Source organism: Pelagibius sp. (assembly GCF_028289705.1).
Taxonomy (GTDB): Bacteria; Pseudomonadota; Alphaproteobacteria; order Kiloniellales; family Kiloniellaceae; genus Pelagibius.
Map to the genome: position 1 here is coordinate 1 of NZ_JANQOI010000032.1, position 55,195 is coordinate 55,195.

Sequence of the window (55,195 nt, forward strand, 5' to 3'; positions counted from 1 at the left end):
GATCGCTCCTATCTTTCCTGGTTTGCCGACCTAAAAGATAGCCGATCCCGTCGCCGCCAACCCACATAGCATCTTGTTCCGGCAATCCATCGCGGTCCGGGTCTCGGTCTTTCCATGGAGCCCCAAAAGCTATGGGGGACAAGCCCGAGGGTGACGATATGAGTGGGAATGACTGTGGGAAGTTATTGAAATAAGAGCGCTTATTTCAATTCACATCCTCAAGCGACCTTGGCGGGGCGCAGCAGGAAGGCCGGGATATGATCGCCGAAGGCCGTCTCGCCCGGGGCAAGGCTGCCGCCCTTCGGCTTCCGGCTGCGGTCCTGCCGCGGCGGCTGGCTGTTCGCCGCCTTGGGCGTCGCCTCTTCGCCGTCGCTCGCCCGCGGCGTTCCCTCGAAGGGGACGACATCGCGCGCGCCTTGGTCTTCGCGGTCCTCCGCTGCGCTGCGTGAGCGCCTGGAGGGACGCCGGGAAGAACCGCGCCGCTCGCCCTCTTCGCCGCGGCCGCCGCGCCGGCGCCGTCCGCCACGCGAAGCCTCGCTGGCCCCGGCCTGCCAGCCGCCGACCTCGTCCAGGGTGACCTGGGGAATCTCTTTGCCGATCAACCGGACCACGGCGGAGAGGTATTTGCTCTCGTCCCTGAGCGCCAGAGTGAAGGCTTTGCCGCTGCGCCCGGCACGGCCGGTGCGCCCGATGCGGTGGATGTAGTCCTCGGAATTGGAGGGCACATCGAAGTTGAAGACATGAGAGACGGCGGGGATGTCCAGGCCGCGGGCCGCCACGTCGGAGCAGACCAGGAACTGGACGCTGCCGTCCTTGAAGGACTGCAGGGTGTCCATGCGCACCGGCTGAGCCATGTCGCCGTGCAGGGCGGCCACGGAAAAGCCGTGGCGTTGCATGGAGCGGAAGACGATATCCACGTCGCGCTTGCGGTTGCAGAACACCAGCGCCGACTTGACGTCTTCGCTGCGGATCAAGGCGCGCAGGGCGGCGCGCTTTTCCTTGGCCGCGCCGTCGACCTTGAGCAGGCCCTGGGTCACGGTCTCCGCGGCGGAGGTTGGCGGGTCCACCGAAATCTCTTTCGGGTTCATCAGGAAGCTGTCCGCCAGGCGCCGGATTTCCGGCGGCATGGTGGCGGAGAAGAACAGGGTCTGCCGGATCTTCGGCAGCAGGCCGACGATGCGCTCGACATCCGGCATGAAGCCCATGTCCAGCATGCGGTCGGCCTCGTCGATCACCAGGATCTTCACGTCGGCGAGCAGGATCTTGCCACGCTCGAAGAGGTCGATGAGGCGCCCCGGCGTGGCGATCAGCACGTCGACGCCACGGTCCAGCTTCTGCTCCTGCTCCACGAAGGAGGAGCCGCCGATGAGCAGCGCCATGGAGAGCTTGCCGTACTTGCCGTAAAGCTCGAAGTTCTCCGACACCTGGGCCGCCAGCTCGCGGGTCGGCGCGATGATCAGGGAGCGCGGCATCCGCGCCCGCGCGCGCCCGCGCGAAAGGATATCGATCATCGGAAGGGTGAAGGAGGCAGTCTTGCCGGTGCCGGTTTGGGCGCAGCCCAGGACATCGCGACCAATCAATACGACCGGGATGGCCTTTTCCTGAATCGGTGTCGGGGTGGTGTAACCGACTTCCTCGACAGCTTTCAGGACCTCTGGACTCAGTCCAAGATCTTCAAACGTCATGCAGCTCGTTGTCTTCTTGAAGTGCGAACGCCGATCGAATTCATCCATTCGCGGCTCGGGCGGATCATAAGAAAAACCGACAACATGTCAATCATTGGAAATCGTCGTCTTGAATTGGCCGGCAGTTCTCATTGTCCATTATAATAATGTTCCTATATCCTGGTCGTATTATGGTTAATATTTCTGATACGACGATAGTGCAGCCTGCGGTTGTCAGCAAAACGCTCGGGCTGCTTGTCGTTGATCTGCAGACGCGCTTGGCGCCGGCCATCCCGGAAAGCGCAGCGGTCGTGGCGCGAATCTCAAGGCTGCTGTCGGCGGCGGAGGCGGCGGGCCTTCCGGTTCTGGCGACCGAGCAATACTCGAAGGGCCTGGGCCCCACAGTTCCCGAGTTGCGCCGGCACGTGGCAGAGGAGTGCATCTTCGAGAAGACGGCGTTCGCCGCGCCGCGCGAGGGCGGTTTCCGCGATGTCCTCTCCGGGCTTGGCCTTCGGACGCTGATGGTCGCCGGGATGGAGGCGCATGTCTGTGTGCAGCAGACCGTGCTCTGCCTTCTTGAACAAGGCTTTGCCGTGCATCTCGTGGGCGATGCCGTCGCTTCCCGGGTGCCGCTGAACAAGGCGGTCGCCCTGCATCGCATGGCGGCGGCCGGGGCCCATATCACCGATACCGAAGCCGCGCTTGTCTGGCTCGGCGGGCTGCAATCCAACAGGCCACCCGCGCGACGGGCATAGGGCCTCCCGTCACCGCAATCACCCCGCTGTTCCCCTCGCAAGCAAAGAAAGAAACGATGGCTGAAAGACTTCCGCTCGCGCTGCTGCCCGGTCTGCTCTGCGATGCCGCCCTCTGGGAGCATCAGGTCGCCAGGCTCTCCGACATGGCCGACTGTTGGGTGGCGGACTTTACCACCCAGGATTCCGCCGAGGCCATGGTCGAGAGCGTCCTCGCGGCCATGCCGGAGCGCTTCTACCTGGCGGGGCTCTCCATGGGCGGCTATGTCGCGCTGGAGCTGATGGCCCGTGCGCCGGAGCGGGTCGAGAAGCTGGCGCTGATCGACACCCGGGCCCAGGGCGACACGGAGGAGCAGACGGCGCGCCGCCGCGGGCTGATCGAGCTGGCTCAGAAGGGGCAGTTCAAGGGCGTGACGCCACGCCTCCTGCCGCTGTTCATCCATCCCGACCGGATGGCGGACGAAGCCCTGACCGCTGTCGTCATGGGCATGGCCGAGCGGGTGGGCAAGGATGCTTTCCTGTCCCAGCAACGCGCCATCATGACCCGGCGCAGCCATACCGAGACCCTGGCCGGCATCACGGTGCCCACCCTGATCCTCTGTGGGCGGCAGGATGCGCTGACCCCGCTGGCCGACCACGAGGCCATGGCCGCGGCCATCGCCGGGTCGGAGCTGGTGGTGGTGGAGGACTGCGGCCACCTGGCCACCATCGAGCGGCCGGAGCCGGTCACCGCCGCCATGCGCCGCTGGCTTCAGGGCTGAGGACGACCGGCGGTCCGCGCGCTTGTTCCATGCGGTTAACGCATGGCCGGCTTGACGAAGAAGCGGGCGAGCCACCTTGACGCGGAGAGTTCGTTAGCGCACTTGCAGTCTGCCGCTGTTACCGGTTGTCGGAGTCTTCTTGGCGGACGTTGTGCCTCGGCAGAGGCAGCGCCGGCCGACTCCCCGCCGGGCAGGGGGTAGCGCGGAACTATTGGACGACAGACTCATGGATATTGCCCTCGACGCACCGGTCCGGGCGACCGTTGCAGTTGAAAAGAACAAGGCCGACACCTGGAGCGTCGGCTTCTACTTCATCGATGCCGACGGCCGCCGCGACCGGCGCTGCCTCGGCGTCTACGAGACCGACGCCGACGCCGCCCAGGCCGTCCGGCGCCTCTGGTTCGGGATGAGCCTGGAGAACGCCGCCTAAGGCGCTTTCCACTCACTTTAAATCGGAACCGACCTGCTGCTCTGTGCCGAGCATGGAGCAGTGGGCTTCCGGTCGCCTTCAATTGAATCGGCGCTGGAGCAGCATCACAAAGATGAAGCTCGCGCCGATGGACGCCGTGATGATGCCGATCGGCAGCTCCTGAGGGGCCAGCAGCACCCGCGCGACAAGGTCGCTCGACAGCAGCAGCAGCGCGCCGAAGAGGGCGGAGAGCAGGAGGTTCGCGCGGTGCAGCGGCCCGACCAGGGCGCGTGCCATGTGCGGCACCATCAGGCCCACGAAGCCGATCACCCCCGTCACCGACACGAAGATCGCCGTCGAGAACGCCGAGACCAGGAAGACCTCGAGGCGAAAGCGGCCTGCTTTCACGCCGAGGCTCGTGGCCGTCATCTCTCCGCCCAGCAGGGCATCAAGGTGGCGGTGCCGCAGGGCGGAGAATGCCGCCAGCGCGGCAAAGCCGAAGAACACCAGGGGCAGGTTCTCCCAGCGCGCCAGGCCGAGGCCGCCGAGGCTCCAGAACAGCACCGAATGGGCGGCCCGCTGGTCGCCGGCGAAGACCATGTAGTTGGTCACCGCGGTGAACAGGAAGGAGACCGCGAGCCCGGCCAGCACCAGCTTCTCGGGTCCCTGAAAGCCCATCCTGCGGACCAGCGCCAGAACGATCAGGGCCGCCAGCATGCCGCCGCAGAAGGCCGCCAGCGGCAGGGTCCAGATGCCGAGCCGGTCGCCGGTCACGGTGATGACGAACACCGCCCCGGCCGCGGCGCCGGAGGAGAGGCCGAAGAGAAAGGGATCGGCCAGGTCGTTGCGCGTCACGGTCTGCAGCAGGCAGCCCACCACACCGAGGCCCCCGCCGACGAGGATGGCGAGCAGGGCCCGCGGTGTGCGCAGGTCGATGACGATCCGGTCCACCGGCGTCGCCGCTGTGCCTTCCGCCAGTCCGAGCGCCCGGGCGAAGGCGGCCAGCAGATCCCCGAGCGCGATGGGTGTGGACCCCCAGCCGACGGACAGGAGCGCGAGTGCGGCAAGCCCCGCTACCCCTGCCGCGGCCGTAAAGGACAGACGGAACACAAGCCGATCAGAAGGCTTTGGGGTTCATCGCCTCTGCAATCTTGGCGATGGCGGCGATGTTGGCCGGGCCGGGAGTCAGTTCCTCATAGCGCAGCGCAACGAAACGCCCCGCTTTGACGGCATCGGTCTCCTTCATCGCCGGGTGGGTGCGCAGCCAGTCGAGAAGACCCTGAGCGCCGGTGCCCTGCTGATAGTCCAGCAGGATGAGGAACTGAGGGTTCGCCGCGGCGACCGCTTCCCACGAGGATCGTCCCCAACTGGTTTCCATGTCGCCGGTGACGTTGACGCCGCCGGCTGCTTCGATCATCGCGTTGATGATGGCGTATTTGCCCGCGGTGAAGGGTTTGTCCTCGCCTGAGTCGAAGAGGAACACCCGGGTCCCCTTTGCGTCACCGATCTTGGCGGTGATGTCGGCAAGCTGTGTTTTCCAGCCCTCCACCAGGGCTTCGGCCTCCGCCGTCTTGCCGAAAACCGTGCCCAGACGCAGAACGTCTTTGTAGAGCAGATCCATGGAGGCCGGCGGCTGGGACTTGTTGAGGTGGATGCAGCTCTCGGAAAGGATCAGGGTCTTGATCCCGTGGGCCGCCAGCGTGTCGGGGGTGACGTCCCCACCGGGCTTCATCCCATAGTACCAGCCGGCAAGGAACGCGTCCGGAGCGGCCGCCACCAGGGTTTCGACCGTCGGATACTTGGGCGCCAGTTCGGGGATGTCGCCTCTCTTGATCTCGAACTCCGGGCTAGTCTTGTACCAGCCGGAAATCCCGGTCACGCCCACCATCTTGTCCTGCAGGCCGAGCGCGAAAGCCATTTCGGACATGTTGATGTCGTGGACCACCAGGCGTTCGGGGCTCTTGTCGAAGGTCAGTTGCTCACCGCAGTTGTCGACGGTCACGGGAAAGGCCTGGGCCGATCCGGCAAACGCCAGGCTGAACAGCACCGGCATGAGGTACTTCATCGAAAGGCTCCTTCAGTTGGGGGTGGTGTGATTGCGGTCGACCGGGATATCCAGCACCGAGACCAGCCGGTTCTCCGTCGGGTGCGCCAGATGCAGGAAGTCGACGCCGAAGACCTGGCGCACGGCGCTGGTGGTCAGCACGTCTGCTGTCGCTCCGGCGGCCACCACATAGCCGCCGTTCATCAGCAGGGTGTGGCTGGCCAGTTTGGGGATCAGCGCCAGTTCATGCAGCACGCAGAGACAGGTGATCCCGCGGGCGGCGACCAGGGACAGCAGCGTGCCCTTGGCCTTCGGGTCCAGATGGTTGGTCGGTTCGTCGAGAAACAGGATGTCCGGTTCCTGGCACAGCGCCCGGGCGACCGACGCGCGCTGCAACTCGCCGCCGGAGATCCGGCCGAGCCGGCTCGCCTCCTTGCCCGCAAGCTGAAGATCGGCGATCGCGTCTTCGACCACGCGGTGGTGCGCCGCGCGGGAGACACTCGTCTTGTGCGGGATGCGCCCAAGGGCCACGTAGTCGTAGACCGTCAGGCGCCGGTCCGGTTCGTCCAGTTGTCCGACATAGGCGATGCGGCGGGCCCGCTCCAAGGGCGCGTAGCTGTCGAAGGGTTTGCCGGACAGGCGGAGCGCGCCTCTTGTCGGGGTCAGCAGCCCGGCGAGCATGCGCAGAAGCGTCGATTTGCCGGCGCCGTTGGGACCGGCAATCGCGACGATATCGCCGGCCCGGACGGTGACGCTGGCATTGCGGACAAGCGCGCGCCCGGACTCCCCGTGATAGGCAAGGCCCTCGGCCTGAAGCACAGCCGGATTGCCGGACGAATCCGTCATGGCGCGATTTCTCCATCGGCATTGGCGATGCTGCTGAGGGCGGGCACTCGGGCCAGCGTCTTTCCGGCAAGGGCGGGGGGGCGCTCCCCGGAGCGGGTCCAGCCGTTGGCAGAGGTCTCATAGAGCCTCGCAAAGGCGACGAGTGCATCGATGTCGTCGGCCGGGTCGATGTCGCCGAACAGGTAGGTGGCCTTGTCGCTGGCCTGGAAGGCGACGGTGCAGGGCCGGTTGCAGCCGGCCATGCAGGCAATACCGGAAACCGAGAAGCCCTGCGCAACACCGGACTGCGCTACAGGTCCGAGAGCTGTCCGCAGGCGCCTGATCAAATCCCAGCCGGGTGCCGATGCCGTCGGCACCGGCCGGCAGGTTGTGCAGACGGCAATACGATGGCTGCGATCGGATGATTGAGGAGGGGTCGCCATGGCCAGTTCTGGTCTTAGAGGAGGGACGAGAACTGAGTGGTTAAGCCCGAACAACCAACAGGGTAGATTCTGTATGCCATTCCAACCCTCGGAAACACCCCGTCCCGGTTTCAAACGCGGCGATGGCAGGTCTCCTGGCTCGCGGCTCATCGCTTCGCACCCGCCTTCCCGATCCTACCGGATCAGTGGCCTTATCGGGTGCACGCTCGCCGCTTACAGTTGCGGGGGCAGCCACGGCTTTGGTCGCGGATCGACGGACCGCACCGTGTTCCCTTTTCATCCGCCGTCCCGTTGAAACGGCGGAACCATCACTGCGCACTTTGGGGCAGTTCGATTGCGCTTGCAATCGATTTGACGTATCCGCGGCCGGGTCGGTCAGACCGGACAGTCTCAAGCAGATTGTGGAGAGAGTGTCTGCAGGGAGTACGCCACCCTTCGAGACGCGGTTCTACGAACCGCTCCTCAGGGTGAGGCAAGGTGTTGGACTGATTGGCCTCATGCTGAGGAGGCCCAACGGGCCGTCTCGAAGCACGAGGTCAATCACCAAACTGGCTCATTCAACAGCCTGCCAACAGCCTGCCAACAGCCTGTTATATGTCCAGCTCTTCGACGAAGCGGGCGTTTTCCTGGATGAAGGCGAAGCGCGCCTCCGGCTTGCGGCCCATCAGGCGCTCGATGATGTCGGCGGCCTTCTTTTCCTCCGCCGCCAGGCTCTTGTCGCCCTCGGTGGCCACCATCACCCGCAGCAGGGTGCGCTTGGCCGGGTCCATGGTGGTGTCCTTGAGCTGCCGGGCCGGCATCTCGCCCAGGCCCTTGAAGCGGCTGACGTCGATCTTGCCGCGGCCCTTGAAGTGGGACTTCATCAGCCGGTCCTTGTCGGGGTCGTCCATGGCATAGACGCTCTCGCTGCCCTGGGTCAGGCGGTAGAGCGGAGGCTGTGCCAGATAGAGGCGGCCGCTTTCGATGAGGCCGGGCATCTCCCGATAGAAGAAGGTGATCAGCAGCGAGGCGATGTGGGCGCCGTCCACATCGGCGTCGGTCATGATGATGATGCGCTCGTAGCGCAGCTTGTCGACATCGAAAGCGCCGCGGGTGCCGCAGCCCAGCGCCTGGCTGATATCGGCGATTTCCTGATTGGCCTTCAGCTTATCGGCCGAGGCGCTGGCGACATTGAGGATCTTGCCGCGCAGCGGCAGCACCGCCTGGCTCTCCCGGTTGCGTGCCTGCTTGGCCGAGCCGCCGGCGGAATCCCCCTCCACCAGAAAGATCTCGGTGCCTTCCGAACGGTTGCGGCTGCAGTCCGACAGCTTGCCGGGCAGGCGCAGCTTGCGGGTGGCGGTCTTGCGGGCCTGCTCCTTTTCCTGGCGTCGGCGCTGACGCTCCTCGGCCCGCTCGACGAAGCGCTCCATCAGCATCTTGGCGCGCTCCGGGTGGCCGGAGAGCCAGTGGTCGAAGTGATCCTTGATGGAGGTCTCGATCAGCCGTGTTGCCCCGGCGGTCGCCAGCTTCTCCTTGGTCTGGCCCTGGAACTGTGGATCGCGGATGAACAGCGACAGCATGGCGCTGGCGCCGCCGAGGATGTCGTCGGCGGTCACCTGGCCGGCCTTCTTGGTGCCGGTCAGTTCGCCATAGGCCTTTATGCTTTTCAGGAGGCCCGCGCGCAGCCCCGACTCGTGCGTACCGCCTTCGGGCGTCGGCACGGTGTTGCAGTAGGAGTTCAGGAAGCCGTTCTCGTCGGCCGGCCAGGAGATCGCCCACTCGACCCGGCCCTGCTCCTCAGGGAAGGCGGCCTCGCCGACGAAGGGGTCCGGCGTCAGGGTCTTGCGCTGCTTCAGGGTGGCGGCCAGGAAGTCGGAGAGGCCGTTCGGGAAGTGCAGCGAGTCCTTGTCCGGAACGCCGTCCTCTTTCTTGAGCAGCTTCTTGTCGCAGGACCAGCGGATCTCAACGCCGCGGTATAGATAGGCCTTGGAGCGCGCCATGCGATAGAGCTGGCCGGGGCGGAAGCTGGCCTCCTCGCCGAAGATCGAGGGGTCCGGGTGGAACAGGATCGTGGTGCCGCGCCGGTTGTTGACGGGCTTGCCCTTGGACAGCTTGTTCTTGGGCTTGCCCTTGCTGTAGGCCTGCTCGTAGAGCTTTTTGTCCCGCGCCACCTGGATGATCAGTTCGTCGGCCAGCGCGTTGACCACCGAGAGGCCGACGCCGTGCAGGCCGCCTGAGGTGGCATAGGCCTTCTGCGAGAACTTGGCACCGGAGTGCAGCGTGGTCAGGATCACCTCCAGCGCCGACTTGGGCTTGTACTTCGGGTGCGGGTCGACCGGGATGCCGCGGCCGTTGTCGGTGACCACCACCACGTTGCCTTCATGGAGCTCCAGCTCGATGCGGCTGGCGTGGCCGGCCACGGCCTCATCCATGGCATTGTCCAGCACTTCGGCGACCAGATGGTGCATCGCCCGTTCGTCGCTGCCGCCAATGTACATGCCGGGACGGCGCCGGACCGGCTCCAACCCTTCGAGGACTTCGATATCCTTCGCCGAGTATTTGTCCGGGGTCTTTTTCACTGCTGATTGGAAGAGGTCCGCCATCTTGGCCTATGCTTTGAGGAGAATCTTAAATTTCGGTAACCGAGGTGACGCCCTGAAGGCTGCGCCACGGGAGAGAATCGGCCTATAGAGTATGGTACCTGATGTTTACCCCCGATATCTAGTTGCCCCCGGCATCGCTTCGCGAGGTAATCCGACTCGCTGCGGGGATGGCCGGTCCCAGTATCTATGTCCAGGGAGGGGACAAGTCCATGTCTTACACTGATGCCGTCTAGCGGCTCCGATACGCCGGCCAGCCCGCGCGGCGAACTGGCGACCCGTACCCTGACCATGCCGGCCGATGCCAACCCCAGCGGTGACATCTTCGGCGGCTGGGTGCTCTCGCAGATGGACATCGCCGGCGGCATCACCGCCGGGGCCCGGTCCGTCGGGCGGGTGGCCACCGTCGCCATCGATGCCATGACCTTTCATCGGCCGGTTTTCGTCGGCGACGTGCTCTGCACCTATGCTGACATCATCCGGGTCGGGCGCAGCTCCATGGCCATCCATATCGAGGCCTGGGCCCTGCGCGGACGCATGGGCGAGCGGGTCAAGGTGACCGAAGGCACCTTCACCTTCGTCGCCATCGACGAGTCCGGCAAGCCGCGCCCGGTGCCGGAGCAGGGGGCCGGATGAGACGCCTCTGCCTTTGCCTGCTCATGATGGTGGGGACGGTTGGGGCCGCAATGGCCGGTGAGGCCGATGTGGTGGGTGCCGAGGCGGTGCGGGAAGGGGACGGTACCTGGCGCTTCCGCGTCACCGTGCGCCATGCCGACGAGGGCTGGGACCACTATGCCGACCGCTGGCAGGTGGTGGCGCCGGACGGACGGGTGCTGGGCACCCGCGTGCTGCTGCATCCCCATGAGACCGAGCAGCCCTTCACCCGCTCACTGGGCGGCGTAAGCATCCCCGACGGCATCGACCGGGTGATCATCCGCGCCCACGATTCCGTGCACGGGGACGGCGGTGCCGAGATCGAGGTGGAGCTGTCGCCCTGAGGTCTTCGGCGCTGTCAGGTCACGCGATCAGCTTGCGCCACAACCCGAAGGGCGCCCCCGGTTCCTCCCGCGCGACCCAGCGATAGGCCAGGCGCTGCCAGGGCTCGACGCGGCGGCGGCGGTTGTCGAGCGCATAGACGCCCTTGTCGCTGTGGACCAGCAGCACCGCATGACCCTGGCCGTTCTGCAGGCGGCAGGCGGCGAGGGTCAGGGCCGAGCGGGGCCAGCCATGATCGTTGCACAGCGCAGCCAGCTTGCTGATGGCGAAGTCCTCGCAGTCGCCTTCGGACACGGCGATCTGCCAGCGGTCGGAGCCGTCCGGGCGGAAGCGGATCAGCCGATTGATCCGCTCCTGAACCTGCGCCAGTTCGCTTTCGCGCTCGCGGGTCAGTGTGATGGGGCTGAGCGTATGGGCGGCGGGATCGAGATCCGGGTGTTGCCTGATCAGCTCAAACCAGGCCGCCGGCGCGGCACGGAAGCCGGCGGCTTGCATGTCGCTTGAGAGCGGCAGGGGTGGCGGGAGCGAAGTGCGATTGGCCAGCGCCGCGGAGGGCAGGGCACAGCCGGCGGCGAGGCCTGCGAAGGCGCCCAGCAGGCTGCGCCGGCTCAGGCCAGGGTACGGCTTGCAAAGACCGAGGGGGGAGGGTTTGGGGGACACGCTGAACTCCGAGCAAAGAGATCGATGACCGGAGTTCTACAGGTATTACTGTGTTTGAATGGTGGATTATTAGAGTTGATTTTGTGCAAATTAAATAAGAAAGGCGTGTTATTTGTTTTTTATTAACTATTAATTAGGGATTATCGGAATACGTTAGTTTAATATTTACAAACTGTAAATAAATCAGGGAATAGATCCCTGATGGTGCCGATGGCGGCACCAATGGTGTAGAGACCCTCCGGCCCCACTGTCATTTTCAAGCTACAGGCTGGTTCTAGGGCCCCGGACTCACCTGATCATCGGCCTCCTCGGCGGCGCGCCGGTTGGTCACCGTGAGGCTGAGACGCTCCGGCGCGATGGCCAGGCGCGGCGGGATCGGCCGCGCTTCGGCCGTGGTGATCCAGGCGACCTCCGTTGCCCGCGGGAACGCGGCGATGCTGAGGACAAGACAAACGACAACCAGGAGACCGTGCCAGGCGAGGCGTATCGACATAACGAGACTGAACCACATCAAGAAAACACGATCGCTTTATAAGGAATGTCTTGTGGTTCGGGCGTGATCTCTTGGCGGCAGAAATATGCTTTAAATAAAGTCGTTCTGTGATTTCGCGTGTTCTTTTACTTTTCCTTAACCACATAAGCGATCGACAGAAAGAAAAACCCCGCCGAGCCTCGCCCGGCGGGGTTGTTTCGGTCTGCTGCGCCCTTGATCGGACGCGCAGCGCCTGCGGAGTGGGAGGCCCGTCAGGCGGAGTAGTACATCTTGAACTCCACCGGGTGCGGGGAGTGCTCGAACTGATAGACCTCTTCCCACTTCAGGTCGATGTAGCCTGCGATCTGGTCCTTGCTGAAGACGTCGCCGGCCAGCAGGAACTCGTGGTCCGCTTCCAGGCAGGCGACGGCCTCGCGCAGGGAGCCGCAGACCGTCGGAACGTCGGCCAATTCCTCTGGCGGCAGGTCGTAGAGGTCCTTGTCCATGGGATCGCCGGGATGGATCTTGTTCTTGATGCCGTCCAGGCCGGCCATGAGCATCGCCGAGAAGGCGAGGTAGGGGTTGGCCGTGGGATCGGGGAAGCGCACTTCGACGCGCTTGGCCTTGGGGCTGTCGCCATAGGGAATGCGGCAGGAGGCCGAACGGTTGCGCGCCGAGTAGGCCAGCAGGACCGGCGCCTCGAAGCCGGGGATCAACCGCTTGTAGCTGTTGGTCGAGGGGTTGGTGAAGGCGTTGATGGTCTTGGCGTGCTTGATGATGCCGCCGATGTAGTGGAGGCAGGTTTCCGACAGGCCCGCATAGCTGTCGCCGGCGAACAGCGGATTGCCGTCCTTCCAGATGGACTGGTGCGTGTGCATGCCCGAGCCGTTGTCCTCGGCCACCGGCTTCGGCATGAAGGTCGCCGACTTGCCGTACTGGTGGGCCACCTGATGGACGACGTACTTGTAGATCTGCAGCTGGTCGGCGGCCTGCACCAGGGGTGCGAACTTCATGCCCAGTTCATGCTGCGAGGGGGCGACTTCGTGGTGGTGCTTTTCGATGGACAGGCCCATCTCGCCCATGACCTTCAGCATCTCGGCGCGCAGGTCCATGCCGGAGTCCACCGGCGGCACCGGGAAGTAGCCGCCCTTGATCCCCGGGCGGTGGCCCAGGTTGCCGTTCTCGAAGACCGATCCGGTGTTGTAGGGGCCTTCCTCGGAGTCCAGGAAATAGAAGGTCTGGTTCTGGGAGACGTCGAAGCGCACGTCGTCGAAGACGAAGAACTCGGCCTCCGGTCCCCAGAAGCACTGATCGCCGATGCCCGAGGCCTTCAGGTAGTTCTCGGCGCGCACTGCCGTCGAGCGCGGGTCGCGATGGTAGAGCTGGCCGGTCGAGGGCTCGACGATGTTGCAGAAGAGAATGAGCTGCGGAAGGTTGGAGAAGGGGTCCATCACCGCGGTGCTGAGATCCGGCTGCAGGATCATGTCGGACTCGTTGATCGCTTTCCAGCCGGCGATCGAAGACCCGTCGAACATGACGCCTTCGGTCAGCGCGTCGTCGTCCACTGCGTCGACATGGATCGCCAGGTGCTGCCACTTGCCGCGCGGATCGGTGAAGCGGTAGTCGACATAAACGACGTTGTTCTCTTTGATCATCTCGAGGATGGTTTTTGCGTCTGACATGGATGCTCTTTCCGTTCTCTTGGACTTTGTGATTGAAAACCTGATGACCGCCCGCAGATCCCGGGGCCCCAGCGGCCCCGGACAGTCCGGCAGGCGGGCCTAGACCGCCGCCGCGCCGCGCTCTCCGGTGCGGATGCGGATCGACTCATCGATGGCGCTGACGAAGATCTTTCCATCGCCAATGCGACCGGTGTGTGCGGCCTGTTGGATCGCCTCGACGGCGCGCTCGACCAAGTCGTCCTCGAGGACGACTTCAACCTTCACCTTGGGAAGGAAATCGACGACGTATTCCGCACCGCGGTAGAGCTCGGTGTGGCCTTTCTGGCGGCCGAACCCCTTGGCTTCGGTGACAGTGATGCCTTTGATGCCGACTTCGTGCAGGGCTTCCTTCACTTCGTCGAGCTTGAACGGCTTGATGATCGCTTCGATCTTTTTCATCGCGTACTGGGGCCTCGCATTTGGTACTGGTGACAATCCGGCAAACCTCTGCCCATTGGCCGCCTAAGCAGGACGCGTGCCAACCGGGAGGCCGCTGAGAAGATCCGGGATTCCCGGACGGCGGGCCCGCGAAATTCGACTGTAGACGTGCGATCTCTGCCTATTTTTTAGGCGGTATGAGCAAATTCCGGTCAGGCGGCGCCGGTTTGTCTGGCGTCCAGGTGAGTGCCGATCCGCTCCAGCGCCAGGCGGATGTTCTCCAGGGAATTGGCGTAGGAGAGCCGCAGGTAGCCCTCGCCGAAGCGCCCGAAGGAGGTGCCGGCGATGGTGGCCACCCCGGCCTCTTCCAGCAGTTCCAATTCCAGGGTCTTTGCCGGAATGCGGGTGCCGGAGATGTTGGGGAAGGCGTAGAAGGCGCCGGTCGGCTCCACGCAGGAGACCCCGGGCAGGGCGTTGAGGGCCCCGTGGATGGCCCGGCGCCGCACGTCGAAGGCCGCCATCATCTCCGCCACCGCGTCCTGCGGCCCGCGCAGGGCGGCGATGCCGGCGTACTGCGCCGCCGCGTTGACGCAGGAATGACAATTGATGGCGAGCCGCGTTGCGGTTTCGGCCAGCGCCGTGGGCCAGACCGCAAAGCCGAGGCGCCAGCCGGTCATTGCATAGGTCTTGCTCCAGCCGTCCAGCATGATCACCCGCTCGCGGATCTCCGGGTACTGCAGCAGGCTGACGTGCTCGCGCCCGTCGTAAAGCATCTGGCTGTAGATCTCGTCTGAGAGAATCGCGACCTGCGGATGCTCGGCGAGGCCTTCGACCAGCCGCTCCACCTCCTCGCGCGGGGTCACGCCCCCGGTGGGGTTGGCGGGGCTGTTGATGATGATCAGCCGGGTGTTGGGCGTGATCGACTGCAGCACCGCCTCGGCGGAGAAGGCAAAACCCTTCTCCTCGGAGAGTTCGATTGGGACCGCCTTAGCCCCGGAAAAGTTGATCACCGACTCATAGATGGGAAAGCCGGGGTTCGGATAGAGGATCTCGGCCCCCGGCTCGCCGAACATCAGCACGGCGAAGAACATGGTCACCTTGCCGCCGGGAACCACCACCACCTGGCCGGGATCGATCTGCACGCGATGGCGCAGTTCCAGATCCTCCGCCACGGCTTCGCGCAGTTCCAGAATTCCGTTGGCCGGCGTGTAGCCGTGGTGTCCGTCGCGCAGGGCCTTCACCGCCGCTTCGACGACATGCTCGGGCGTTTGGAAGTCAGGCTGTCCGATCCCCAGGTTGATGATCGACTTGCCCTGCAGTTCCAGTTGCTTGGCCCGCGCCAGCACTTCAAAGGCGCTCTCGGTGCCGAGCCGCCCGATGGCTGTGGCCAGTTGACGCATCTCCGCCATTCCCTTTCTTATGTGCCCGGATCTCCAGGCGGCAGCACACTAAGGCAGGGGCATACAAGGCGGCAAGCCGGACCCTCGTTCGTGTCTGCCGGTCTCGTGAGGTGCCGCCGTCTCGGCGGGTATCTCCCGGCGTATTCGTCTTGCGCGTTACAGAGCGATGAAATCTTGCTATCCCATAGGAAGAAAGGCGGCCCCTGTGGGTGGGTCAGATTGACAAATCGCGTTTTGGCCCTAGGCTCCCGCGGCGCGAGGGCGATTGCAAATCGTTGATTGGAGAAGCAACCGGTTATGGAGGATCCCGCTATCGAAACCGAGACTCTCAGTCCAGCAGATCACGATCGCCCAGAGGACCACAATCAAACAGACACCATCGGCTGCCGGATCGGCCGCGCGCGCGAAGCCGCCGGATTGACGGCCGCGCAGGCCGCCCGCCGCCTGGCCGTCAAGACCGCGACCTGGCAGGCTTGGGAGACCAACCGGTCAGAGCCCCGCTCCAACAAGCTGATCATGATCGCCGGCACCCTGGCAGTGAGCCCGGCCTGGTTGCTGACCGGGCGGGGCGAAGGTCCCACCGAGGCCATCGCGGACGACGTCCAGTTGCTGTTTCAGGAACTGCGGCTGATTTCGCAGGAAGTCGATACGGCGAAAGCCCGCCTGGATGGCATCCTGCAACGCCTGGAGACCTTCCACTCCTATAACCACGTCGAGTCGCAATAAAGCGCGGCCGGCGGTTACCGTTCCCGCCAATCGGAGCGGCCGAAGCCTGGCCGCTCTTGACGCTCCCGTGGTATGGGCTTAAACACGCGATCTCCGTGCAAGCCGCCGGTTCCCCGGCGGGCGGATCAGCGAAGATTGCGCCCGTATTCACGCCTTCGCGGATGGTGGCTGTAGCTCAGTTGGTTAGAGCGCCTGGTTGTGGTCCAGGAGGTCGTGGGTTCAAATCCCATCAGCCACCCCAGATTCCGATTTTTCCAACCGGCTACAGACGCCTTGGGTTTGGTCCCGACCCCGCGTGATCGCCTAGGGTCGAACCAGGGATTTTCCTAGTCGTATTCGCTGATCGATAGAAGCCCGAAGCTGTCCTGCACCGCCGTGCGCCGCGCGTTGGTCTGGAGGGCTGTCAGCAGGCTCGAGAGACGCCACTCCGGCGCGGCGGGTGCGGGGCCCAGATCGAGGGCGAAGGTGATGCCCACGCTGTAGCCGCCGCCGCTGTCAGCGGCGAAGTCGGACCCGAAGGTGAACGGCCCGAGGTGCTGGTCGAGCCCAAGGCGCGCCTCGGAATGAGAGGCGAGCGGATCGTGGGTCAGGTCCAGCGCCGCTTCCAACCCGCGCTCCAGGGACCAGCGGGAGGCAAGCGAGAGTTCGGTGAGCTGGCGCTGCGGCAGCACATCGAACTCCAATTGGCCCTCATGGCGTGCGCCCATCCAATCGAAGCCAAAAGTGAGCTCCCCGTCGGCGGCGCCTTCCGCGGTGCCGCCAGCCTGGAAATCCTGCGCCAGGTCCAGCGCCGCACCGATGTTCAGGCGGGGCAGGTGGAGGCTGCCGGTCACGGCGAAGTCGAAACTGTGTTTTCCCGAGGCGAAAGACCGGAAGTCGCCGCTGAAGGTCAGGGGCAGCTCGACGGCCTGGCCCAGATCGAACCGCGCCGCCGCGCTCACCCGGCTGTGGCGGGCGAGGGGATCGTCCGCTTCGTCGGCCTGGGAGAGGTTCAGGGAGGCGAAATACTCCCTGTGCTCGGCGAGCAGATGCAGGGGGCCCAGATCGAACCGGGTGGAGACCTCGCCCATGGCCGAGCCGTCCCCGTCCATGACGAGATCCAGTTCTTCACTGTGACCGAGGGAGGTAGTGGCAAGAGCGAGCAGCAGCGTCAGGCTGATCAGGACACTGTGCAGCGGCGATCTGCTATCGCAGGCGGAAACGCGCATCAATCGCTTGGCTCGTTTGGCCCCGGCAGCGCCCTGGGGCCCGGTAATATCTCGTTAAGAATTCATAAAGTAATCATCTTAATATTTCGTAAACCATAATAAATTTGTTCGTTTCACGTGAAACAATGAATCGAGATCTTGTGTATAAATACAGATATGTAAGTAATAAGTCTTATGAGGAAGAATGTTGGTGGCAGACGTGTAGTCACGAACAAAGTCAGCAAAGAACTGTGTGACACCAAAGTGTCCTGTGACAGGGATGTGACCGCCAAACGATTTCAGATTGTTGTTAATGCCCGGCGGCTGTTATTTCGGGGGAGGGCGTTGAGGGCTGGCTTGGCGGCGCGCTTCCGAGGCGCCCGTTGCCGCTCTGCGGTTTTGATTTGCCGTTACTTCCAGACCGGGTGCCCCCGCCGCCGGGGGCGGCCTGCACGCTTGGCAGAGCCGGGTCTGAGACCTTATGCAAGGGGAAGCCGCGGTGCGGGCCGTGCAGGCGAGCGGCTGTACGCCCCTGGTGCGGACCGCGGCCTGTACGGGGTCTGGCAGTGCTCATTGTACGTGCTTCCGGCTATGGGCGTGATTGAGAGAGGGGAACGAAGGCGATGCCGGACGGGCGCGCGGGACGAGGCAGCGAAGTTCTGACGGTCGCACAGATGTATGAGGCCGACCGTCTTGCCATGGACGCCGGTATACCGGGGATCGAACTGATGGAAGCGGCGGGCCGGGCCGTCGCCGAGCGCGCCCTGGAGATCGCTCCGGCCGATGCCACCGTCCTTATATTATGCGGGCCGGGGAACAACGGCGGCGACGGTTTCGTTGCGGCACGCCACCTGGAGGCCGCCGGCCGCCAGGTCCGCCTGGCCCTGCTCGGAAGTCTGGAGGGGCTGTCGGGCGATGCCGCCGCCGCTTCCAAAACCTGGGAGGGGGCGGTCGAAGCCCTCGACCCGGGGGGGCTCGCCGGGGTCGGCCTGGTGGTGGATGCGCTCTTCGGGGCCGGCCTCAACCGCGCCCTGGACGGCGAGCCGGCCGCGCTGGTGGAGGCGGTTGCCGAGGCGGGAATCCCGGTGCTGGCCGTGGACGTGCCCAGCGGGATCGCCGGCGACCGTGGCGAGCCGCTGGGCGGGGTGGCCTTTCGCGCGGTGGCGACGGTCACCTTCTTTCGCAAGAAGCCGGCGCACCTGCTTGTGCCGTCACGCGCCTTCTGCGGCACCGTCTCTCAGGTGGATATCGGCATTCCCGAGAGCGTCCTGGAGCGGATCGAAACTACCTGTTACGAGAACGGCCCGCCGCTCTGGCTGGACGGCTTTCCCTGGCGCCGGGCGGACGCGCACAAGTATCACGCCGGCCACGCCCTGATCTGCGGGGGCGCGACGATGACCGGGGCGGCCCAACTGGCTTCGCGGGCCGCGCTGCGCGTCGGGGCGGGGCTGGTCACCGTCACCTGCACAGCCGACAGCCTGCCCGTCTATGCCCTGGCAAACCCCAGCGTGATCACCCTGCCGCTGGCCGCGCCGGAGGACTTCGCCGCTGCCCTGGAGGACCCGCGCCGCAACGCCCTGCTGCTCGGGCCCGGCAACGGCGCTACGGCGGAGACCCGCGCGCGGGCGCTGTTGGCCCTAGGGAGCAGACGAACCGTGGTGCTGGATGCCGATGGGCTGACTATCTTCGAGAACGGGTCCGCGGAACTCTTTACGGCCATCGCCGTGGCTGAGGGCGAGACGGTACTGACGCCCCATGACGGGGAGTTCAGGCGCCTCTTTCCGGATCTGGAGGGTAGTCGCCTGGAGCGTGCCCGTGCCGCCGCGCAGCGCTGCGGCGCGACGCTGGTGTTGAAGGGGCCGGACAGCGTGGTGGCGGCGCCGGACGGCCGCGCTTCCATCAACCCGGCGGCCCCGCCCTGGCTGGCCACCGCGGGCACCGGCGATGTGCTGGCGGGCATGGTCACGGGTCTGTTGGCGCAGGGCATGCCGGCCTTCGAGGCGGCGAGCGCGGCGGTTTGGCTGCACACGGCGGCGGCCTTCCGCTTCGGCCCCGGCATGATCTCGGAAGACCTGCCCGATGCCCTTCCCGATGTGCTGGGCGAGCTCTACGAGGTCGCGTAATCCGCGCCCTATCGTTCTGAAATTATGCAATAATTTTAGGCAGTTCGCTTGTAATCGTTAACGAAAACTTCACGCCTGCAGGCGCAAAATCACGCCTAAGTTGGTCAAGGATTGGCCTTTCTCGGGGGGTGGCCTTGATTGAGAAGGTATTGAAATCATGCTTGCAACGAACTGGTTTCGGCAATCTGCGCCAGCCGACCAGATAAAGGTCGGCAGCGTCTACCAGCGGGCTCATGACGGTAACATCATCGAAACGGCGAAGGTGATCGACGTCGGCCGCGACGCCTTGGGCATTCCCCACGTGACCTATGACGTCTCGGTCGAACGGGCTCGGCTCGCCAAATACGAAGAGCGGCGTACCCTGGGTCTCGAGAGTTTCGCCGAGCGCTTTCGCGAATCCATTGCCGCCGACCGGAAGGGCGACGGCAAGCCCGCCGCTTCCAGGAAGTCCCCCGCCAAGCACGACGCCTGAACCGCCGGCGCCACGTTCCGGCAGGATCGCTTTCCCGCGGTCGGTCGTGCCGATGGCCCGGCCGGCGACGATGGCGCCCCAGGCCCCATGGACAAGTCCCCACGGACAAGGCTCAGCGCGCCCCGCAGTGGTTAGGTGAAATTAATCCTGCGTCAAAGATTTATCCCTAATCTGACCGACATGGAAACCACGCGACAGGAAAAGGCCCAGACGTCCGTCGACCAGACGTCCGTCGACCAGACGTCCGTCAACCAGTCGGCCGAGACCTCGGCCCGGCCGAGCAGCCTTTGGCGGCAGCTCTCGGGCGCCTTCGGCGGCGGCGACCGGCGCAGCCTTTTCTCCAAGCGCGGCACCAACGCGGCGGGCGTCAAGGCCGGCCGCATCTTTCGCCACAGCGACGGCAAGGGCCGCAACGAGACCGCGACAGTCATCGGCCTCTGCGAGATCCTGGGCATGCCCCACGTCCGTTACGACCTGCGGATCGATCAGCCGGGCCACCGGCCGTTCGAGGACGGCCCGCGGGTGCTCGGAATGAAGACCTTCGTGGAGCACTTCTGCGAGCCCGTCGGCTCCTGACCGCCGGCGTCGCGGCGTCCGTCGCCTCAATTCCACCGCTCTGACCCCCGGCCGCCACCTGGGCACTGCCGCAGCAGCGCAAATTCGCCGATTTTCCGCGCCCTTGCGTGGCCGCTTGCTATTGCGCGACCGGTCCCGATGATATACATCGGCCATCCGCGGATAACGCGGGCGTGGCGGAACTGGTAGACGCGCTGGTTTTAGGTACCAGTGGAGTGATCCATGGGGGTTCGAGTCCCTCCGCCCGCACCAACCGAACGTGGTGGGATCACGGTCCTGCCCGGCTCAACAGGCACCCCTCGGATCATCACATGAGACAAGGCTCGGAAAGGCCTAGCCGAACATGCAGGTCACGGAAGTAAGCAGCGAAGGCTTGAAGCGCGACTTCAAGGTTGTCATCGGCGCCAAGGAGATTGGCGAGAAGGTCGAAGCCCGCCTGCGGGAGCTGAGCGTCAAGGTCAAGGTCCCCGGCTTCCGGCCGGGCAAGGCGCCCATCAAGCTGCTGAAGCAGCGCTTCGGCCCCTCGGTGATGGGCGAGGTGCTGGAACGGGCGGTCACCGACTCCTCGGCCCAGGCGCTGAACGAGCGCGGGCTGCGTCCGGCAGTCCAGCCGAAGATCGAGATCGTCTCCTTCGACGACGGCCAGGACCTCGAATACAGCATGGCCATCGAGCTGCTGCCGGAAATCGAGCCAATGGACTTCTCCAAGATCGAGCTGGAGCGGGTCAAGGTGATGGTTCCGGACGAGGAGGTCGGCGCGGCCATCGACCGCCTGGCGGAGGCCCGCAAGGAGTCCAAGCCGCTGGAGACCCCGCGCAAATCGGAGTCCGGCGACATTCTGGTCATCGATTTCAAGGGCACCGTCCACGGTGAGGCGCTGCCCGGGATGGCCGCCGACGATCATCACCTGGAGCTGGGATCCAACAGCTTCATTGCCGGCTTCGAGGACCAGCTCATCGGCGTCGAGGTGGGGGAGACCCGGGAAGTCAAGGTGACCTTCCCCGAGGCCTATGGCAACGAGAAGCTGGCCGGCCAGCCCGCGGTCTTCCAATGCACCGTCAAGGAGATCCGCGAAGCGGTGCCCGTGGCGGTCGATGACGAGATGGCCAAGTCGATGGGGGCGGAGAGCCTGGAAGACCTGCGCGACAAGGTGAAGGAGCGGCTCGGCGCCGACTATGACGGCCTGTCGCGCATGCGCATGAAGCGCAAGATCCTGGACAAGCTGGCCGACGCCCACGACTTCGGCGTGCCGGAGAGCATGGTCGAGCTGGAGTTCGAGGCGATCTGGCAACAGGTCGAGGCGGACCGCCAGAGGGGCAATGTCGACCCGGACGACGAAGGCAAGGAAGACGACGACGTGAAAGCCGAGTACCGGGAGATCGCCGAGCGGCGGGTGCGCCTCGGGCTGCTGCTCTCGGAGGTCGGCCGTCTCAACCAGATCGACGTGACCCAGGACGAGGTCAATCAGGCGCTGTTCCGCGAGGCCCAGCGCCACCCCGGCCAGGAACAGCAGGTGCTGGAGTTCTACCGGGCGAATCCGGAGGCCATGGCCCAGCTCCGCGCCCCCCTGTTCGAGGACAAGGTGGTCGACTTCATCGTCGACCTGGCTCAGGTAACCGAGCGCGAGCTCTCGCCGGATCAGCTCCGCGAGGAAGAGGAGAAGGAGGCCGCCGAGGCCGAGACACCGAAGAAGCCAGCCAAGAAATCTGCCAAGAAAGCGGCCAAAAAGGCGGCTGGCGCGGACGCGGCACAGGCGGAAGAGACCGAGGCCGGCGAGGCTGCGGCCGAGGCGGGCGCGGCGGACAAGGACGGGTCCTGAGGGCCGCCGGCCGGCGGCCTGCGTGCGAAGTGCTTTTCATAGCGGCGCGAAACACTTAGATGTGACGTTGTCTTGGTCGACGGCGCCACGGCGGGCGTGCCCGGCGCACCGGAGGCCAGCTCAATAGAGGAAGGTCCATGAGCTACCTGTCTGACTCGGTCCCCAACCATCACGATCTGGTAATGAACACCCTGGTGCCGATGGTGGTCGAACAGACCAGCCGCGGCGAGCGCGCCTACGATATCTATTCCCGGCTGCTCAAGGAGCGCATCATCTTCCTGACCGGGCCGGTGCACGACGCGGTGGCCAGCCTGGTCTGCGCCCAGCTCCTGTATCTGGAGTCGGAGAACCCGACCCAGGACATCTTCTTCTACATCAACTCGCCCGGCGGCGTGGTGACCTCGGGCCTGGCCATGTACGACACCATGCAATACATCCGGCCGGCGGTGCAGACCGTCTGCATCGGCCAGGCCGCCTCCGCCGGCTCCCTGCTGTTGATGGCCGGTGCGCAGGGCAAGCGCTTCGCGCTGCCGAACTCCAAGATCATGATCCACCAGCCCTCCGGCGGCTACCAGGGGCAGGTCACCGACATCCAGATCCATGCCGAGGACATCCTCCGCACGCGGACCCGGCTGAACGAGATTTACGCCCAGCACTGCGGCAAGGATCTGGCCACCATCGAATCCTCCATGGAGCGCGACAATTTCATGTCGCCCGAGGAGGCCAAGGACTTCGGTCTGATCGACGAGGTGGTCACCGAGCGGCCGCGCGGCGACGACGAGGCGGCGGGTGAGGACGGGAAGGACGGCTAGCGGGGCCGGGCGCGGCCTGATGGGACGGGTCCCGGCGCTCCAGGGTGGCATGGCCGGCCGGCGCTCCGCCCGTATGGGTTGTGGGCGCCGGTGGCGATCGTTAACCCTTCCATTAAGAGATTATTGAACCCTGGCAATTAGGCTCAAATTGCCCTGTTGGAGAAGCACCCCCGTACCCCCTTCGGAGCAACCTGGAATACCTTGGTTTTTGTCGTTGTGCGGGCACGGGGCGTATGACTAACATGGCAAGGTGAGGAACAAGCGCCTAGAAAAAGCGGTATGAGCAAGTCAAGCGGCAGCGATTCCAAGAATACCCTCTATTGCTCCTTCTGCGGCAAAAGCCAGCATGAGGTGCGCAAGCTCATCGCCGGTCCGACGGTGTTCATCTGCGACGAGTGCGTCGTGCTCTGCATGGACATCATCCGCGAAGAGCACAAGACGACCCTCGTCAAGTCGCGCGACGGCGTTCCCACACCCCAGGACATCTGCACGGTGCTGGATGACTATGTGATCGGCCAGGCGCATGCCAAGCGCGTGCTCTCGGTGGCTGTCCATAATCACTACAAGCGCCTGGCCCATGGGGCCAAGTCGGCCGATGTCGAGCTGGCCAAGTCCAACATCCTGCTCATCGGTCCGACGGGCTGCGGCAAGACGCTGCTGGCCCAGACCCTGGCGCGGATTCTCGACGTGCCCTTTACCATGGCCGACGCCACGACCCTGACCGAGGCCGGCTACGTGGGCGAGGATGTCGAGAACATCATTCTAAAGCTGCTGCAGTCTGCCGACTACAACGTCGAGCGCGCCCAGCGCGGCATCGTCTACATCGACGAGGTGGACAAGATCAGCCGCAAGTCCGACAACCCCTCCATCACCCGCGATGTGTCGGGCGAGGGCGTCCAGCAGGCGCTCTTGAAGATCATGGAGGGCACGGTGGCCTCGGTCCCGCCCCAGGGCGGCCGCAAGCACCCGCAGCAGGAATTCCTGCAGGTCGACACCACCAACATCCTGTTCATCTGTGGCGGCGCCTTCGCCGGCCTCGACAAACTGATCGCTGGCCGCGGCAAGGGAACCTCCATCGGCTTCGGCGCCGATGTGCGCGGGCCCGACGACCGCTCCACCGGCGAGGTGCTGAAGGATGTGGAGCCGGAAGATCTGCTCAAGTTCGGTCTGATCCCGGAGTTCGTCGGCCGCCTGCCGGTGGTGGCGACCCTGGAGGATCTCGACGAGGATGCGCTCATCGAAATCCTCACCCAGCCGAAGAACGCCCTGGTCAAGCAGTACGAGCGGCTGTTCGAGATGGAGGACGTGCGGGTCGACTTTACCGAAGACGCGCTCCGCGCGATTTCCGCCAAGGCAATTGCGCGCAAGACCGGCGCGCGCGGGCTGCGTTCCATCATGGAAAGCATCCTGCTCGATCCCATGTACGATCTCCCCGGCCTGGAAGGGGTGGAGGAAATCGTCATCAACCGGGAGGTCGTCGACGGGCGGGCCAAGCCTCTCTACATCTACACAGACCGTCGTGAGGATCTCGGAACAAGCGCTTAGGTGCTTGTTTTGCTGCCATTAATGCGGGACCTTGAAGTCCCGGCAAGAATCTACAATTTTTAACGGATGACGCTCTAGACTCGGCCCCCGACCGTTGTTCGTTGGTATGCGGCCTGTCCGCTCTTAGGTCTCATAAGAGGTATCATGTTGGAAATCGCTCGCGGCAACCTGTTCCCTGTCCTGCCTTTGCGCGACATCGTCGTCTTCCCGCACATGATCGTGCCGCTGTTCGTCGGCCGCGATAAGTCCGTGCGCGCCCTCGAAGACGTCATGAAAGACGACAAGCAAATTCTGCTGGTCACCCAGAAGAATGCGGCCCAGGACGACCCGACCCCGCCTGACATCTATTCGGTTGGCACCATCGGCACGGTGCTGCAGCTCCTGAAGCTGCCGGACGGCACCGTCAAGGTGCTGGTCGAGGGCGGCCAGCGGGCGCGGATCACCAAGTACGCCGACACCGAGGAGTTCTTCCAGGCCCACGCCGAGATCGTCCAGGACGATGACGGCGACGACCGGGAACTCGACGCCCTGGCGCGCACCGTAGTCTCGCAGTTCGAGCAGTACATCAAGCTCAACAAGAAGATCCCGCCGGAAGTGCTGGTATCCATCAACCAGATCGACGACTTCAGCAAGCTGGCGGACACCGTCGCCTCGCATCTGGCCCTGAAGATTCCGGAGAAGCAGGAGCTGCTGGAGAGCGAGACCGTCAGCGACCGCCTGGAGAAGGTCTATGCCTTCATGGAAGGCGAGATCGGCGTGCTTCAGGTCGAAAAGCGGATCCGCAACCGGGTCAAGCGGCAGATGGAGAAGACCCAGCGCGAGTACTATCTGAATGAGCAGTTGAAGGCCATTCAGAAGGAGCTGGGCGAGGGCGAGGACGGCCGTGATGAGCTGGCCGAACTGGAAGAGCGCATCAAGGCCACCAAGCTGTCCAAGGAAGCCAACGAAAAGGCCATGGCCGAGCTGAAGAAGCTGCGCGCCATGAGCCCGATGTCGGCGGAAGCCACGGTGGTGCGCAACTACCTCGACTGGATCCTGTCCATTCCCTGGAAGAAGCGGACCAAGATCAAGCGCGACATCAAGCACGCGCAGGGCATCCTCGATGCCGACCACTACGGCCTCGACAAAGTCAAGGAGCGCATCCTCGAATACCTCGCCGTGCAGCAGCGCATGAAGAAGGTGAAGGGGCCGATCCTCTGCCTCGTCGGACCGCCGGGCGTCGGCAAGACCTCGCTCGGCAAGTCCATCGCCAAGGCGACCGGGCGCAACTTCGTGCGCATGAGCCTGGGCGGCGTGCGCGACGAAGCGGAGATCCGCGGCCACCGCCGGACCTATATCGGCTCGATGCCGGGCAAGGTCGTGCAGAGCATGAAGAAGGCCAAGTCCTCCAATCCGCTGTTCCTCTTGGACGAGGTGGACAAGCTGGGCGCGGACTGGCGCGGCGATCCCTCTTCGGCGCTGCTGGAAGTGCTCGACCCGGAACAGAACAGCACCTTCAACGACCACTACCTGGAGGTCGACTACGACCTTTCGGACGTGATGTTCGTGACCACCGCCAACACCCTGCGCATGCCGGGGCCGCTGCTGGACCGCATGGAGGTGATCCGCATCCCCGGCTACACCGAGGATGAGAAGACCCAGATCGCCCTGCGCTATCTGATCCCGAAGCAGATGAAGGACCACGGCGTAAAGCCTGAGGAGTGGACGATCTCCGAACAGGCCCTGCGCGACCTGATCCGCCAGTACACCCGCGAGGCCGGCGTGCGCAATCTCGAGCGCGAGATCGCCGGGCTGGTGCGCAAGGCGGTCAAGGAAATCGCCATGGGCAAGGCCAAGAAGATCGCCCTCAACCGGCGCAATCTGGCCAAGTACGCGGGCGTTCCGCGCTATCGCCATGGCGAGGCGGAGCAGGAGGATCTGGTCGGCGTGTCCACCGGTTTGGCCTGGACCGAGGTCGGCGGTGAGCTGCTGTCCATCGAGGCGGTGACCCTGCCGGGCAAGGGCAAGGTCACGGCCACCGGCAAGCTGGGCGATGTCATGAAGGAATCGATCCAAGCGGCCGAATCCTATGTGAAAAGCCGTGCTGTCGACTATGGCATCAAGCCGACGCTCTTCGAGCGCAAGGACATCCACGTCCACGTGCCCGAGGGCGCGACCCCCAAGGACGGGCCCTCGGCGGGTGTCGCCATGGTCACCGCCATCGTGTCGGTGCTGACCGGCAACGCGGTGCGCCGCGACGTTGCCATGACCGGCGAGGTGACGCTGCGTGGGCGGGTGCTGCCCATCGGCGGGCTGAAGGAGAAGCTGCTGGCGGCGCTGCGGGCCAACATCAAGACGGTTCTCATTCCCAAGGAGAACGAGAAGGATCTGGCCGACATTCCCGACAATGTGAAGCGCGGGATGGAGATCGTACCCACCGCCACGGTGGACGAGGTTCTGGCGCGGGCCTTGGTCGACGAACTCACGGCGATCGAGTGGAACGAATCGGACCAGGAACTCGCCGCGACTCGGGCGCCGGAAGGCAACGACAAGCGCTCAGGTGTGGTCACGCACTAACTGCGACTCCAAATTCCTCGATTCGCGGGGCAAATGTGAGGCCAAAACCGGCCAAAACCCTTGCATTTCCGCCCTTCTCACGTTGACTGCCGATCACGGCGCGATTTACAATTCGCACCTCCTCGGAGCGGTTTTCTTTATCTCTCTGCACATCCTTATCCCTACTGTTAGGAGGGGGGTTCAACGTGAACAAAAATGATCTGGTAGCAGTCGTTGCGGACAAGACGGGCCTGTCGAAGGCTGATGCGACGAAGTCGGTCGATGGCGTGTTCGACGCGATCACCGAGTCGCTGAAGTCCGGAAACGAGGTGCGCCTCGTTGGCTTCGGCACCTTCACCGTCACCAAGCGCGCTGCTTCTCAAGGCCGTAATCCCCGCACGGGCGAGCCGATTCAGATCGCTGCGTCCATGCAACCGAAGTTCAAGGCCGGCAAGGGCCTGAAGGACGCCGTCAACTAGTTATTGACGCGCTTCGCGCGGATATCGCCGGCCGCCCCGTTTGCTTCGGAGGCGGCCGGTGCTATTTTGGGCCCGCTTTCAGGACCCGCGAGGCAGGGGCCATCGCCCGTTCTTCTGTCTTCCCCGAGCAGAGCTTCGGCCAGGCCGAGGCGGCACCCTTGGGGTCCTCTGGGGCGGTTAGCTCAGCTGGCAGAGCATCGCGTTTACACCGCGAGTGTCGGCGGTTCGATCCCGTCACCGCCCACCACCCTTCGCTCTCCGAGTTTCGGGTGGCTTACGCCAGTAAGCCGCGCGAAGTCGGTAGAGCTGGGAGTGTCCGCCGAAGCCTCGGCGTAGGCGGACCGATCTCCACGGATGCTCTGAAGTTGCCAGGCGCCCAGGTCCGGTCCTTCAGGAAGCCTTAAGACGCCCATGACAGGCTGGCGCCAGGAGCGAGCTCGCCTGGAATCCGCGCCTCCCAAGGGCCCGTAGGGAATTCCCGGTGAACGGCCTTGCAGGGCCCCTCGCGCCGCTTGACACCATGGGGGCGGTGGAGTACATCACCGCGTCCCTGACAAGGGGGTGTAGCTCAGTTGGTTAGAGCGCCGGCCTGTCACGCCGGAGGCCGCGGGTTCAAGTCCCGTCACTCCCGCCATCTCATGACCAAACCCATAGGCAAAGATCTCGCGGCTAATTTCCTGTGCCGCGAGCGGCCCCGCGCGCCCGCGCGGCAGAACGACGCGCCTCGAAGGCCGCCGGGGGATTGGCGCTTTCCCGGGAATCCTTTCCGCCCTATATTTCAAGTAAATGAAGGCGCTGGGGGGGCGCCGCACGAATGACCTTGCATTGCAGCATCCCTTGCGGCAGTAAACGCTGGATCAAGGGGAATGCGTGCTCCGGTGGGGCCAGCGGGAACGACACGCCGAAAATGGCGGGCAGGAGAGTGACAGATGAATGCCTTGTTGGCTGAGTACCTGCCGATCCTGGTGTTTCTGGGTATCGCGATCGGTCTTTCGGTGTTGATCGTCGCAGCCTCCTACATCGTTGCGCGCCAGCGACCCGATTCAGAAAAGATCTCGGCTTACGAGTGCGGCTTCGAAGCCTTCGACGACGCCCGCAGCCGTTTCGACGTGCGCTTCTATCTCGTGGCCATCCTGTTCATCATCTTCGACCTCGAGGTCGCCTTTCTATTCCCCTGGGCTGTCGCCCTCGGCGACATCGGGCTCTTCGGCTTCTGGTCGATGGTGATCTTCCTGGGGATCCTGACCATCGGGTTCATCTACGAATGGAAGAAGGGGGCCCTGGAATGGGAGTAGAGTCCTTGACACCGTCTTCCGCACCCTCTGCGTCCGACCCGGCTGCGCCTTTGGCGCCCGGCCGCGCGCAGGACGCCGTGCTCAGCCGCGTCGCCACGGAGATCTCCGACAAGGGTTTCGTGGTCGCCCAGATGGACAAGCTGGCGGCCTGGGCCCAGTCCGGTTCGCTGTGGCCCATGACCTTCGGGCTGGCGTGCTGTGCCGTGGAAATGATGCACACCGCTTGCAGCCGCTATGACCTCGACCGCTTCGGCATGTTCTTCCGGCCCAGTCCGCGCCAGTCGGATGTGATGATCGTGGCGGGCACCCTGACCAACAAGATGGCGCCGGCCCTGCGCAAGGTCTACGACCAGATGCCGGAGCCGCGCTGGGTGATCTCCATGGGATCCTGCGCCAACGGCGGCGGCTACTATCACTATTCCTACTCCGTTGTGCGGGGATGCGACCGAATCGTGCCGGTGGACATCTACGTTCCCGGCTGCCCGCCGACTGCCGAGGCACTGCTCTACGGCATCATTCAGCTCCAGAAAAAGATCAAGCGCAGCGCGGCGATTGCCCGCTGACCGATTGCGCCATTGCGACGAGGAAACGCGGGAGTCCGATGATCGAAGCGCTGCAGGACCTGGGCGATTATCTTGCTGCGGCACTGGCTGATGACCTGCTGTCTCAGGACATCGGCCACGGGCAGTTGAACCTTCACATCAAGCGGCCGTCGCTGCTGAAGGTGCTGACCTTCCTGCGCGACGACCAGAACTGTCAGTTCAAGCAACTGGTCGATGTCACCGCTGTCGACCGGCCCGAGCAGCCCGACCGCCTTGAGCTGGTCTACAATCTGCTGTCCCTGAAGCTGAACCAGCGGATCCGGGTCAAGCTGACCACCGACGAGCGCAACCCGGTCGACTCCGCCTCAGGCGTTTTCTCCTCGGCGATCTGGATGGAGCGGGAGGCCTGGGACATGTTCGGCATCTTCTTCTCCGGCCACCCCGACCTGCGGCGCATCCTCACAGACTACGGCTTCGAGGGGCATCCGCTGCGCAAGGACTTCCCGCTCACCGGCTTCAAGGAAGTGCGCTACGACCAGGAGCAGAAGCGGGTGGTCTACGAGCCGGTGAACCTGCCGCAGGAGTTCCGCCGCTTCGATTTCCTCAGCCCCTGGGAGGGCATGCTGCGCCTGCCGGGCGACGAGAAGGCCGAAGCGCAGAAGAGCGAGGAAGGAGGGGCCTGATGGCCGAGGTTCAGATCAAGCCGCTGACCCTCAACTTCGGGCCTCAGCATCCGGCGGCCCACGCGGTCCTGCGCCTGGTCCTGGAAATGGACGGCGAGATCATCGAGCGGGCGGACCCGCACATCGGCCTGCTGCACCGGGGCACCGAGAAGCTCATCGAGTACAAGACCTACCTGCAGGCGGTGCCCTATTTCGACCGCCTGGACTATGTCGCGCCGATGAACCAGGAGCATGCCTTCGCCCTGGCCGTCGAGCGGCTGCTGGGGGTGGAGGTGCCGGCCCGCGGCCAGTACATCCGCGTGCTCTATTGCGAGATCGGCCGCATCCTGAACCACCTTCTGAACATCACCACCTTCGCCATCGACGTCGGGGCGATGACGCCGATCCTCTGGGGCTTCGAGGAACGCGAGAAGCTGATGGAGTTCTACGAGCGGGCCTGCGGCGCGCGCCTGCACGCCGCCTATTTCCGGCCGGGCGGGGTGCACCAGGACCTGCCGGCGGGCCTGCTCGACGACATCGCCACCTTCTGCGACACCTTTCCCCAGATCATCGACGACTTCGAAGGCCTGCTCACCGAGAACCGCATTTTCCGTCAGCGCACGGTGGACATAGGCGTGGTGAGCCGCGAAGAGGCTGAGGACTGGGGCTTCTCAGGACCCATGGTGCGCGGCTCCGGCATTCCCTGGGACCTGCGCAAGTCGCAGCCCTACGACTGCTATGCCGAGCTCGATTTCGACATTCCGGTGGGCAAAGGCGGCGACTGCTTCGCCCGCTATCTCGTGCGCATCGAGGAGATGCGCCAGAGCCTGAGGATCATCCGCCAGTGCGTTGAAAAGATGCCGGAAGGTCCGGTCCAGGTGGAGGACCAGAAGATCACGCCGCCGAAGCGCGGGGAGATGAAGCGCTCCATGGAAGCGCTGATCCATCACTTCAAGCTCTATACCGAGGGCTATCACGTGCCGCCGGGCGACACCTACGCGGCGGTCGAGGCGCCGAAGGGCGAGTTCGCCGTCTATCTGGTCTCCGACGGCACCAACCGCCCCTACCGTTGCAAGATCCGGGCGCCGGGCTTCGCCCATCTGGCCGCCATGGACTACATGTGCAAAGGCCACATGCTGGCCGATTCCGTGGCCATCCTCGGCTCCATGGACATTGTCTTCGGCGAGGTCGATCGATGAAGGCCACCAGCTATCCCCAGGGGCAAAGCGAGGACTTTGCCTTCACCCAGGAGAACCTGCGCCGCGCCGAGACGGTGATCGCCCGCTATCCGAAGGATCGCAAGTCCAGCGCCCTCATCGCCCTGCTGGATCTGGCGCAACGCCAGAACGGCGGCTGGCTCTCGGTCCCGGCCATCGAATACGTCGCCAACTATCTGGAGATCGCGCCGATCCGCGCCCACGAGGTGGCGAGCTTCTATTCCATGTTCAACGACCAGCCGGTGGGCAAGTACTTCATCCAGGTCTGCCGCACCACGCCCTGCTGGCTGCGCGGCTCCGACGGTATCACCGAGGCTTGCAAGAAGAAGCTCGGCGTGGGGCTGCGGCAGGTCAGCGAGGACGGCCTGTTCAGCGTCATCGAGGTGGAGTGCCTGGGCGCCTGCGCCAACGCGCCGATGGTCCAGATCAACGACGACTACTATGAGGACCTGACGCCTGAGCGCATGGCCGAGATCATCGATGCGTTGCGCGAAGGCGGCGAGGTGCCCGTCGGCTCCCAGACCGGGCGTCTCAGCTCCGCGCCGGAAGGCGGCCCGCAGACGCTGCTGGAAGTCGCGGACGCCAAGCCGGGGGAGGGGGCCTGATGCTGCACGACCGCGACCGCATCTTCACCAACCTCTACGGCCAGGACGACTGGAGCCTGGCGGCGGCCCGGCGCCGCGGCTGTTGGGACAACACCAAGTCGCTGCTGGAACTGGGGCGCGACAAGATCATCGAGATGGTCAAGGAAAGCGGCCTGCGCGGCCGCGGCGGGGCCGGCTTTCCCACCGGCCTGAAGTGGTCCTTCATGCCCAAGGAGCGCGGCGACCGCCCGGCCTATCTGGTGGTCAACGCCGACGAGTCCGAGCCCGGCTCCTGCAAGGACCGGGAGATCCTGCGCAACGACCCCCACCGCCTGCTGGAGGGCTGTCTGGTGGCCGGCTTCGCCATGGGGGCCGGCGCCTGCTACATCTATATCCGCGGTGAGTATTTCTTCGAGGGCTCGCAGATCCAAAGGGCCATCGACGAGGCCTATGAGGCCGGCCTCATCGGCAAGAACGCCGGCGGCTCGGGCTACGACTACGACATCTATCTGCACCGTGGGGCGGGAGCCTACATCTGCGGCGAGGAAACCGCGCTGCTGGAAAGCCTGGAAGGCAAGAAGGGCCAGCCGCGCCTGAAGCCGCCGTTTCCGGCGGCGGTCGGCCTCTACGGCTGCCCCACCACCATCAACAACGTCGAAACCATCGCCGTGGTGCCGGAGATCCTGCGCCGCGGCGTCGAATGGTGGACCGGCCTCGGCCGCCCCAACAACACCGGCACCAAGATCTTCAGCATCTCCGGCCATGTGCACAAGCCGCTGAACGTGGAAGAGGAGATGGGCATCCCCATGAAGGAGCTCATCGAAAAGCACGCCGGCGGCGTGATCGGCGGCTGGGACAACCTGCTGGCGGTGATCCCCGGCGGCTCCTCCGTGCCCTGCCTGCCGGCGACCACCTGCACGAACATCCTGATGGACTTCGACTCGCTGCGCGAGGCCCAGTCGGGCCTGGGGACCGCTGCCGTCATCGTCATGGACAAGTCCACCGACATCGTGGCGGCCATCGCCCGGCTCTCTCACTTCTACATGCACGAGAGCTGCGGCCAGTGCACGCCCTGCCGCGAGGGCACCGGCTGGATGTACCGGGTGGTCACCCGGATGATCCGCGGCGAGGCGGAAATCGAGGAGATCGATACGCTGCTCGACGTCACCTATCAGGTAGAGGGGCATACCATCTGTGCCCTCGGCGACGCGGCGGCCTGGCCGGTGCAGGGCCTGCTGCGCCACTTCCGGCCGGAAGTCGAGCGGCGCATTCTCGACTACAAGAAAACCCAGCAGGCGGCGGACTAGGGGGAAAGCCATGCCGAAGCTGACGATCAACGGCAAGGAAATCGAGGTCGCGGACGGGCTCAACGTCCTCCAGGCCTGCGAACTGGCCGGCGTCGAGATCCCGCGCTTCTGTTACCACGACCGCCTGTCGGTGGCCGGCAACTGCCGCATGTGCCTGGTGGAAATGGAACGCGCGCCCAAGCCCATCGCCTCCTGCGCCATGCCGGTGGGCGACGGCATGGTCATCCGCACCGATACCGACAAGGTCCGCAAGGCCCGCCAGGGCGTGATGGAATTCCTGCTGATCAACCACCCCCTGGATTGCCCGATCTGCGATCAGGGTGGCGAATGCGATCTGCAGGACCAGGCCATGGCCTACGGCTTCGACCGCAGCCGCTTCAAGGAGAACAAGCGGGCGGTCAAAGAGAAGTACATGGGCCCGCTGATCAAGACGATCATGACCCGCTGCATCCAGTGCACCCGCTGCGTGCGCTTTGCCACCGAGGTGGCCGGCGTCGAGGAGATCGGGCTGGTGAACCGCGGCGAACATGCCGAGATCACCACGCTGGAGCAGGCGGTCGATTCTGAGCTCTCGGGCAACCTCGTCGATGTCTGTCCGGTGGGCGCTCTGACCTCGCGGCCCTATGCCTTCGCGGCGCGCCCCTGGGAGCTGCGCAAGACCGATTCCATCGACGTAATGGACGCCGTCGGCTCCAACGTGCGCATCGATACCCGCGGGCGCGAGGTCATGCGGGTGCTGCCGCGTCTGCACGAGGACGTCAATGAGGAGTGGATCTCCGACAAGACCCGCCATGCCTGCGACGGTCTGGCGCGCCAGCGTCTCGACCGGCCCTATCTGCGCAACGGCGAAGGCCGCCTGGAGGCGGTCTCCTGGGATACGGTGTTCCGCGCCATCGCCGAACGGCTGAGCGGGCTCTCCGGCGACAAGTTCGCCGCCCTGGCCGGCGACCTCTGCGACGCCGAGTCCATGATGGCGCTGAAGGATCTGATGGCGGGGCTGGGATCGGAGAACCTGGACTGCCGTCAGGACGGCGCCCGGATCGATCCCTCCTGCCGCGCCGGCTATCTCTTCAACACTACCATCGCCGGCATCGAAAAGGCGGATGCGGTCCTCATCGTCGGCAGCAATCCGCGCTGGGAGGCGGCGATCATAAACGCCCGGCTGCGCAAGCGCGTGCTGATGGGCGGCTTCAAGGTCGGGCTGATCGGCCAGCAGATCGACCTGACCTACCCTTACGACTATCTCGGCGCCGGGCCGGAAAGCCTCTCGGAGGTCGCGGAAGGACGCGGCGCCTTCGCCGAGGCCCTGGACAAGGCCGAGCGGCCGATGCTGATCCTCGGCATGGGCGCCCTGGCGCGCGGCGACGGCGACGCCGTCCTGGCCACGGCCCGCAAGATCGCCGAGCGCTATGGCATGGTGGCCGAGGGCTGGAACGGCTTTAATGTCCTGCACACCGCCGCGGGGCGGGTCGCGGGCCTGGATCTCGGCTTCCTGCCCGGTGCACAGGGCCGCGACACCGAGGCCATTCTTGCGGGCTGCCAGGACGGGTCCATCCAGGCGCTCTACCTGCTGGGGGCCGACGAAATCAACATGGCGCGTCTCGGCGCGCCGGACAGCGGCCCCTTCGTGATTTATCAGGGCCATCACGGCGACGCCGGCGCGCACCGTGCCGACGTGATCCTGCCGGGGGCGGCCTATCCGGAGAAGAACGCCACCTACGTGAACACCGAGGGCAGGGTGCAGCTTGCGCGCCTGGCCAGTTTCCCGCCGGGCGAGGCGCGGGAGGACTGGACCATCCTGCGCGCCCTTTCGGAGGTGGTCGGCAAGCGCCTGCCGTACGACAACCTCGGCGAGCTGCGCCAGCGCCTGATCGAGGCCAATCCGGTCTTCGCCGCGGTGGACCAGACCGAGGCGGCGGCCTGGGGCGCCTTCGGACAGGACGGGGCCATGGACGCCGCGCCCTTCGTCTCGCCCATCGGCAACTTCTACATGACCGACCCCATCAGCCGGGCCTCGGAGACCATGGCCGAATGCACCGAGGCCTTCGGGCTCGGCGCCAACAAGGGGGCGACCGGGACCGATGGCTGAATTCATGGACTGGTGGTTCTGGGACAGCTTTGCCGGGCAGGGTGTGCTCATCGTTGCCCAGATCGTTGCCATCCTGGTTCCCCTGCTGCTGGGCGTGGCCTATCTGACCTATGCCGAGCGCAAGGTGATCGCGGCGATGCAGCTGCGCAAAGGCCCCAACGTGGTCGGCCCCTTCGGCCTGCTGCAGCCCATCGCCGATGCCGTCAAGCTGCTGTTCAAGGAAACCATTCTGCCCTCCGGCGCCAACCGGATCGTCTTCCTGATGGCGCCGATGCTGACCTTCGTCCTGGCGCTGATCGGCTGGGCAGTCATTCCCTTCGACTTCGGCCTGGTGCTGGCCGACATCAACGTCGGCATTCTCTACCTCTTCGCCATTTCCTCGCTCGGCGTCTACGGCGTGATCATGGCCGGCTGGGCCTCCAACTCGAAGTATCCCTTCCTCGGCGCGCTGCGCTCGGCGGCGCAGATGGTCTCCTACGAAGTCTCCATGGGCTTCGTGATCATCACCGTGCTGTTGCTGGTGGGCTCGTTGAACCTCACCGACATCGTCAGGGCGCAGCAGGGCGATTACGGCCTCTTCAGCTGGTTCTGGCTGCCCATGCTGCCGATGTTCGTGATCTTCTTCATCTCGGTGCTGGCGGAAACAAACCGTTCGCCCTTCGACCTGCCCGAAGGCGAGTCGGAGTTGGTCGCCGGCTTCATGGTCGAGTACTCCTCCATGAGCTTCGCGCTCTTCTTCCTGGGCGAGTACGCGAACATGATCCTCATGAGCGCGATGACCGCGATCCTGTTCCTCGGCGGCTGGCTGCCGCCCTTCGACATCGCGCCCTTCAACTGGATCCCCGGGCCGTTCTGGCTGGCGGCCAAGATCGCCATGGTGCTGTTCTGCTTCCTCTGGGTCCGTGCCACCTTCCCGCGCTTCCGCTACGACCAGCTGATGCGCCTGGGCTGGAAGGTCTTCCTGCCTTTCTCGCTGTTCTGGGTGGTGCTGACCGCGGGAGCACTGCACGCCTTCGACATGGTGCCGCAGCCATGAGGGAACGGGGAACGACAACCGCAGGAGATGTGCCATGGGTGTGATGGAACGTGGCCTGAAGAGCCTTCTGCTCAAAGAACTGCTTTCGGGTATGTCTTTGACCCTGCGCTATTTCTTCAAGCCCAAGGTGACGCTGAACTATCCCCACGAGAAGGGGCCGCTGAGCCCGCGCTTCCGGGGCGAGCACGCGCTCCGGCGCTATCCCAACGGGGAGGAGCGCTGCATCGCCTGCAAGCTCTGCGAGGCGATCTGTCCGGCCCAGGCCATCACGATCGAGGCCGAGCCGCGCGCCGACGGCAGCCGGCGGACGACGCGCTACGACATCGACATGACCAAGTGCATCTACTGCGGATTCTGCCAGGAAGCCTGTCCGGTGGACGCCATCGTCGAGGGGCCGAATTTCGAGTTTGCCGCGGAGACCCGCGAAGAGCTGTTCTACAACAAGGAAAAGCTGCTGGATAACGGCGATCGCTGGGAGACCGAGATCGCACAGAACCTTGAATTGGATGCGCCTTACCGCTAAGCCGCGGGCGAGGGGCATCGCCGGGGCAAGGCCGGCGGCCGAGTGATTGGGGGAAGAACCGTGCGCAGAGTGACCAGTGCCGGACATCGGGGCGGACCGAGGGCCCGTGGGGGAGGCATGCCATGATTCTCCAGGGCCTCGCCTTCTATCTCTTTGCCGCGGTCACCGTGGCCGCCGGCGTGATGGTGATCACCTCCCGCAATCCGGTGCACTCCGTGCTCTTCCTGATCCTCGCCTTCTTCAACTCCGCCGGGCTCTTCGTGCTGATGGGCGCGGAGTTCCTGGCGATGATCCTGGTCGTCGTCTATGTCGGCGCCGTCGCCGTGCTGTTCCTCTTCGTGGTGATGATGCTGGACATCAACTTCGTGCAGATGCGCGAAGGCTTCCTGCAGTACCTGCCGCTCGGCGCGATGATCGGCCTGATCCTGCTGGTCGAACTGATCCTGATCGGCGGCGCCTGGGTGATCTCGCCGGAGGCCGAGACCCTGGCGGCGCTGCCGGTGGTGCCGGCCGGCGAGATGCACAACACCCGCGCCCTGGGGGCGGTGCTCTATACCGACTACGTCTACCTCTTCCAGGCCGCCGGGCTGATCCTGCTGGTGGCCATGGTGGGTGCCATCGTGCTCACCCTGCGTCAGCGCGAGGGCGTGCGGCGCCAGTCCATCGCCGAACAGAACACGCGGCCCCGCTCCGAGGCGGTGGAGGTCAAGCAGGTTCCCACGGGAAGCGGGGTCTAGGGCGATGCTGGAAATCGGACTGGGCCACTATCTGACCGTCGCCGCCATCCTCTTCACCCTGGGAATCTTCGGCATCTTCCTGAACCGCAAGAACGTCATCATCATTCTCATGTCCATCGAGCTGATGCTGTTGGCGGTGAACATCAACCTCGTCGCTTTCTCGACCCACCTGCAGGACCTGGTGGGCCAGATCTTCGCCATGTTCGTGCTGACCGTGGCGGCGGCCGAGGCGGCCATCGGCCTCGCCATCCTCGTGGTCTACTTCCGCAACCGCGGTTCCATCGAGGTGGAAGACATCAACATGATGAAGGGTTAGGGGAGCAGCGGTCTCATGGATCAACTGATCGTCCTCCTGCCGCTGCTCGGCGCCATCGTCGCGGGCCTTTTCGGTCGCCTGATCGGCGACAAGATCTCCATGCTGGTGACCTGCGGCCTGCTGGTGATCTCCGCCATCCTCTCGGGTATCGTCTTCTACGACGTCGCCATCGCCGGCAACGCCCGGGTGACGGAGCTCTTCACCTGGATCGATTCCGGCAGCTTCGAAGTGAGCTGGGCGCTGCGCGTCGACACCCTGACGGCGGTGATGCTGATCGTGGTCACCTGGGTCTCGGCCATGGTGCACATCTATTCCGTCGGCTACATGTCGCACGACGATGCCAAGCCGCGCTTCTTCGCCTACCTCAGCCTCTTCACCTTCTTCATGCTGATGCTGGTGACTGCCGATAACTTCGTGCAGATGTTCTTCGGCTGGGAGGGTGTGGGCCTGGCCTCCTACCTGCTGATCGGCTTCTGGTACAAGCGGCCCAGCGCCTGCGCCGCGGCGATCAAGGCCTTCCTGGTCAACCGCGTCGGCGACGTCGGCTTCGCGCTGGGCATCTGCGGCGCCTTCGCGCTGTTCGGCGCGGCCGGCTTCACCGAGGTCTTCGCCGCCGTGCCGGGCATGGCGGACGCGCAGTTCTCCGCCTTCGGCATCGAGGGCCATGCGCTCACCATCATCTGCATCCTCTTGTTCATCGGTGCCATGGGCAAATCGGCGCAGCTCGGCCTGCATACCTGGCTGCCGGATGCCATGGAGGGCCCGACCCCGGTCTCCGCCCTGATCCATGCCGCCACCATGGTGACCGCCGGCGTCTTCATGGTGGCCCGCCTCTCGCCGATGTTCGAGTATTCGCCGACGGCCCTCGAGCTGGTCACCTACATCGGTGCGCTCACCGCCTTCTTCGCCGCCAGCGTCGGCCTCACCCAGAACGACATCAAGCGGGTCATCGCCTATTCGACCTGCTCGCAGCTCGGCTACATGTTCTTCGCCATCGGCGTTTCGGCCTATTCGGCGGCGATCTTCCACCTGATGACCCACGCCTTCTTCAAGGCGCTGTTGTTCCTGGGCGCCGGTTCGGTGATCCATGCCATGTCCGACGAGCAGGACATGCGCAAGATGGGCGGCATCTACAAGATGATCCCCGCCACCTACATCCTAATGTGGATCGGCACGCTTTCGCTGCTCGGCATCGGCATCCCCGGAACGCCCATCGGCTTCGCCGGCTTCTTCTCCAAGGACATCGTCGTGGAGGCGGCCTTCGCCGACCACTCGGCGCACGGCACCTTCGCCTTCATCGTCGGCGTCTCTGCAGCCGCCATGACCGCCTTCTACTCCTGCCGCCTCATGTTCATGACCTTCCACGGCACGCCCCGTGCCTCCCAGGAGGTCATGTCCCACGTCCACGAGTCGCCGCAGGTGATGCTCATCCCGCTCTACTTCCTGGCGGCGGGGGCGGTGATCGCCGGCGGGGCCATGTACTACTTCTTCGTCGGCAGCGGCATGGAGAGCTTCTGGGGCGAGTCCCTGAAGGTGCTGCCCGGCAACAACACCGTGGAGGAGGCCCATCACGTGCCCTTCTGGGTGAAGGCCTCGCCGTTGGTGGCCGGCCTGGTCGGCATCGGCCTTGCCTGGGTGATGTACATCGGCTCGCCGGGCCTTGCCCCGCAGCTCGCCCGTTCGCTCAGGCCGCTCTACCTCTTCTCTTTCAACAAGTGGTACTTCGACGAGCTCTTCGACCGCATCTTCGTGCAGCCGGCGCGGGTCATCGGCTTCGGCCTCTGGAAGGGCGGCGACGGGGCCATCATCGACGGTCTCGGGCCCGACGGCATCGCCGCCACCACGCGCAACCTCGCGCGCCGCGCCTCGCTGCTGCAGAGCGGCTATGTCTATCACTATGCCTTCGCCATGCTGATCGGGGTGGTCATCCTGGTCACCTGGTACGTGCTGAGCCAATTGGGGTGATCATCCGATGACGGGCTGGCCGCTGCTTTCGACGATCACCTTCCTGCCCTTGGCGGGGGCACTCATCATTCTGCTTATCGGCCGTCACGAGGACGAGGCGGTGGTGGCCAAGAACGCCCGCTACATGGCGCTCTGGACCTCCTTCGTCACCTTCATCGTCTCGCTGTTCCTCTGGACCGAGTTCGACCGCGGCACCGCGGACTTCCAGTTCGTCGAGAAGGTCGACTGGATTCCCGCATTCAACATCAGCTACCACATGGGTGTCGACGGCATCTCCATGATGTTCGTCCTGCTCTCCACGCTGCTGACGCCGCTCTGCGTGCTGGCAAGCTGGGATGCGATCCAGAGCCGGGTGAAGGAATACATGGTCGCCTTCCTGGTTCTGGAGACCCTGATGGTCGGCATGTTCTGCGCCCTCGACCTGGTGGTCTTCTACATCTTCTTCGAGGGCGTGCTGATCCCGATGTTCCTGATAATCGGCATCTGGGGTGGCGGCCGGCGGGTCTATGCGGCCTTCAAGTTCTTCCTCTACACGCTGCTCGGCTCGGTGCTGATGCTCCTGGCGATCCTCGCCATGTACTTTGACGCCGGCACCACCGACATTCCGACCCTGCTGGCCCATGGCTTCCCGGCCTCCATGCAGACCTGGCTGTGGCTGGCCTTCTTCGCCTCCTTCGCCGTCAAGATCCCCATGTGGCCGGTCCACACCTGGCTGCCGGACGCCCACGTGGAGGCACCGACCGCCGGCTCGGTGATCCTGGCGGGCGTGCTCCTGAAGATGGGCGGCTACGGCTTCCTGCGGTTCTCGCTGCCGATGATGCCGCTGGCCTCCGACTTCTTCGCGCCCTTCGTCTTCACCCTCTCGGTGGTCGCGGTGATCTACACCTCGCTGGTCGCCCTGGCGCAGGAGGACATGAAGAAGCTGATCGCCTATTCCTCCGTCGCCCACATGGGCTTCGTGACCATTGGCATCTTCGTGGCGAACCAGCAGGGTATCGAGGGGGCGATCTTCCAGATGCTCTCCCACGGCGTGGTCTCCGCCGCGCTCTTCCTCATCGTCGGCGTGGTCTACGACCGCCTCCACACCCGCCTGATCGCCCGCTACGACGGACTGGTGGAGCGCATGCCCGCCTATGCCCTGGTGTTCATGATCTTCATGCTGGCCTCCGTCGGCCTGCCCGGGACCAGCGGCTTCGTCGGCGAGTTCCTGGTCCTGGTCGGGGCCTTCCAGGTGAACACCTGGGTGGCGCTCCTGGCCGCGACGGGCATGGTGCTGGGCGCCGCCTACATGCTTTACCTCTACCGCCGGGTGATCTTCGGCAAGATGACCAAGGATGACCTGAAGGCGATCCTAGACATGAACTGGCGCGAGCAGGCGGTTTTCGCCCCGCTGGTCGTGCTGGTCTTCTGGATGGGGATCTATCCCGCCTCCTTCATCGATGTGATGTCGCTCTCGGTGGAGCGCCTTGTCGAGAACTACCAGCTCGCCCTCGCCACATCCGAGGGCCCGCTGTTTGCCGGCCTCTGGCCGTCGCGTTAGGAGAGAGCCATGCCCGAATTGAACCTCTCTGCGGTTCTGCCGGAGCTTCTCCTGGCCGTCGCCGGCATGCTCCTGCTGATTCTGGGCGTGTTCCGCGGCAACAGCGGCACCCGTCTGGTGCTGTGGCTGACCGTCGCCATCTTCGCCGTTGCCTTCGTCATCATCCTCGGCTCTATCGGCCGCAACGAGGTGGCGCTCGGCGGGCTCTTCGTGGCCGACGCCTTCGGCGATTTCATGAAGCTGCTGGCGCTGATCGGCTCGGCGGTGACCCTGATCATGTCGCTGCGCTTCATCGAGCGGGAGGACATGGCGCGCTTCGAGTTCCCGGTGCTGATCCTCTTCGCCACCCTCGGCATGCTGTTGATGATCTCGGCCAACGACCTGCTGTCGCTCTACATGGGCCTGGAGCTGCAGAGCCTCTCGCTCTACGTGGTGGCGGCCTTCCGCCGCGATCACCTGCGCTCCAGCGAGGCCGGGCTGAAGTACTTCGTCCTGGGGGCCCTGTCGTCGGGCATGCTGCTCTATGGCATGTCGATGATCTACGGTTTCGCCGGCACCACCTCCTTCGAGGCCCTGGCGGGTCTGATGGCGCAGAAGGTGGCGGCGGGCGATGCGCCGCCCATCGGCCTCGTCGTCGGCCTGGTGTTCCTCTCGGCCGGGCTTGCCTTCAAGATCTCGGCGGTGCCTTTCCACATGTGGACGCCGGACGTCTACGAGGGGGCGCCGACCCCGGTCACCGCCTTCTTCGCGACGGCGCCCAAAGTCGCCGCCATGGCGCTCATCGTGCGGGTGATGATCGAGCCCTTCGGCGACCTCCTGGCGCAGTGGCAACAGATCATCTGGTTCATCTCCCTGGCCTCCATGGTGCTGGGGGCGGTTGCCGCCATCGCCCAGACCAACATCAAGCGTCTGATGGCCTACAGCTCCATCGGTCATATCGGCTATGCGCTGGTCGGTCTGGCCGCCGGAACGGAGGAGGGGGTCCGCGGGATCCTGCTCTATCTGACGATCTACATCTTCATGAACCTCGGCACCTTCGCCTGCATCCTCTGCATGCGTCAGAAGGACGTCATGGTGGAGGGGATCGACGACCTGAAGGGACTCAGCAAGACCCACCCCCTGATGGCCTTCGCGCTCGCCGCCTTCATGTTCTCCATGGCCGGCATCCCGCCGCTGGCCGGCTTCTTCGGCAAGCTCTACATCTTCCTCGCGGCCATCGAGGCCGGGCTCTACTATCTGGCCGTGCTGGGCGTGGTCGCCTCGGTGGTCGGCGCCTTCTATTACCTGCGCATCGTCAAGCTGATGTACTTCGATGAGCCGGCGGAGGCTTTCGACCGCCCCATCGGGCGCGAGATGTCGCTGATCCTGACTGGTTCCACGGTGGTCGTCCTGCTGCTGATCATCGTGCTGGGGCCGCTCCTCGACGGCACGGCCATGGCGGCTGCCTCGCTGTTTGAGGGATGACCGCAGCGCCAGCGCAGGGCCGCGCACCGAAGCTGCCGCCGGCCTATCGGCTGGTGCCGCGTGACGAGGTCGAGAGCACCAACATCGAAGCCAAGCGCCTCGCCGCCGAGGGGGCGGAGGATGGAACCCTGGTCTGGGCGCGCCGGCAGACCGCCGGCTACGGTCGCCAGGGGAGGGGCTGGGACAGCGCCGAAGGCAACCTCTTCCTCTCCCTGATCGCCCGGCCGGACTGCACGCTGGCCGAGGCCGCGCAGCTCTCCTTCATCGCCGCTCTGGCGCTGGGCGATGCCGTGGGCAGCGTGGCGCCGCCGATGATCGAGGTCACCTACAAGTGGCCCAACGACGTGCTCTTCAACGGCCGCAAGGGGGCCGGCATCCTGCTCGAATCCAAGGGCGACGCGGCAGGCGCGGTGGACTGGCTGGTGGTCGGGATCGGCGCCAACGTGACATCCTTTCCGACCCAGGCGCGTTATCCCGCCACCTCGCTGCACTTCGAGGGCTGCCCCACAAGCCTCACATCAGTCGACCTCTTGGAGGCCTTCGGCCGCCACTTTCTCTCCTGGATCAACCGCTGGCTGGACGACGGCTTCGAGCCGGTGCGGCGGACCTGGCTGAACCACGCCCATGGCCTGGAGGAGGAAATCGAGGTGCGCCTGCCCTCGGAAAGCCTCACCGGTCGCTTTCAGGATCTCGACCCGGGCGGCGCCTTGCTGCTGCAGCTTCCTGACGGGCGTCAGCGCAGCATCGCCGCCGGGGAGGTTTACTTCCCAGCCGGCGGCTGAGGCCGCTGAACGGGAAGGGTTGTTGGCCATGCTGCTCACCATCGATGCCGGGAACACCAACGTCGTCTTCGCCATTTTCGAGGGCGAGACGATGCGCGCCAAGTGGCGGGCCTCCAGCGATGCCAAGCGCACCGCCGACGAGTACGCGGTCTGGCTGACCCAGCTCATGGCCCTGGAAGGGCTGGAGCCGAAGGACGTCACCGAGGCCATCATCGCCAACGTCGTGCCGGCGGCGACCTTTCAGCTCACCTCGCTCTGCGAGTCCTTCTTCGAGTCCAATCCGCTGATGATCGGCGACCCGCAGGTCGATCTGGGCATCGCGGTCAGGATGGATCGACCGGAGAACGTCGGCGCCGACCGTCTGGTCAACGCCCTGGCCGCCCACCGCAGCTATGGGGGCCCGCTCATCGCCATCGACTTCGGCACGGCGACCACCTTCGACATCGTCGGGCCCGACGGTGCCTATGAAGGCGGTGTTATCGCACCCTCCGCCCAGCACTCCAGCGAGGCGCTCTACCGGGCCGCCGCCCAGCTTCCGCGGGTCAAGATCGAGCGGCCGGAGCGGGTGATCGGCAAGGATACGGTGCCGGGCATGAAATCCGGGATCTACTGGGGCTACGTCGGGCTGATCGAGGGCCTGGTCCAGCGCATCCGCGAGGAGTACGGCCAACCCATGAAGGTCATCGCCACCGGCGGCCTGGCGCCGATCTATGCCGAGGCAACGCCGGTCATCGAGGCCGTCGACCAGGACCTGACCCTGCGCGGGCTGTGCCTGATTCATGCCGCCAACTGCGGGACCTGATCGCATGTCCGAACGCTACGCCGCTGCCGATCTGGGCGAGGACGAGCTCTATTTCCTGCCCCTGGGCGGGACCGGCGAGATCGGCATGAACCTCAACCTCTATGGCCACAAGGGCGCCTGGTTGATGGTGGACCTGGGCATCACCTTCGCCGACGACCGGCTGCCGGGTGTCGATGTCCTGATGCCCGATCCGATCTTCATCGAGGAGCGGCGCGAGGATCTGGCGGGACTCGTCCTGACCCACGCCCATGAGGACCACATCGGCGCCGTGCCCTACATCTGGCCGCTGCTGCGCTGCCCGGTCTACGCCACCCGCTTCACGGCGGCCTTGCTGCGGCGCAAGCTGGCGGAGTTCGACCTGCTGGACGAGGTGCCGCTCACCGAGGTGCCCCAATCCGGCACCTTCTCCGTCGGCCCCTTCGAGATTGAGCTGGTCACCCTGACCCATTCGATTCCCGAGCCCAACGCCGTGGTCATCCGCACCGCCGCCGGCACGGTCCTGCACACCGGCGACTGGAAGCTCGACCCCGAGCCGCTGGTGGGGGAGAGCTACGACGAGGCGCGGCTGAAGGCCCTGGCCGACGAAGACGTGCTGGCCATGGTGGGCGATTCGACCAACGCCATGGTCACCGGCGAGGCGGGCTCGGAAGGGGCGGTCAGAGAACGCCTGCGGGAGGTGATCGCCGGGCTGAACCAGCGCGTCGCCGTGGCCTGCTTCGCCAGCAACGTGGCCCGGCTGGAAACGGTCATCCGGGTGGCGGAGGAGACCGGGCGTCGGATCTGCCTTCTGGGCCGCTCCATGCATCGCATCGTCGAGTGTGCGCGGGAGAGCGGCTATCTGAAGGACCATCAGCCCTTCCTTTCGGACGACGAGGTGGACTATCTGCCGCGCAACGAGGTGCTGCTGCTCTGCACCGGCAGCCAGGGGGAACCGCGCGCCGCCCTCTGGCGCATCGCCCGCGGCGACCACCCGGCCGTCGGCCTCGACAGGGGGGACGCCGTGGTCTTCTCCTCCCGCATGATCCCCGGCAACGAGACCCGGATCTTCGAGCTTCAGAATGCTCTGGTGGAGGCGGGGATCGAGATCATCGACGACCGCGACCACGACATCCACGTCTCCGGCCATCCCGGCCGCGACGAGCTGATCCAGATGTATCAATGGGTCCGCCCGCAGGTCGCCATTCCGGTGCACGGCGAGCCGCGGCATCTCGCCGCCCATGCGAAGATTGCCAAGGACTGTCAGGTGCCGCAGCAGATCGTCGCCGAGAACGGCGCCGTGATCCGATTGGCGCCCGGCGCGGCACAGGTCGTCGATCAGGTGCCGACAGGCCGCCTGGCCTACGAGGGGCGGCGCCTTCTGCCGCTGGACAGCCCGGTCATCAAGGGGCGCCAGAAGCTTGCCTTCAACGGAACCGCGGCGGTCACCCTGGTCATGGACGAGCGCGGGCAGTTGGACGGCGATCCCGAACTCAGCACCGTCGGGCTCTACGAGCCCGAGGACGAGCGCGAGGAACTGGAGGCGGTGGAAGCGGCAATCCGCACTGCCGTCCAGCGGCTCGGCCGCCGTGACCGCCGGGAGGACTCGGCGGTCAAGGAGGCTGTGCAGCAGGCGGTGCGCCGCACCGTCAACCGCCAACTCGGCAAGAAACCGATGACCGTGGTGCACGTCATCCGCTTCGAATAGGCTGTATGGCCGGACGACGTCGACGATCACAGCGAGGAGATGGAATGAGATGATCGGCCGCTTGAATCATGTCGCCATTGCGGTGCCGGACCTGGAGGCCGGGGCAGCGGTCTACCGCGGAATGCTGGGCGCCGAGCTCTCGGAGCCCGTGCCGCAGCCCAAGCACGGGGTGACGGTGATCTTCGTCACCCTGCCCAACACCAAGATCGAGCTGCTGGAGCCGCTCGGCGAGGGATCGCCCATCGCCGCCTTTCTGGAGCGCAATCCCTCCGGCGGCATCCACCACGTTTGCTACGAGGTGGACGACATCCTGGCCGCGCGGGACCATCTGAAGGGGCAGGGGGCCCGCGTCCTCGGCGACGGCGAGCCCAAGATCGGCGCCCACGACAAGCCGGTCCTGTTCCTGCATCCCAAGGACTTTTGCGGCACCCTCGTGGAACTGGAACAGGCCTGAACCCTGCCGTGAACTGGTTCACCGGCATTCTGGTCTACTGCATGGTCTGGTGCGTGGTCTTTCTGACCGTGCTGCCCTTCGGCGTGCGCCGGGTCGAAAAGCCGGAGCCGGGGCATGAGGCCGGGGCGCCGGAAAAGCCCATGCTGGTCCGCAAGGTGCTGGTGACCACCGCGCTCGCCGCAGTCATCTTCGCGGCGATCTACTTCGTCATCGAACAGAACTGGATCTCCTTTCGGGCGGGAGCCTGAGGGCCAGGCCGCTATCCGGAACCGAGTGAGATGAGCAGCTATTGCGACTTTGCCCCGGGCCACCCGGTCCATGCTCCCTACCACGACAATGAGTACGGCTTTCCGACGGACGACGAGGCGGTGCTGTTCGAGCGCCTGATCCTGGAAATCAACCAGGCGGGGCTCTCCTGGGAGCTGATGCTGAAGAAGCGGGATAGCTTCCGCGCCGCCTACGACGGTTTCGACGTCGATCGGGTGGCGGCCTATGGCGAAGACGACCGTGCGCGTCTGCTGAACGATGCCGGCATCGTGCGCAACCGCCTGAAGGTCAATGCCGCCATCGAAAACGCCCGGCGGATCGTCGAGCTGCGCCGGGACTACGGCTCCTTCGCCGGCTGGATCGCTGCCCAGCACCCGCTGCCGAAGGAGGACTGGGTGAAGCTGTTCCGCAAGACCTTCAAGTTCACCGGCGGGGAAATTGTTGGCGAATTTCTGATGAGCATTGGCTACCTGCCGGGCGCCCATCGCGAGGACTGCCCGGTCTTTCGCAGGATCGCCAGCCTGGCTCCCCCCTGGATGACTGCAGAAAAACGTTGAAGTCTGCGCTTCAAGGTGCTGAAAACGCAAAAAAATAGGCAAGCACGAAGCTTGCCATCTCGAGTTCCCTGTCAGGTAGTGGGGCCTATTGCCAGGACCCTCTCATTCTTGGACGGCCCGCAGGCCGTCAAGAAGGCGTATCCACCCTAAACCTAGGCCGCGCTGCCGTTTCTTCGGCAGTTCTTACGGAGCAATACTATTATCCCAAAGCCTTCCTGTAGTCATCTCTTTTCTAACAATGTTGTGCCGGCACAACATGCTGCATTGCATCAATTTCCATAAAGCCGATTCAAGGCTGTAATCGCTTACAGAAATGGTGATTTACGGTAGTGGAAGGGAGCAGGCGATGGCCGCCGCGAACCCTTATTGCTTTGTTAACGCGCCGCGCCCTAGGGTCGGGCAATGACCCCCAAATTGGACCGAAGCCGCCGCTGTCGCCGCCTGAGCCATGCTCTGGTGCTGTGCTTCGGCCTGCCGGCCGTGCTTCCGTCTGCCGCGCTGGGGGCCGATCCCTATGTGGTCATCAGCGAGGAGGACTGCAGCCGTCTGGTGCGTCATGTGCCCTCGGCGGATGTCGCCTATCGGCCGGGCATGGACGTTCGGGGCCGGCCGGTGGCACCGGCGGACCTGGGGGCGGAAGACCCGGCAGGCCCGCGCGCGCTGGTCCTGCCGCAGGCGGTGCTGATCCCCATCGAGGTCGAACTCTTCGAGCGCTTCGGCATCCCGCCCGGGGGCACGTCCTTCAAGGCCGATGCGCTGATCGGCGAGGTCACCGTCGACCTCGAAAGCGGGCAGGCGCTGTTCAACGGCCAGCCCTTGCAGAGCGAAGCAGAGGCGGAACTGGCCGCCCGCTGCCAGCGCATCATGCGCAACGGAAAAACGTCCAACTAGCGCCATCGCCAGCGCTGGATGGCAGGGGCCATAAAGAAAGCAAACAGGAGCAAAGGCCGCTCGACTTAAAATTGGTGATCCTCTAACGTCCTCCCCGTATGGGTAGAACGTTGTCACGCTGATATCGGGGAGAGCCAATGCGTTTCGTTGCTGTTTTTGCGTCCATTCTTCTTTTGTCCGCCTGCGGTCAGCGGGCCATCGACGATCCGGAAGCCAAGCTCTATTTCCAGCAGACGCCGAGCCCGAACGCCGGTGCCGGTCTTGCGGCCAAGGAGCCACCGAAGCTGGCGGACAAGGCCATCGTCATCCTGAGGGTCGACTACAACGCCCCCAACGACGACGAGTACAAGGCTGTTGCCGCGCTCTTTACGACTCAGCCGATCGATAAGCCCTATGCCGGCCGTGGGATTTTCAGCGCAACCGGCATCGATGCCGCCCACCGCATCGGCTATCTGTCCGATGAGAACGTCTTCATGGCGGTAGCCGTCGAGCCGGGCACCTACCGCTACATTCAAGGTGTGATCGGCGATCCGGCGTGGCGCTGGCCCCGGTTTTCTCCGACCCAGCGCATAGAGTTCACCGTGGAAGCGGGTGAGGCGGTCTATGTGGGCGATCTGACGCTCTACTTTAATGATTTCGACATTGCGCTGCACGAGAACGCCTTTGGGACGCGGTCCTGGCGCCCCCAGAGAAACGACTATCGCTTCTCGGTCACCGTGGACCAGACCGCCGCGCGGGCGTTCTACGACTCGCTGGAAATCGAAAACGCGCCGCCGCTTCAGGTCCGCCTGATGACCAACGAGCCCATGCCCTACGTCGAGACCTATCAGAACCCGAACTGCAACGGTTTCTTCAATCCGCGCTACTCGTCGCGGGGATTCTGCAAATAGGCCCTGCTGGGCCTTGCGAAACGGCTGATTCACCGTCATTTTCCAGCCAGGGGCCGCGCCGGGCCCCTGGCGGAACGGTGGACAAGGGATTCGTATGCGCCTAACGCAGTACTTCATGCCGACCCTGAAGGAGACCCCGAAGGAAGCGGAGATCGTCTCTCATCGCCTGATGCTGCGCGCCGGCATGATCCGCCAGGCCTCTGCCGGCATCTACTCCTGGCTGCCGCTCGGCTACCGGGTCCTGCGCAAGATCGAGCAGATCGTCCGCGAGGAACAGGATGCCTCCGGCTGCCAGGAACTGCTGATGCCGACCATCCAGTCGGCGGACCTCTGGAAGCAGTCCGGCCGCTACGAGGATTACGGCAAGGAGATGCTGCGCATCCAGGACCGGCATGAGCGCGAGATGCTCTACGGGCCGACCAACGAGGAACTGATCACCGAGATCTTCCGCAACGGGGCCAAGAGCTACCGGGACCTGCCGAAGGGGCTCTATCACATTCAGTGGAAGTTCCGCGACGAGGTGCGGCCGCGCTTCGGGGTGATGCGCGGGCGCGAGTTTCTGATGAAGGACGCCTATTCCTTCGACCTCGACTACGAGGCCGCCAAGCGCGCCTATCAGAAACAGTTCGTCGCCTATCTGCGCACCTTCGCGCGGCTCGGGCTCAAGGCCATCCCCATGGAGGCGGATACCGGCCCCATCGGCGGCGACCTCAGCCACGAGTTCATCGTCCTCGCCGAGACCGGCGAGTCCGAGGTCTACTGCGACCGCGATTTCCTCGATCACGATGTGCTTGGGGACGACTTCGACTATCAGGACGATACCGGTGTCCAGAAGGTGGTCGACTACTTCACCTCGCTCTACGCGCGCACCGACGAGAAGCACGACCAGGCCCTCTTCGAACAGGCGGTGCCGGAGGCGCGGCGCTACATCGGCCGCGGCATCGAGGTGGGGCACATCTTCTACTTCGGCACCAAGTATTCCGAGCCTCTCGGCGCAATGGTGACCACGCCGGACGATCAGACCGTACCGGTGCACATGGGCTCCTACGGCATCGGCGTGTCGCGGCTGGTCGGCGGCATCATCGAGGCCTGTCACGACGACAACGGTATCGTTTGGCCGGAGGCGGTGGCGCCCTTCAAGGTCGGCCTTGTGAACCTGCGGGCCGCCGATGCGGACTGCACCGCTGCCTGCGACCGGCTCTACGCCCAACTCTGCGAGGCGGGGGCGGAAGTGCTCTACGACGACCGCGACGAGTCCGCGGGGGCCAAGTTCGCCTCCATGGATCTCATCGGGCTGCCCTGGCAGCTCGTGGTCGGACCGCGCGGGCTGAAGAACGGCGTGGTCGAGCTGAAGCGGCGCGGCGGCAACGAGGAGCGTGCCGAGCTCGCGCCGGACTCCGCCGTCGCCCAGATGGTCGCCTAGGGCCTGTTGAGATTTATTTCGCCGTCATGGTCCGAGCGGATTTGGCCCGCGGTTAGGAGCGACGAGGAAGGACATGCCTAAGCATATTCGACGAGGAGCGACGCGGCCGCGGGCCAAATGCGCCGGATCCCTTCGGGACGGGGCAGATATTCGCCAGGGCCGCGTCACGGACGCCTTGTGGGGGATCCACCCCACGGCGCCGCCCGCTCCTAGCCCTGGCGAATATCTGCTCCCGCCACGACGGCGAAATGAACCTCAACAGGCCCTAACCGCGCTCGGCGACGATCCTGTCGACGACCGCGGGGTCGGAGAGATCGCGGTGCCACCAGTGGCGGCAGCCCCGGCGCGCGCAGCGCCGGCGACGCCGCTCGTCCGCCTCCATCAACAGGGTGACCAGCAGGGTGAACGACGTCGGGCGTTCGTCGGGCGGCAAGGCGATGATCTTGGCCAGCGCGACAGCCACGCCGCCGCTGCCCAGGGGGTTCATCTTCGCCGCCTTGCCCAGCAGCACGGCGGGCGCAGACGTCAGACGAAGCCCGGAGCGCGCAAGCGCCGCCTCGGCGATCAGGCCGGTGGCGCCGGCCAGCGTGGCAAAGCTCGCCAGGGCGCGCAGCGCATCGGTCTGGTGGTCGTCGTCCTGGTGACGGAACCACCAGGCGCCCTTGTCCATCGGCACGATGCCCTGTGCCAGCTGGTTCAGGTAGATTTCGGTCCTGATGTCCAATCCGCCCGCGCCGCCGCTGTCTTGCCTCGACGGCGCGATGCTACTGCGGCGCAACCCCGATGTCTTATGACCGTCTTGGGGCCTCGCTCAGACCTCGGCGTGCTGCGGGTGGCCGCCAACCCGGACGGCGGAAGAGATAGCCGAAACCCTCGGACAGGGAGCGTGCGGCGGCCAGATCGCGGAACAGGGCGGGAAACTCCGAGAACCAGACCTTCAGCGGATTGACCGAGTCGAAGTCGCGGGCGAGGCCGTAGCGCGGCCGCTCCTCCTCGGCCTGGTAGGTGCCGAAGATGCGGTCCCAGACGATCAGGATGCCGCCGTAGTTCTTGTCGAGATACTTGGCATCGCAGCCGTGGTGCACCCGGTGGTTCGACGGCGTGTTGAATATGCGCTCCAGCGGCCCCAGCCTGCCGATCAGCTCGGTGTGGATCCAGGTCTGATAGGCCAGCACCGCCACCTGGCCGGCAAAGACCACCAGGGGATGGAAGCCGATGAGCACCAATGGCAGGTGCACCAGGGCCGCCCAGGGGCTCTCGAAGATCCCGAATCGGAAGGCGACGGCGGTGTTCATCTCCCGAGCGGAGTGGTGCACGGCGTGGGAGACCCAGAGCAGGCGCACCTCGTGGGCCACACGGTGCTCCCAGTAGTAGACGAAGTCGGCGACGATCAGCGCCAGGATGACCGTGCCGAGGGTGACCGGGATGGTGACCGGCGTCACCAACTCGTAGACCGTGAAGTAGACGAACACGGCGGCGGTGGTGAACAGCAGTTCTCCGGCCACATAGGGTATCTGGGTCGAGAGGCTGGCCAGGCTCTCCAGCAGGCGCTGGCCCGGCCGATGCCAGCGGATCAGGTCCCAAAGGGTCTCGACGCTGAGCAGCGCGACCCCCACCAGCAGCGACAGGGTGTCCATCTGCGCCATCAGGTGTTCCATCTGGTCCAGCACGTTTGCATCCCCTTGGGTACTTGCGGATCGATGGCTTGCCCGGCCGATCTTGGCAGGCAACCATTAATTATCTAACCTGACAATCAATTGGGGATGATCTATTGGTTGTCAAGTTTGACAATCAATTAACGCCGGCAATCGACCAGGGAGACGCCCATGGCCCGGCCCCGGGTAACCGCGGAAAGACGTGAGGAGATTCTGGCCGCTTTCGCCCGCTGTGTGGCGCGCGACGGCGTGGAGGGGGCCTCCCTGCAGCAGGTCGCCGACGAGGCGGGCCTGGCCCGCGGCCTGCTGCGCCATCACCTGGGCAACCGCGAGGAGATGGTCATGGCCCTGGCCGGGCGCTTCTGCCGCCACAGCCTGGAGGAGATGGCCGAGCTTCAGGCGATGCTGCCGAAGGCGCGGCGCCTGGAAAAGCTGATCGCCGCGCTCTTCACCGTCCACCATGCCAGCTCCGCACAGGAGCTGCAGGTGGGTGCCGCGCTCATCAATGCCGCCGCCGGCAGGCCGGCGCTGCGCAAGCTGCTGCGCGACTGGTACGACGCCTTCGAGGCGATCATCGCCGCGGAACTGCGCAAGGCCTATCCCAAGGCGCGGCGCGCCGCGGTGGCCGAAGTGGCCAGCGCCATCGCCGGCATGGCCTTCTCCGCCGACTCCCTCACGCCGCTGGGCGCGGTCGACGACCTCTTCGCCCGCTCCCGACGTGCCGCGCTGCGCCTGGCGGCAACCCTGGGCGATTGATCCGCATTTCGCTGGACTCCCCGCCGGTGCCTTCGGTTAGGTTTCGCCGTGCTGGGGGGCGGACGGACAGTAGAGGATCGGGACGGATGGCGAGCAAGACCTTCAGGAAGCAATGCGCCGTCCTGGCCTATCGCAAGGGCAAGCGAGGCCCGAAGATCGCGCTGGTCACCTCGCTGGAGACCCACCGCTGGGTGCTGCCCAAGGGCAATCTCGTGGACGGGCTCTCGGTGCGCGAGTCCGCGGCCTTGGAAGCCTTCGAGGAAGCCGGCCTGGAGGGCGAGCTGGCAAAGCGCAGCATCGGCACCTACGACTATCAGAAGACGGAATTGAAGGGCGGCGGCCTCTGCCGGGTCTGGGTCTACCCCATGGCGGTCACACGGGCAAAACGCCACTGGCCGGAAAAGGCGCAGCGCAAGCGCAAGTGGATGGATGTTAAGGCGGCAGCCGCCGCGGTGGACGAGCCCGAACTCAAAACCCTGATCGCCCGCTTCGGCAAGAGGTTCCGCTAACGGCGAAACGCCACAAGCGGCAGCCGCGGGTCAGTCCGTCGGTTCTTGGTCCTCGTTTTCGTAGTCCCAGACGCGCCCGCTTTGGCCCTTCTCCCATTCGGGGAGGTTGTCTTTGACGGCGCGCTTGAGATTCTCTGAGTCATAAGGACCGCCGGGCTTGTCCCGATGATCGATGGGGTGGCCCTCATCGAGCGCTTGCCGCGCCGACCAGTGAACCCGCTCGTTCACCCCCGGCGTCTCTTTCTCCTCGCCGACCTGCTTGTCGCCGATCTCCCGGTCGTAGGGCGGGACACTGAGAAACCGCAGGACCTTGTAGGCTAAGGTGAAGGAGTTCTCGACACGGCCTGCCGCAACGGGTTCCGGTCTCAAGTCCAGCAGATGCTGTTTGAACTCCAGCCCGCATTCCTCGGCGCGCTGGACCATCCATTGCAGCGCGATGTCCGACAGGACGCGGTTTCTGTAGCTGCCGCCGATGTTGGAGTGCACGCCCGCGAACCAAACCTGTTCGACAACCTGCTTCGCATGCCCCTTCGCGGTCCAGAGGTCGGCCTTGAAGGGGCGCCGGCGCTCGTCGACGGCAATCGCATGGTAAGCGTGTTTGACGGTCTTGCCGAGTTCAGTGTCGTGAAAGCCGACCCAGCGCCTGGAAAGCCGGTTGAGCAGCGGCGTCGGCGACCCCAGGGCGCCGACCGTGTCCCAGACGCCGATGAAGTGAATGGGAAGGTCCGCCGCAAACTCGATCCCAAGCCCCTCGAGAGTCTTCTTGTAGGGCGAGTCCGCACGCTTGTCCGGCGGCGTCCGGTAGAGCTTGTAGGCCTCAGGCAGCCAGGCCAGACGCTTCTTGTCCAGCAGGCCGATGGCACCGATGAAGCCGGCGAGGGAGCGGGCCGCGAAGGCGCCCCGGCTGAAGCCGAAGATGTAGAGGCGGTCGCCCGGCAGGTAGTTGTTGGCGACGAAGCGGTAGGCTTCCTGCACGTCCGTCGACAGGCCGACGCCCAGGGCGCCGCCGATCCACTTGTCGTAGAGCCCGGCATCCGTCCCGACGCCGGTGTGGTAGTAGGCAACCTGGACCACACCCTCGGCATCGCGCGGCTTGACGCCCCGAACCACTTTCAGGACGTTGGTCGGCTCCTCCTTGAACTTGGCCTTCTCCGAAGCTTCCTCGGGCTCGTTCCAGGTCCCGTCGAGACAGATCACCAGCTTCTTGTGAGGCGGCTTCAGTGGCGGTGACGTCTGGGCAGCAGCGGTGGACTCCGACATTTCCCCTTCCCCTCTGCGCAGAGTTGTGCCTCCGGAGTCTAGTGCAGGCACGGACGATCAGGTAGACGCATTCATGCAAACAATAGAGGTAGTGCACCAAACGATGGGGCTAGCGTCCGGGGACCGCTTACCACCCCCTGGTGCCGGGTCCGCCTTTGAAGGGGCCGACAACTTCGGCCGTCCGCCAGCCGCCGTAGAAGTCCCCGTCCTGGGGGACGACCCGTTCGCCGTCGACGAAGCAGGCGTCGACCCGCCCGGCGTAGAAGCAAAGGTGGTCCTTCAGGGCTTCGTAAGGGGACCAGGGGGCGGAATAGCTCCAGGCCGCCGCCTCGCTGAGCCGCGCGCCGACGCGGATCATCCAATAGCGAGCCTGGCCCTTGAATTCGCAAACCGTGCGCCCCGGCGCCGGCGCCAGAAGGGCGCGATCCACGTCCTCCGGGGGAATGTAGTAGCTGGGCGGATGGCTGGTTTCCAGAATGCGCAGGCCGCGCTGCGTCTCGGCGATGTAGCGACCGGCGAAGATCACCTTGAGGTGCCGGGCGGTGGGCTCGAGGCGCGGCGGGCGCGGATAGTCCCAGACCGACTCTTGGCCCGGGCCGGGCACCACACG

Annotated in this window: 55 protein-coding genes, 4 tRNA genes and 1 riboswitch (1 of these 60 cut by a window edge); of the genes, 43 read left to right on the top strand and 16 right to left on the bottom strand. The window is 65.1% G+C overall.

Annotated elements, in window-relative coordinates; all coding sequences use genetic code 11:
• Positions 1 to 218 precede the first annotated feature (218 nt).
• A complete protein-coding gene (locus Q0996_RS03755; protein WP_299616146.1) occupies positions 219 to 1,685 on the bottom strand; it encodes a DEAD/DEAH box helicase in 1,467 nt (488 codons plus the stop codon).
• Positions 1,686 to 1,855: 170 nt separating this feature from the next.
• Here Q0996_RS03755 and Q0996_RS03760 point away from each other — a divergent pair, with 170 nt between their 5' ends.
• The 3 genes from Q0996_RS03760 (at position 1,856) to Q0996_RS03770 (ending at position 3,607) form a co-directional block, all read left to right on the top strand.
• Complete coding sequence (locus Q0996_RS03760; protein ID WP_299616148.1) at positions 1,856 to 2,419, top strand: isochorismatase family protein; 564 nt, start codon at positions 1,856 to 1,858, stop codon at positions 2,417 to 2,419.
• Between the two features lie 56 nt (positions 2,420 to 2,475).
• Positions 2,476 to 3,177: an alpha/beta fold hydrolase gene (locus Q0996_RS03765; protein WP_299616150.1), complete on the top strand. Its 702-nt coding sequence runs from the start codon at positions 2,476 to 2,478 to the stop codon at positions 3,175 to 3,177.
• A 226-nt stretch (positions 3,178 to 3,403) separates the two neighbouring features.
• Positions 3,404 to 3,607 carry a hypothetical protein gene (locus tag Q0996_RS03770; RefSeq protein ID WP_299616152.1) on the top strand — a complete coding sequence of 68 codons (204 nt, stop codon included), beginning with the start codon at positions 3,404 to 3,406 and terminating at the stop codon, positions 3,605 to 3,607.
• A gap of 78 nt (positions 3,608 to 3,685) precedes the next feature.
• Here the strand turns inward: Q0996_RS03770 and Q0996_RS03775 are convergent, their stop codons facing one another.
• The 5 genes from Q0996_RS03775 to parE all read right to left on the bottom strand — a co-directional run bounded on the left by Q0996_RS03775 (position 3,686) and on the right by parE (position 9,480).
• Positions 3,686 to 4,696 (bottom strand): iron ABC transporter permease, encoded by a 1,011-nt coding sequence (locus Q0996_RS03775; RefSeq protein ID WP_322096633.1) that lies wholly within the window; start codon positions 4,694 to 4,696, stop codon positions 3,686 to 3,688.
• A gap of 7 nt (positions 4,697 to 4,703) precedes the next feature.
• A complete protein-coding gene (locus Q0996_RS03780) occupies positions 4,704 to 5,651 on the bottom strand; it encodes an ABC transporter substrate-binding protein (RefSeq protein WP_299616154.1) in 948 nt (315 codons plus the stop codon).
• Between the two features lie 12 nt (positions 5,652 to 5,663).
• The gene (locus tag Q0996_RS03785) at positions 5,664 to 6,476 is read right to left on the bottom strand and encodes an ABC transporter ATP-binding protein (RefSeq protein ID WP_299616155.1); all 813 of its coding nucleotides are present in this window, start codon (positions 6,474 to 6,476) and stop codon (positions 5,664 to 5,666) included.
• Positions 6,473 to 7,048, bottom strand: a complete 576-nt coding sequence (locus Q0996_RS03790) for a DUF1636 family protein (protein WP_322096634.1) — start codon at positions 7,046 to 7,048, stop codon at positions 6,473 to 6,475. Before Q0996_RS03790 ends, Q0996_RS03785 begins: the two co-directional genes overlap by 4 nt.
• Positions 7,005 to 7,223: riboswitch (cobalamin riboswitch) on the bottom strand. It overlaps the preceding gene by 44 nt.
• A gap of 265 nt (positions 7,224 to 7,488) precedes the next feature.
• Positions 7,489 to 9,480, bottom strand: a complete 1,992-nt coding sequence (gene parE, locus Q0996_RS03795; protein WP_299616159.1) for a DNA topoisomerase IV subunit B — start codon at positions 9,478 to 9,480, stop codon at positions 7,489 to 7,491.
• Between the two features lie 222 nt (positions 9,481 to 9,702).
• On the opposite strand from parE, the gene Q0996_RS03800 reads away from it, so the two are divergent.
• Both Q0996_RS03800 and Q0996_RS03805 read left to right on the top strand, forming a co-directional pair.
• Complete coding sequence (locus tag Q0996_RS03800) at positions 9,703 to 10,113, top strand: acyl-CoA thioesterase (RefSeq protein ID WP_299616160.1); 411 nt, start codon at positions 9,703 to 9,705, stop codon at positions 10,111 to 10,113.
• On the top strand, positions 10,110 to 10,475 hold the full coding sequence (locus Q0996_RS03805) for a hypothetical protein (protein WP_299616162.1): 366 nt from the start codon (positions 10,110 to 10,112) through the stop codon (positions 10,473 to 10,475). The genes Q0996_RS03800 and Q0996_RS03805 overlap by 4 nt, the downstream gene beginning before the upstream one ends.
• Positions 10,476 to 10,494: 19 nt before the next feature.
• Here Q0996_RS03805 and Q0996_RS03810 read toward each other — a convergent pair whose 3' ends face one another.
• From Q0996_RS03810 to Q0996_RS03830, 5 genes are all read right to left on the bottom strand, one after another.
• Positions 10,495 to 11,133, bottom strand: coding sequence for a transglutaminase-like cysteine peptidase (locus tag Q0996_RS03810; RefSeq protein WP_299616164.1), 639 nt, complete (start codon positions 11,131 to 11,133; stop codon positions 10,495 to 10,497).
• 274 nt (positions 11,134 to 11,407) lie between these two features.
• Positions 11,408 to 11,626 carry a hypothetical protein gene (locus Q0996_RS03815; RefSeq protein ID WP_299616166.1) on the bottom strand — a complete coding sequence of 73 codons (219 nt, stop codon included), beginning with the start codon at positions 11,624 to 11,626 and terminating at the stop codon, positions 11,408 to 11,410.
• A gap of 251 nt (positions 11,627 to 11,877) precedes the next feature.
• Complete coding sequence (glnA, locus tag Q0996_RS03820) at positions 11,878 to 13,287, bottom strand: type I glutamate--ammonia ligase (RefSeq protein ID WP_299616168.1); 1,410 nt, start codon at positions 13,285 to 13,287, stop codon at positions 11,878 to 11,880.
• Between the two features lie 99 nt (positions 13,288 to 13,386).
• Positions 13,387 to 13,725 carry a P-II family nitrogen regulator gene (locus Q0996_RS03825; RefSeq protein WP_299616170.1) on the bottom strand — a complete coding sequence of 113 codons (339 nt, stop codon included), beginning with the start codon at positions 13,723 to 13,725 and terminating at the stop codon, positions 13,387 to 13,389.
• A gap of 191 nt (positions 13,726 to 13,916) precedes the next feature.
• Positions 13,917 to 15,113: a pyridoxal phosphate-dependent aminotransferase gene (locus Q0996_RS03830; protein ID WP_322096635.1), complete on the bottom strand. Its 1,197-nt coding sequence runs from the start codon at positions 15,111 to 15,113 to the stop codon at positions 13,917 to 13,919.
• Between the two features lie 288 nt (positions 15,114 to 15,401).
• Here Q0996_RS03830 and Q0996_RS03835 point away from each other — a divergent pair, with 288 nt between their 5' ends.
• Positions 15,402 to 15,830, top strand: a complete 429-nt coding sequence (locus Q0996_RS03835) for a helix-turn-helix domain-containing protein (protein ID WP_299616172.1) — start codon at positions 15,402 to 15,404, stop codon at positions 15,828 to 15,830.
• A gap of 164 nt (positions 15,831 to 15,994) precedes the next feature.
• A tRNA-His gene (locus Q0996_RS03840) sits at positions 15,995 to 16,071 on the top strand.
• A gap of 85 nt (positions 16,072 to 16,156) precedes the next feature.
• Here Q0996_RS03840 and Q0996_RS03845 read toward each other — a convergent pair.
• Positions 16,157 to 17,038 (bottom strand): hypothetical protein, encoded by an 882-nt coding sequence (locus Q0996_RS03845; RefSeq protein ID WP_299616174.1) that lies wholly within the window; start codon positions 17,036 to 17,038, stop codon positions 16,157 to 16,159.
• A 602-nt stretch (positions 17,039 to 17,640) separates the two neighbouring features.
• Here Q0996_RS03845 and Q0996_RS03850 point away from each other — a divergent pair.
• The 34 genes from Q0996_RS03850 (at position 17,641) to proS (ending at position 50,405) form a co-directional block, all read left to right on the top strand.
• Positions 17,641 to 19,140 carry an NAD(P)H-hydrate dehydratase gene (locus Q0996_RS03850; RefSeq protein WP_299616176.1) on the top strand — a complete coding sequence of 500 codons (1,500 nt, stop codon included), beginning with the start codon at positions 17,641 to 17,643 and terminating at the stop codon, positions 19,138 to 19,140.
• 157 nt (positions 19,141 to 19,297) lie between these two features.
• Positions 19,298 to 19,612, top strand: coding sequence for a hypothetical protein (locus Q0996_RS03855; protein ID WP_299616178.1), 315 nt, complete (start codon positions 19,298 to 19,300; stop codon positions 19,610 to 19,612).
• 180 nt (positions 19,613 to 19,792) lie between these two features.
• A complete protein-coding gene (locus tag Q0996_RS03860) occupies positions 19,793 to 20,188 on the top strand; it encodes a hypothetical protein (RefSeq protein WP_299616180.1) in 396 nt (131 codons plus the stop codon).
• A gap of 167 nt (positions 20,189 to 20,355) precedes the next feature.
• Positions 20,356 to 20,440 (top strand) — tRNA-Leu (locus Q0996_RS03865).
• 91 nt (positions 20,441 to 20,531) lie between these two features.
• On the top strand, positions 20,532 to 22,007 hold the full coding sequence (tig, locus tag Q0996_RS03870) for a trigger factor (RefSeq protein ID WP_299616182.1): 1,476 nt from the start codon (positions 20,532 to 20,534) through the stop codon (positions 22,005 to 22,007).
• Between the two features lie 137 nt (positions 22,008 to 22,144).
• Positions 22,145 to 22,819 (top strand): ATP-dependent Clp protease proteolytic subunit, encoded by a 675-nt coding sequence (locus Q0996_RS03875; RefSeq protein ID WP_299616184.1) that lies wholly within the window; start codon positions 22,145 to 22,147, stop codon positions 22,817 to 22,819.
• A 279-nt stretch (positions 22,820 to 23,098) separates the two neighbouring features.
• On the top strand, positions 23,099 to 24,364 hold the full coding sequence (clpX, locus tag Q0996_RS03880; protein ID WP_299616186.1) for an ATP-dependent Clp protease ATP-binding subunit ClpX: 1,266 nt from the start codon (positions 23,099 to 23,101) through the stop codon (positions 24,362 to 24,364).
• 144 nt (positions 24,365 to 24,508) lie between these two features.
• A complete protein-coding gene (gene lon / locus Q0996_RS03885) occupies positions 24,509 to 26,920 on the top strand; it encodes an endopeptidase La (RefSeq protein WP_299616188.1) in 2,412 nt (803 codons plus the stop codon).
• Between the two features lie 185 nt (positions 26,921 to 27,105).
• Positions 27,106 to 27,378 (top strand): HU family DNA-binding protein, encoded by a 273-nt coding sequence (locus Q0996_RS03890; RefSeq protein WP_299392523.1) that lies wholly within the window; start codon positions 27,106 to 27,108, stop codon positions 27,376 to 27,378.
• A 171-nt stretch (positions 27,379 to 27,549) separates the two neighbouring features.
• Positions 27,550 to 27,625 (top strand) — tRNA-Val (locus Q0996_RS03895).
• A 310-nt stretch (positions 27,626 to 27,935) separates the two neighbouring features.
• Positions 27,936 to 28,012 (top strand) — tRNA-Asp (locus Q0996_RS03900).
• 295 nt (positions 28,013 to 28,307) lie between these two features.
• Positions 28,308 to 28,673, top strand: a complete 366-nt coding sequence (locus tag Q0996_RS03905; protein WP_299616191.1) for an NADH-quinone oxidoreductase subunit A — start codon at positions 28,308 to 28,310, stop codon at positions 28,671 to 28,673.
• Positions 28,664 to 29,236 (top strand): NADH-quinone oxidoreductase subunit B family protein, encoded by a 573-nt coding sequence (locus Q0996_RS03910; protein ID WP_299616193.1) that lies wholly within the window; start codon positions 28,664 to 28,666, stop codon positions 29,234 to 29,236. Before Q0996_RS03905 ends, Q0996_RS03910 begins: the two co-directional genes overlap by 10 nt.
• 38 nt (positions 29,237 to 29,274) lie before the next feature.
• Positions 29,275 to 29,898, top strand: a complete 624-nt coding sequence (locus tag Q0996_RS03915) for an NADH-quinone oxidoreductase subunit C (RefSeq protein ID WP_299616195.1) — start codon at positions 29,275 to 29,277, stop codon at positions 29,896 to 29,898.
• Complete coding sequence (locus tag Q0996_RS03920; RefSeq protein WP_299616197.1) at positions 29,898 to 31,076, top strand: NADH-quinone oxidoreductase subunit D; 1,179 nt, start codon at positions 29,898 to 29,900, stop codon at positions 31,074 to 31,076. The genes Q0996_RS03915 and Q0996_RS03920 overlap by 1 nt, the downstream gene beginning before the upstream one ends.
• Positions 31,073 to 31,699, top strand: a complete 627-nt coding sequence (gene nuoE, locus Q0996_RS03925; RefSeq protein WP_299616199.1) for an NADH-quinone oxidoreductase subunit NuoE — start codon at positions 31,073 to 31,075, stop codon at positions 31,697 to 31,699. The genes Q0996_RS03920 and nuoE overlap by 4 nt, the downstream gene beginning before the upstream one ends.
• Entirely contained in the window at positions 31,699 to 32,985 is a 1,287-nt protein-coding gene (gene nuoF, locus Q0996_RS03930) for an NADH-quinone oxidoreductase subunit NuoF (RefSeq protein WP_299616201.1), read from the top strand. Before nuoE ends, nuoF begins: the two co-directional genes overlap by 1 nt.
• Before the next feature lie 10 nt (positions 32,986 to 32,995).
• Positions 32,996 to 35,074, top strand: coding sequence for an NADH-quinone oxidoreductase subunit NuoG (gene nuoG / locus Q0996_RS03935; protein ID WP_299616203.1), 2,079 nt, complete (start codon positions 32,996 to 32,998; stop codon positions 35,072 to 35,074).
• The gene (gene nuoH / locus Q0996_RS03940; protein WP_299616206.1) at positions 35,067 to 36,110 is read left to right on the top strand and encodes an NADH-quinone oxidoreductase subunit NuoH; all 1,044 of its coding nucleotides are present in this window, start codon (positions 35,067 to 35,069) and stop codon (positions 36,108 to 36,110) included. The genes nuoG and nuoH overlap by 8 nt, the downstream gene beginning before the upstream one ends.
• A gap of 34 nt (positions 36,111 to 36,144) precedes the next feature.
• The gene (nuoI, locus tag Q0996_RS03945; protein WP_299616208.1) at positions 36,145 to 36,633 is read left to right on the top strand and encodes an NADH-quinone oxidoreductase subunit NuoI; all 489 of its coding nucleotides are present in this window, start codon (positions 36,145 to 36,147) and stop codon (positions 36,631 to 36,633) included.
• A gap of 122 nt (positions 36,634 to 36,755) precedes the next feature.
• Positions 36,756 to 37,370, top strand: coding sequence for an NADH-quinone oxidoreductase subunit J (locus Q0996_RS03950; protein ID WP_299616210.1), 615 nt, complete (start codon positions 36,756 to 36,758; stop codon positions 37,368 to 37,370).
• A 4-nt stretch (positions 37,371 to 37,374) separates the two neighbouring features.
• A complete protein-coding gene (nuoK, locus tag Q0996_RS03955) occupies positions 37,375 to 37,686 on the top strand; it encodes an NADH-quinone oxidoreductase subunit NuoK (RefSeq protein WP_367575658.1) in 312 nt (103 codons plus the stop codon).
• Between the two features lie 15 nt (positions 37,687 to 37,701).
• Positions 37,702 to 39,651, top strand: coding sequence for an NADH-quinone oxidoreductase subunit L (gene nuoL, locus Q0996_RS03960; RefSeq protein ID WP_299616212.1), 1,950 nt, complete (start codon positions 37,702 to 37,704; stop codon positions 39,649 to 39,651).
• Between the two features lie 7 nt (positions 39,652 to 39,658).
• Positions 39,659 to 41,191, top strand: a complete 1,533-nt coding sequence (locus Q0996_RS03965) for an NADH-quinone oxidoreductase subunit M (RefSeq protein WP_299616214.1) — start codon at positions 39,659 to 39,661, stop codon at positions 41,189 to 41,191.
• Between the two features lie 9 nt (positions 41,192 to 41,200).
• Positions 41,201 to 42,655 (top strand): NADH-quinone oxidoreductase subunit NuoN, encoded by a 1,455-nt coding sequence (nuoN, locus tag Q0996_RS03970; protein ID WP_299616216.1) that lies wholly within the window; start codon positions 41,201 to 41,203, stop codon positions 42,653 to 42,655.
• A complete protein-coding gene (locus Q0996_RS03975; RefSeq protein WP_299616218.1) occupies positions 42,652 to 43,437 on the top strand; it encodes a biotin--[acetyl-CoA-carboxylase] ligase in 786 nt (261 codons plus the stop codon). Before nuoN ends, Q0996_RS03975 begins: the two co-directional genes overlap by 4 nt.
• A 28-nt stretch (positions 43,438 to 43,465) precedes the next feature.
• Entirely contained in the window at positions 43,466 to 44,239 is a 774-nt protein-coding gene (locus Q0996_RS03980) for a type III pantothenate kinase (RefSeq protein WP_299616298.1), read from the top strand.
• A gap of 4 nt (positions 44,240 to 44,243) precedes the next feature.
• On the top strand, positions 44,244 to 45,923 hold the full coding sequence (locus Q0996_RS03985; protein WP_299616220.1) for a ribonuclease J: 1,680 nt from the start codon (positions 44,244 to 44,246) through the stop codon (positions 45,921 to 45,923).
• Positions 45,924 to 45,972: 49 nt separating this feature from the next.
• On the top strand, positions 45,973 to 46,377 hold the full coding sequence (gene mce / locus Q0996_RS03990) for a methylmalonyl-CoA epimerase (RefSeq protein ID WP_299616222.1): 405 nt from the start codon (positions 45,973 to 45,975) through the stop codon (positions 46,375 to 46,377).
• A gap of 8 nt (positions 46,378 to 46,385) precedes the next feature.
• A complete protein-coding gene (locus tag Q0996_RS03995) occupies positions 46,386 to 46,625 on the top strand; it encodes a DUF1467 family protein (protein WP_299616224.1) in 240 nt (79 codons plus the stop codon).
• A 30-nt stretch (positions 46,626 to 46,655) separates the two neighbouring features.
• The gene (locus Q0996_RS04000; RefSeq protein ID WP_299616226.1) at positions 46,656 to 47,201 is read left to right on the top strand and encodes a DNA-3-methyladenine glycosylase I; all 546 of its coding nucleotides are present in this window, start codon (positions 46,656 to 46,658) and stop codon (positions 47,199 to 47,201) included.
• A 402-nt stretch (positions 47,202 to 47,603) separates the two neighbouring features.
• Positions 47,604 to 48,092 carry a hypothetical protein gene (locus Q0996_RS04005; protein ID WP_299616228.1) on the top strand — a complete coding sequence of 163 codons (489 nt, stop codon included), beginning with the start codon at positions 47,604 to 47,606 and terminating at the stop codon, positions 48,090 to 48,092.
• A gap of 137 nt (positions 48,093 to 48,229) precedes the next feature.
• On the top strand, positions 48,230 to 48,982 hold the full coding sequence (locus Q0996_RS04010) for a hypothetical protein (protein ID WP_299616230.1): 753 nt from the start codon (positions 48,230 to 48,232) through the stop codon (positions 48,980 to 48,982).
• Between the two features lie 94 nt (positions 48,983 to 49,076).
• On the top strand, positions 49,077 to 50,405 hold the full coding sequence (gene proS / locus Q0996_RS04015; protein WP_299616232.1) for a proline--tRNA ligase: 1,329 nt from the start codon (positions 49,077 to 49,079) through the stop codon (positions 50,403 to 50,405).
• A gap of 265 nt (positions 50,406 to 50,670) precedes the next feature.
• On the opposite strand, the gene Q0996_RS04020 is transcribed toward proS, so the two are convergent.
• Together Q0996_RS04020 and Q0996_RS04025 are read right to left on the bottom strand one after the other, a co-directional pair.
• Positions 50,671 to 51,129: a DUF5958 family protein gene (locus Q0996_RS04020; protein WP_299616234.1), complete on the bottom strand. Its 459-nt coding sequence runs from the start codon at positions 51,127 to 51,129 to the stop codon at positions 50,671 to 50,673.
• Positions 51,130 to 51,193: 64 nt separating this feature from the next.
• On the bottom strand, positions 51,194 to 52,075 hold the full coding sequence (locus Q0996_RS04025; RefSeq protein ID WP_299616236.1) for a sterol desaturase family protein: 882 nt from the start codon (positions 52,073 to 52,075) through the stop codon (positions 51,194 to 51,196).
• Between the two features lie 156 nt (positions 52,076 to 52,231).
• On the opposite strand from Q0996_RS04025, the gene Q0996_RS04030 reads away from it, so the two are divergent.
• Both Q0996_RS04030 and Q0996_RS04035 read left to right on the top strand, forming a co-directional pair.
• Complete coding sequence (locus Q0996_RS04030) at positions 52,232 to 52,816, top strand: TetR/AcrR family transcriptional regulator (protein WP_299616237.1); 585 nt, start codon at positions 52,232 to 52,234, stop codon at positions 52,814 to 52,816.
• Between the two features lie 86 nt (positions 52,817 to 52,902).
• Positions 52,903 to 53,325: an NUDIX hydrolase gene (locus Q0996_RS04035; protein ID WP_299616240.1), complete on the top strand. Its 423-nt coding sequence runs from the start codon at positions 52,903 to 52,905 to the stop codon at positions 53,323 to 53,325.
• A 30-nt stretch (positions 53,326 to 53,355) separates the two neighbouring features.
• Here the strand turns inward: Q0996_RS04035 and Q0996_RS04040 are convergent, their stop codons facing one another.
• Positions 53,356 to 54,585: a DUF2235 domain-containing protein gene (locus Q0996_RS04040; RefSeq protein ID WP_299616242.1), complete on the bottom strand. Its 1,230-nt coding sequence runs from the start codon at positions 54,583 to 54,585 to the stop codon at positions 53,356 to 53,358.
• 127 nt (positions 54,586 to 54,712) lie between these two features.
• Positions 54,713 to 55,195, bottom strand: the 3' portion of a protein-coding gene (locus Q0996_RS04045) for a DUF427 domain-containing protein (RefSeq protein WP_299616244.1). It continues 24 nt past the right edge of the window; only the last 483 of its 507 coding nucleotides appear in the window; its start codon lies beyond the right edge, outside the window — the gene reads right to left on this strand; it ends in the stop codon at positions 54,713 to 54,715.

Excerpts from the sequence above, each read along its gene's own strand:
- Q0996_RS03755 (WP_299616146.1), bottom strand. The coding sequence starts at position 1,685 with ATGACGTTTGAAGATCTTGGACTGAGTCCAGAGGTCCTGAAAGCTGTC.
- Q0996_RS03760 (WP_299616148.1), top strand. The coding sequence starts at position 1,856 with ATGGTTAATATTTCTGATACGACGATAGTGCAGCCTGCGGTTGTCAGC.
- Q0996_RS03765 (WP_299616150.1), top strand. The coding sequence starts at position 2,476 with ATGGCTGAAAGACTTCCGCTCGCGCTGCTGCCCGGTCTGCTCTGCGAT.
- Q0996_RS03770 (WP_299616152.1), top strand. The coding sequence starts at position 3,404 with ATGGATATTGCCCTCGACGCACCGGTCCGGGCGACCGTTGCAGTTGAA.
- Q0996_RS03780 (WP_299616154.1), bottom strand. The coding sequence starts at position 5,651 with ATGAAGTACCTCATGCCGGTGCTGTTCAGCCTGGCGTTTGCCGGATCG.
- Q0996_RS03785 (WP_299616155.1), bottom strand. The coding sequence starts at position 6,476 with ATGACGGATTCGTCCGGCAATCCGGCTGTGCTTCAGGCCGAGGGCCTT.
- Q0996_RS03790 (WP_322096634.1), bottom strand. The coding sequence starts at position 7,048 with ATGAGCCGCGAGCCAGGAGACCTGCCATCGCCGCGTTTGAAACCGGGA.
- parE (WP_299616159.1), bottom strand. The coding sequence starts at position 9,480 with ATGGCGGACCTCTTCCAATCAGCAGTGAAAAAGACCCCGGACAAATAC.
- Q0996_RS03800 (WP_299616160.1), top strand. The coding sequence starts at position 9,703 with ATGCCGTCTAGCGGCTCCGATACGCCGGCCAGCCCGCGCGGCGAACTG.
- Q0996_RS03805 (WP_299616162.1), top strand. The coding sequence starts at position 10,110 with ATGAGACGCCTCTGCCTTTGCCTGCTCATGATGGTGGGGACGGTTGGG.
- Q0996_RS03815 (WP_299616166.1), bottom strand. The coding sequence starts at position 11,626 with ATGTCGATACGCCTCGCCTGGCACGGTCTCCTGGTTGTCGTTTGTCTT.
- glnA (WP_299616168.1), bottom strand. The coding sequence starts at position 13,287 with ATGTCAGACGCAAAAACCATCCTCGAGATGATCAAAGAGAACAACGTC.
- Q0996_RS03825 (WP_299616170.1), bottom strand. The coding sequence starts at position 13,725 with ATGAAAAAGATCGAAGCGATCATCAAGCCGTTCAAGCTCGACGAAGTG.
- Q0996_RS03830 (WP_322096635.1), bottom strand. The coding sequence starts at position 15,113 with ATGGCGGAGATGCGTCAACTGGCCACAGCCATCGGGCGGCTCGGCACC.
- Q0996_RS03835 (WP_299616172.1), top strand. The coding sequence starts at position 15,402 with ATGGAGGATCCCGCTATCGAAACCGAGACTCTCAGTCCAGCAGATCAC.
- Q0996_RS03845 (WP_299616174.1), bottom strand. The coding sequence starts at position 17,038 with ATGCGCGTTTCCGCCTGCGATAGCAGATCGCCGCTGCACAGTGTCCTG.
- Q0996_RS03850 (WP_299616176.1), top strand. The coding sequence starts at position 17,641 with ATGCCGGACGGGCGCGCGGGACGAGGCAGCGAAGTTCTGACGGTCGCA.
- Q0996_RS03855 (WP_299616178.1), top strand. The coding sequence starts at position 19,298 with ATGCTTGCAACGAACTGGTTTCGGCAATCTGCGCCAGCCGACCAGATA.
- Q0996_RS03860 (WP_299616180.1), top strand. The coding sequence starts at position 19,793 with ATGGAAACCACGCGACAGGAAAAGGCCCAGACGTCCGTCGACCAGACG.
- tig (WP_299616182.1), top strand. The coding sequence starts at position 20,532 with ATGCAGGTCACGGAAGTAAGCAGCGAAGGCTTGAAGCGCGACTTCAAG.
- Q0996_RS03875 (WP_299616184.1), top strand. The coding sequence starts at position 22,145 with ATGAGCTACCTGTCTGACTCGGTCCCCAACCATCACGATCTGGTAATG.
- clpX (WP_299616186.1), top strand. The coding sequence starts at position 23,099 with ATGAGCAAGTCAAGCGGCAGCGATTCCAAGAATACCCTCTATTGCTCC.
- lon (WP_299616188.1), top strand. The coding sequence starts at position 24,509 with ATGTTGGAAATCGCTCGCGGCAACCTGTTCCCTGTCCTGCCTTTGCGC.
- Q0996_RS03905 (WP_299616191.1), top strand. The coding sequence starts at position 28,308 with ATGAATGCCTTGTTGGCTGAGTACCTGCCGATCCTGGTGTTTCTGGGT.
- Q0996_RS03910 (WP_299616193.1), top strand. The coding sequence starts at position 28,664 with ATGGGAGTAGAGTCCTTGACACCGTCTTCCGCACCCTCTGCGTCCGAC.
- Q0996_RS03915 (WP_299616195.1), top strand. The coding sequence starts at position 29,275 with ATGATCGAAGCGCTGCAGGACCTGGGCGATTATCTTGCTGCGGCACTG.
- Q0996_RS03920 (WP_299616197.1), top strand. The coding sequence starts at position 29,898 with ATGGCCGAGGTTCAGATCAAGCCGCTGACCCTCAACTTCGGGCCTCAG.
- nuoE (WP_299616199.1), top strand. The coding sequence starts at position 31,073 with ATGAAGGCCACCAGCTATCCCCAGGGGCAAAGCGAGGACTTTGCCTTC.
- nuoF (WP_299616201.1), top strand. The coding sequence starts at position 31,699 with ATGCTGCACGACCGCGACCGCATCTTCACCAACCTCTACGGCCAGGAC.
- nuoG (WP_299616203.1), top strand. The coding sequence starts at position 32,996 with ATGCCGAAGCTGACGATCAACGGCAAGGAAATCGAGGTCGCGGACGGG.
- nuoH (WP_299616206.1), top strand. The coding sequence starts at position 35,067 with ATGGCTGAATTCATGGACTGGTGGTTCTGGGACAGCTTTGCCGGGCAG.
- nuoI (WP_299616208.1), top strand. The coding sequence starts at position 36,145 with ATGGGTGTGATGGAACGTGGCCTGAAGAGCCTTCTGCTCAAAGAACTG.
- Q0996_RS03950 (WP_299616210.1), top strand. The coding sequence starts at position 36,756 with ATGATTCTCCAGGGCCTCGCCTTCTATCTCTTTGCCGCGGTCACCGTG.
- nuoK (WP_367575658.1), top strand. The coding sequence starts at position 37,375 with ATGCTGGAAATCGGACTGGGCCACTATCTGACCGTCGCCGCCATCCTC.
- nuoL (WP_299616212.1), top strand. The coding sequence starts at position 37,702 with ATGGATCAACTGATCGTCCTCCTGCCGCTGCTCGGCGCCATCGTCGCG.
- Q0996_RS03965 (WP_299616214.1), top strand. The coding sequence starts at position 39,659 with ATGACGGGCTGGCCGCTGCTTTCGACGATCACCTTCCTGCCCTTGGCG.
- nuoN (WP_299616216.1), top strand. The coding sequence starts at position 41,201 with ATGCCCGAATTGAACCTCTCTGCGGTTCTGCCGGAGCTTCTCCTGGCC.
- Q0996_RS03975 (WP_299616218.1), top strand. The coding sequence starts at position 42,652 with ATGACCGCAGCGCCAGCGCAGGGCCGCGCACCGAAGCTGCCGCCGGCC.
- Q0996_RS03980 (WP_299616298.1), top strand. The coding sequence starts at position 43,466 with ATGCTGCTCACCATCGATGCCGGGAACACCAACGTCGTCTTCGCCATT.
- Q0996_RS03985 (WP_299616220.1), top strand. The coding sequence starts at position 44,244 with ATGTCCGAACGCTACGCCGCTGCCGATCTGGGCGAGGACGAGCTCTAT.
- mce (WP_299616222.1), top strand. The coding sequence starts at position 45,973 with ATGATCGGCCGCTTGAATCATGTCGCCATTGCGGTGCCGGACCTGGAG.
- Q0996_RS04000 (WP_299616226.1), top strand. The coding sequence starts at position 46,656 with ATGAGCAGCTATTGCGACTTTGCCCCGGGCCACCCGGTCCATGCTCCC.
- Q0996_RS04005 (WP_299616228.1), top strand. The coding sequence starts at position 47,604 with ATGACCCCCAAATTGGACCGAAGCCGCCGCTGTCGCCGCCTGAGCCAT.
- Q0996_RS04010 (WP_299616230.1), top strand. The coding sequence starts at position 48,230 with ATGCGTTTCGTTGCTGTTTTTGCGTCCATTCTTCTTTTGTCCGCCTGC.
- proS (WP_299616232.1), top strand. The coding sequence starts at position 49,077 with ATGCGCCTAACGCAGTACTTCATGCCGACCCTGAAGGAGACCCCGAAG.
- Q0996_RS04030 (WP_299616237.1), top strand. The coding sequence starts at position 52,232 with ATGGCCCGGCCCCGGGTAACCGCGGAAAGACGTGAGGAGATTCTGGCC.
- Q0996_RS04035 (WP_299616240.1), top strand. The coding sequence starts at position 52,903 with ATGGCGAGCAAGACCTTCAGGAAGCAATGCGCCGTCCTGGCCTATCGC.
- Q0996_RS04040 (WP_299616242.1), bottom strand. The coding sequence starts at position 54,585 with ATGTCGGAGTCCACCGCTGCTGCCCAGACGTCACCGCCACTGAAGCCG.